A 54,009-nucleotide genomic window follows, 5' to 3' on the forward strand; every position below is an offset into this window, starting at 1 on the left:
CTTCATGGCAAACTGCTTCACCTGCTGGGGCGACACGTAGATGTCGTCGGGCGAAGTCAGGTAGTTGTAGTAGGGCGAGCGCAGAAAGCCGTAGCCACCGTCGGGCATCAGCTCGAACGTGCCTCCGCCGGGCACCACCAAATCCAGGTCCTGGCGGGCGGGGCGCTGGGCTTCGCGTTGCGGCTGGGGCTCGCGTTGCTGGTCGGTGCGGGGCGTGCCATCGGCGTTCAGGGCGCGCTGCTGGCGTTGCAGGTCGCGCTGGGCGTAGCGCTCCTCGCGGGTCTGGTTGCGGTCCTGGCCGTTGCGGGGCTGGTCGTTGCGCGGCTCGCGCGGCTGGCCATCCCGGTTTTCGCGGGGCTGGTCGTTGCGGACTTGCTGGTTTTCGCGGGGCTGGCTGTCGCGGGCGGGGCGCTGGTCGCGGTTGTCGCGCACTTCGCGGTTGTCGCGTTCGAAACGGTCGGCTCGGTTTTCGCGGCGGTCGGCAAAGCCGTTGCCGCCAAACTCACGGCGGCTGTCACGGCTGCCCTCGCGGGTATCGGTGCCGGTTTCGGCTGATTTAGCGGCGGCTTCGGCGGCGGCGGCCGCTTCGGCGGCGATTTTTTCGGCGGCCATTTCGGCGGCGCGCTGCTCGGTGATGGGGCGGCCGGCGCGGTCCACTCGTTCGCGGCGCTCCCGGCGTTCGGGCCGGGCACCGTTGAGCGATTGGACTGTGGCCTCCGCATCGGTATCCGCAGCCGCGGAAGCAGCTTCGGCGGCCGGAGTTACGTCGGCAATTTCGGGCGTCGGCTCATTGGCCAGGGACGCTCCGACGGCATCACCGGCGGGAACCAAAGCCAATCCTTCGATGGGGTCCAATATTTCGACCGTCGGCACGGGAGCTACGACCAGGACCGGGGTTTCGCGGCGCGGTTCGCGCGCCGGGCGGGCGGGCGCCTTGGCCGCAGGCGGTGCTACGTCCGAAAAAGGCTGCTCAGCCGTGCTGGGGCTGGGTCGGCGACTGGCAGCTTTGGTGTTGCGCGGAGCCGCGGCAGGAACTGCCACGGCAACCGGAGCGGCGGCTACGGGCGCCACAACAGCGGCGGCTTGCTCGGCCGGCCCCGGAGTCAGGGCTTGCTGGTCGAGAATTTTATATATCAAATCCTGCTTGCTGAGCCGTTTGAAATTACCCACGTTCATTCGTTCGGCAATTTCTTTGAGGTCGGACAGCAGCCGGTCCTTCAACTCGTTAATGGTGTGCATAAAGGGAATAGGGGAGAAACATCGGCTGGAAGCGAGGGGGCTGGCTGCCCACAAAGGCCCACTGAGGGCGCAAAAAGCCAGCTACGGCACGGAGGCGGCAAGGCCGCGAATTAGCATTCGCAGGGTGCGCGGGCTATATAATAGCAGCACGCGGCGCGCAATGAATAAACAAGAAATTTAGGTGCAGAATGGGCCGCTGGGAAATCAGCAAAAGACGGGCCGAACACGGGCACTGTGGCCCGCTGACCCGGCTACGGCGGCCGGTTGCTCCCGCAATGTTAGGGCATTACGGGCAAACCGCCAAATCGGATGCCGGTCAGCTTGGGTTTAAACACGTAGCGGCAAGAAATAAGTTGCGCCCGCACCGCCGGCGCAGGAAAAAGAGCCGGCGGTGAGGTCAGTTTTATTCCGACCTTTGCCGCCATTCTCCCATTCGCACCCCATGCTGCAACTTTCCGTTCTTCGCGACCAGACCGACCTTGTGCTGGCCGGCCTCGCCAAAAAACGCTACGCCACCGGCCCCGCCGATGTGGCCGCCATCCTCGAACTCGACCAGCGCCGCCGCTCCCTCCAAACCAGCCACGACGCCGCCCAGGCCGAAGCCAACGAGCTGGCCCGCCAAATCGGCGGCCTGATGAAAGCCGGCGACAAAGCCGGGGCCGAAACCCTCAAGCTCCGCACCGCCGAGCTGAAGCAACACACCCAAACGTCTTCTGCCGAGCTGGCCCAAGTGGAAGAAGCCCAGAAGCAACTGCTCTATAAGCTGCCCAACCTGCCCCACGCCAGCGTGCCCGAAGGCCGCTCGGCCGCCGACAACGAGGTGGTGCGCGAACACGGCACCAAGCCTGAGCTGGGGGCCGAGGCCCAGCCGCACTGGGACTTGATTAAGAAGTACGACATCATCGACTTCGAGCTGGGCAATAAGATTACCGGCGCGGGCTTCCCCGTGTACAAGGGCCAGGGCGCCCGGCTGCAGCGCGCGCTCATCAACTTTTTCCTTGATGAGGCCCGGGCGGCCGGCTACACCGAGATGCAGCCCCCGATTCTGGTGAACGAGGCCAGCGGCTACGGCACCGGCCAGCTCCCCGATAAGGAGGGCCAGATGTACCACGACGCCAAGGACGACCTCTACCTCATTCCCACGGCCGAGGTGCCGCTGACCAATATTTACCGCGATGAGATTATTCCGCTCGAAAAGCTGCCCGTGCGCATTGCCGGCCACACGCCCTGCTTCCGCCGCGAGGCCGGCTCCTGGGGCGCCGATGTGCGCGGCCTCAACCGCCTGCACCAGTTCGACAAGGTGGAAATCGTGCAAATCACGGAGCCCGAGAGCAGCTACGCCACGCTCGACACGATGGTGGACCACATCGAAAACCTACTGCAAAAGCTGGAGCTCCCCTACCGCGTGCTGCGCCTCTGCGGCGGCGACATGGGCTTTACCAGCGCCCTGACGTATGATTTGGAAGTGTGGAGCGCCGCCCAGGGCCGCTGGCTGGAGGTCAGTTCGGCTTCAAACTTCGAAACCTACCAGGCCAACCGCCTCAAGTGCCGCTACCGCGCCGACGGCGGCAAAACCCAATTGCTGCACACCCTGAACGGCTCGGCCCTGGCCCTGCCGCGCATCGTGGCCGCGCTGCTGGAAAACAACCAGACGGCGGATGGAATTCAGCTGCCGCAGGTGCTGCACAGCTACTGCGGGTTCAGCAAGATTGGGTAACGGCAATCCGTTTCTACCTTTCACAGACAGCTATTAAGCAATAAATCAGTATAGCATCCATCGGCAGGAACGTTACAAAAACCCATTATGAATATTTGGCTTCGGCAAAGCGTCCTTTTAATTCTGGTTTTTCTCGCCGTACCCGGCCGTGTAAATGCCCAGAATATTGTTACAGGGCAAATTACTAGTGGAGGAATACCTCGCCATTTCATAATTTATGTACCCGCTTCTTACCGACCGGGCACCCGTGTGCCCTTGCTACTGAATATCCATGCCTATGGCTCGAACGATGGCTACCAAATGCGCTATGGTGATTTCCGCTTTATTGCTGACACCGCTAACTTTATCATTGTGCATCCAAATGGTGTTTTAAATAGCGCTGGTGCATTGATGTTTAGCCCACTCTACCCGCCCGCTACTGGTGAGGTAGATGACGTGGCATTCATTTCGTCACTTATCGATACCATCAGTACCCGCTACAGCATCGACCCGAACCGTATTTACAGTACGGGCATGAGTAACGGAGGCTTCATGAGCTACGAGTTGGCCTGCCAACTCAATGGCCGCATCGCAGCTATTGCTTCAGTTGCAGGCGCGCAGAACAGACTCCGACAGGCTGGTTGTCAGCCAGTGCACCCGACGCCAATAATGGAAATTCATGGCACGGCGGATGGCGCCGTTCCTTACGCAGGCGATAGCAATTATGCTTCCATAAATTCTATTCTGAATTATTGGATTCAGTTTAACCGTTGCACGTCAACGCCTATTCGAACGGCAGTGCCTGATATTGACCCAACAGATGGTTGCACCGCCGAGCACTATGTGTGGAACAATGGCCGCAATGGCAGCGCCGTCGAGCACTTCCGAATCATTGATGGTGCACATACTTGGCCGAGTGCTCCTGATTTATATGGCGCAACGAATAAAGACATCGATGCCAGCGTTGAAATTTGGCGGTTTTTACGTCGCTATAATTTGCAGCAACTCACGAAAAGCGAAAACATTCTTCCCCAGCCCCCAAGCATATGGCCCAATCCGGTGGATGACAGCAACGTGCTAACTCTTGCCGTAGGAGCGCCGATTGAGCCTATTGACGTGCAGGTTTTCGATGCCCTTGGCCGTAAAGTATCGGTGACAGGGGTCAGCAACCCCAATGGGTTGAGCTTGGACACGCATTTTTGGCAACATGGCCTATACTTAATGCAGGTCAAAGTAAATCAAATAGTTTACCATCAAAAACTGATTAAGTAACTTTTTGGCAGGCAGCCTACGTTGCCTGCCAAAAGTAAAACGGGCTAATACTCCGCCATTTCCTGGTCCACATAACACCAGAGCCAGCGCTCGCCGCGCTCGGCGGAGGCGACTACGGGGTGCCGGGTGGCATGGAAGTGCTTGGTGGCGTGCTTGTTCTTGGAATCATCGCAGCAGCCGACATGGCCGCATTCCTGGCACACACGCAGGTGCACCCAGGTATCGCCGAGGGCCACGCACTCGGGGCAGATGTGCTGGGCGGCGGTTTTGAGGCTGGTGAGGGCGGTGAGGTGCTGGCAGGGTTCAGACATGGCGGGGGCTGGTTGCGTTATGATTCGAAGTTAACGACCACCGCCGGGAATTGGCCAATTCAGGTCCACCTTCTGGTCCCGCATGCACTTAAAATGGCCTTGCGGGCACTTATCGAACCCGATTTTGGAGCACGGCCGGCAGTTGAGGCCCTTTACTTCCAGCGTCTGGTATTCGGTGCGGTACGGGTACATGCCGAATTCGGGCACGGTGTTGCCCCACACGCTGAAAATCTGCTTGCTGAAGGCGGCGGCAATGTGCATCAGGCCGGTATCGTGGCTCACCACAAAAGCGGCCTGCCGCAGCAGCGAGGCCGACTGGTGCAGCGAGTAGCGCCCGCAGCCGTTTTCAATGGGTGAAGGTTCAACCGCCCGGTGCATTGCGTCAATCACGGCTTCGGCCACGGCCGCATCTTCGGGGCCGCCGAGCAGCACAATGGGGCGCGGGGCCAGCTTGCGGCACAGCTCCACCAGCTTGTCCAGCGGCAGGCGCTTGGTGGCGTGCTGCGCCCCGATGGCCACGGCCGCGTAGCCGTTCCGGAATGGCGCAGGCAGCGTGGCAAGGGCCACTTCCTGGCCCGCAGGAATGAAATAGTCGAGCCCCTGGCCGTCGTCCTGCACGCCCAGCGGCGCGGCGGCGGCCAGGTAGCGCTGCACAATGTGAACGCGCGGCAGCCTGTCAATCTTGAAGTTGACCAGCAGCCACTTCTGCCAGTTCAGCTTGTCGAAACTGCTTGATTTCACGCCCAGCCGCAGCTTGATAATGCGCGTCCGCAGGTTGTTGTGCAGGTCGATGACGTAGTCGAACCGCTCGGCTTGGAGCTGCTGGACCAACTCGCCCAGGCTGCCGGTGAGGCAATGCACTTTGGCGATGTGCGGGTTGGGTTCCAGCAGGCCGCGGTAGCCGGGCTTGGTGGCGAAATGGACCTCCGCGCCCGGCACTTGCTGCGCCAGCGCCCGCACCACCGGCGTGGTCAGCACGATGTCGCCAATGGAAGAAAAACGGAGAACGAGGATTTTCACGCTACTCGAACAGCGACTTCTTGTATTCCAGCGGCGGTTTTATCGCGGCCTTGCGCGCTTCGAAATACGCGGCCATCTCGTCTACCGACTTGGCGTTGAACGTCATTTCCTTCGTCAGATGGCCTTTCCGGCCCATCAGCACGCCGTAGCGCATGTCCTCGTAGCCGTTGGTGTGGTGGGCGTCGGGGTTGATGCTGAGCTGCACGCCCTGGTCCAGGGCGTAGCGCACCCAGCGCCAGTCCAGGTCCAGCCGCCAGGGGTTGGCGTTGATTTCAATGACGACGTTGTGCTGGGCGCAGGCATCGATGACGGCTTTGTAGTCGATGGGGTAGCCCTGGCGGCGCAGCAGCAGGCGGCCGGTGGGATGGCCCAGCATGGTGGTATACGGGTTTTCGATGGCGCGCAGCAGGCGGTTGGTGGCCCGGGCCTCGTCCATTTTCAGATTGGAATGCACGGAGGCCACGATGAAATCGAAGCTGGCCAGCACATCATTAGGATAGTCGAGCGAGCCGTCGCCAAGGATGTCGCTTTCGATGCCTTTGAAGATGCGAAACGGGGCCAGCTCGGCGTTCAGCTTGTCGATTTCCTGGTGCTGCTGGCGCACGCGCTCCACGCTCAGGCCGTTGGCGTAGTGGGCGGCCTGGCTGTGGTCGCAGAGGCCGAGGTATTCGTAGCCGTGGTCGCGCAGCCAGGTGGCCATCTCGCGGATGCTATGGTTGCCGTCGGAGTAGGTGCTGTGGTTGTGCAGGGAGCCGCGCAGGTCCTTGTCTTCCAGCAAGTGCGGTAGCTTTTGCTCGGCGGCCAGGGCAATTTCCCCCAGGCCTTCGCGCAGCTCGGGCACAATGAATTGCAGGCCGGCTTTCTCATAGAGGGCTTCTTCCTGCTGGAATTTTTCGCGCCGGGCCCACTGGCGCAGGGTGCCCGACGTGACAAGCGGCTCGCTGAGGTGCTCTTCGGCGGCCGAATTCAGGAATAGCTCGGTGGTAAAATCCTCCGGGGCCACCAGCAGCACCTCCACCTGCACCCCCGATTCGGTGGCCGTGCCGCGCCAGGCAAACGGGCCCGAGCGGCGCGGGTCGGCGGTGAGGCCGGCCAAGCCGTTGAGCAGCTTATGGGCTTTTTCGGGCGTGGTGGTGACGGCCACGAGGCGCACGGTTTCCACGGTTTCGAGGCGGCGGCGGATTTCGCCAGCCACGGCTACTTGCTCGGTTTTCAAGGTGTCGCGCAGGTGCTGGGCGAGGTCATCGGCCAGCTTTTCGGCCTGCGGATACAGGAGCTTGCCCTTGCTCTGGCCGGCAAACTCCAGCGATTCCAGAATGGATTCCTGGGTCTTCTTGCCGAAGCCTTTCAGCTTGCTGACCTGGTCAGTTTCGGCGGCCTCGCGCAGCTGCTCAATATTTTCGATGCCCAGCTCGTGCCACAGGGCCCGGATTTTTTTGGGGCCGATGCCCTTGATGCCCAGCATTTCGACCACGCCGGGCGGCGTGACATCCAGCAGGCGCTTCAGGTCCGAAAACGTGCCGGTATCGAGCAGCTCAGCCACCTTGGCGGCGGCGGTTTTGCTCAGGCCGGTGCGGTCGGGCAGGCCGGAGCGCTCCACTTCCGCTACCGGAAAGCTGAGCGCATCCAGCGCGTTGGCCGTGCCTTCGATGGCGCGGATTTTGAACAGGTTTTCGTCGTGCAGCTCCATCAGCTGGGCGGCCAGCTTGAAGGCGCGGGTCAGGGCGCGGTTATCCACGGGGCAAGGGGTTTTGTGGCAACGAATGTAGCTTATTCGGGTGCTTACGCGGTTCAGCGGCAAGCAGCCAATTGCCGGCCCAGCTCGTACCCGCCTGATTGGCCTTACCTTGCAGCCTCACACTTTTCCCCAATAAACCATGCTCATGCCACCTGCTTTCACCCGTTTGCTGCCGCTGTCGCTGCTCTTGCTGGCCGCCACCTGCCAGCAGCGCAAGCCCGCTACCGTAGTTGCCACCTCCCCCGCTTCGATGAAACAGCTCGAAGGCACCTGGCTCAGCTCGCGGGAAGAAGACCACGGCGATTCCCTCGTGTACCGGCCCAACACCTACAAATTTCCACCCTCGCGGGGCCGCACGGGCTTTGCCATCAAGCCATTCGGCCGTTTCGAGCAGTTCGATATTGCCCCCACCGACGGCCTGGCGGGCCGCCCCGGCACCTGGACCGCCGACGGCCCCACCCGCCTGCGCATCCACCTGACCGAGGGCCAGGAACCGGACTATACCCTGGAAATTCTGTCGATGGAAAAGCAGGTGCTGAAGCTGCGGCGGCTGTAGCCGGCTCAGCGTTTGCAACGGGCCATTGGTCGGCGCGCAACGCCTGACCGGCGACGCTTGCTACTGGCATTCATTCAGTTTTCATCACAACGGCAGGAGTTTTGTAATCACGGCCGGCACGCGCAGGCAGCGACCGGATTTCAGCTCCTGCCCGGCTACGCCGTAAACCTCACCAGCCCGCCGGAACGTTGTCGCGGCTGCTCATCCCTAATGATTACTAGCATGTTATTCGCAACCTCTTTCGGCCCCGTGCGGGCTTTCGTTCTTGGGCTGGCTTTGCTTGGTGCCGGCTCCGCATTGGCCCAAAAAACCACTGTTAAGGCCAAAAACGGTAAGGTGAAGGCCAAAACCACCGATGTCGCCGGCGCCACCGGCAGCAAGAGCAAGGTGGTAGCCGCCGTGCCGATGCCGAGTGCCCCGCAGCCTGCTTCGCCCGTAGCCTCGGCGCCACAGGCCGTGCTTTCGCCCCTGCCGCCCACGCAGGAGGCCGTGGCCGCAGCAGTGCCCGCCCCGGCAGACCCCAAAGCCGAAGGACTGACCGGCTGGATTACCGACCTGGGAGCCGCCCAGGCCGAAGCGAAAGCCACCAACCGGCCCATTCTGGCCGTTTTTTCGGGTTCGGACTGGTGCAAGCCCTGCATCATGTACGAACAGGAGGTTTTCTCGAAACCGGAGTTTTCCGCCTACGCCAAGGACAAGCTGGTACTGGCCCACTTCGATTTTCCGCGCCAAAAGCGCAACCAGCCCACGGCTGCACAGCTTAAGCTGAACGAGGCGGCCGCCGCCCAGCTCAACCGCGAGGGCGACTTTCCGCTGGCCGTCGTCATCGCCCCCGATGGGAAGGTGCTGGCCAAAACCGGCTACATCGCTGGCGGCCCGGCCGCCTTCGAGGCTTACCTGAAAAAAGTGGTGCCCAATCTTTAGGAAATCTTAAGGATTGGGGCGGGAATTGCGCGAACCAATTGCCGGACCTTCGGACTTCTCCTAACACTATGCGAATGAATCGGAAATCCGGGCCGGGCGCGTGGGCGTTGCTCATCATGTTGCTTGCGGCATGGTCGGGCAGCGCCCAAACCGTTTTGCCCCAACGCCACACCTTCACCCGCAGCGAGCACCTGATGGGCTCGCACTTCACCTTCACGGTGGTGGCCGAGAACGATTCGGCCGGGCAGCGCGCCCTGCGGGCCGGCCTGGGCGAAGTGCGGCGCATCGACCACCTGATGTCGTTTTGGGATTCTACGTCCGAAATAGTGCACATCAACCGCATGGCGGGCCTGAAGCCGGTGGCGGTTTCAGTCGAAACCTTTGACCTGATTACTCGCACGCTGCGCCTGTCCAAGCTCAGCGACGGCGCGTTCGACATCAGTTTCGCCAGCGCCGACAAGCTCTATCATTTTGACCGGCAGGCCCACCCTGCCCTGCCCGATTCGGCCGCCGTTCGGGCGTCGGTGCGGCGCATCGGCTGGCAGAAAATTCAGATGGACGCCGTTAAACACACGGTTTTCCTGCCCTCAACCGGCATGCGCATCAACCTGGCGGGCATTCTGCAGGGCTACGGCCTGCGGCGGGCCAAGGAGGTGCTCGACAAGTTGGGCATCAAGGGCGGGCTGATGAATGGCTCGGGCGACATCTACTGCTGGGGCCGGCAGGCCGACGGCTCGCTCTGGCGCGTGGCCATCGGCGACCCCGACCACCCCAATAGCGTGGCCGCCTGGGTTGATGTGACCGACATGGCCGTGGTGACGGCCGGCAACTACGAGCAGTATTTCACGGTGGGCGGGCAGGTGTACGGGCACATCATCAACCCGCACACCGGCTACCCGTCCATCGGTCTGCGCTCGGTCACCATCATCTGCCCCGATGTGGAACTCGCCGATGGATTAGACGAAGTCGTCTTCGTGAAAGGCCCAACCGCCGGTTTGGATTTTATTAACCGATTGAAAGGCGTTGATTGCACGTTGATAACCGACGACAACCACACGCTGGCCTCGCGGGGCATGACATTGAATTATTACCACGGCGCTACCCCGGCCGCGCACCCCTGATTTATCGACTTACCGTACTCATGACCGTGAAAAGACTGTCCCTGTTTGCGCACCCCCGGCTGGCGCTGGGCCTGCTGCTGCTGCCGGTGGTGGTGGCCCTGCCCAGCTGCGTCTCGGTGAAGGCCTACCAGAAAGTGTACCTCAACGACGAAGACATGAAGCTGGCCAGCAAGACGGTGGAAACGCCCGAAACCAACTTCGAGAGCTACCGCGAAGGGGCCGGCGGGGCCAACGGTGGCAAAGTAGGCGGCGGCTGCGGCTGCAACTGAGCAATACCATAGAACCCACAAGAACGTCATGCAGAGCGTAGCGAAGCATCTCGCGTGTGGTAGTAACTCAATCGTGAAAACGTTCGCAATTAGTGTTAGCAAGCGAGATGCTTCGCTACGCTCTGCATGACGTTCTATGCTGCTAATATTTCTCCCTTGAAAAAGCTATTATTCTCCTTGCTGGCTTTTAGCGCCTGGGCCGCTCCGGCCCTGGCCCAGACGGGCACCACGCAAAACCCCAACCGCATCGACGGCTACGGCGCGCCGGTGAGCCCCTCGGTGCCGGTGAGCCGCGCGGCCGACGAAACGACCATCGACATCATCGGCGGCTACTACCAGCAAACCGGCAGCCACGGCGCGGTGGAGGGCGGCCGCGGCACCCAGCAGCTCACCGACGTGCCCCCGGCCATCATCGTCAACGTGCCGCTCGACACGGTGAGCCGGCTGACGGTGAACGTCGGGGCCGACTTTTACGCCTCGGCTTCGACCGATAGAATTGACTTTGCGCTGAGCACGCCGTCGGCGCACGACGTGCGTTTCCACGGCGACTTTGGCTACAGCCGCGAACAAAAGGCCAAGGGCACCATCTGGGGCGTGGGCGCGGGCGTGTCGAAAGAATACGACTACCTCTCCTTCAACGTGGCCGGCTCGTTTGCCAAAACTTCGCAGGACGGCAACCGCCAGCTGAGCCTGGCCGGGCAGGTGTTTCTCGACCAGGTGACGCTGATAACGCCCCTGGAGCTGCGCAGTACCTATACCTCAACCAATCCCAACGCCCGCGCCGACAAGAACTACGGCACCGACACGCGCCAGACCTACAACTTCACGGCCAGCTACTCGCAGGTGCTCACCAAGCGCCTGCAGGCCGCCGTCAGCACCGAGCTGGTGTCGCAGAATGGCTTGCTGAGCACGCCGTTTCACCGGGTGTACTTCAAGGACAATCCGGACCCCAACCTGGCCCCGACCCTGGGTAGCGACTTTTCGACGCGCTTCCCCAGGGCGGCCCGCATCGAAGCCCTGCCCCGCTCGCGCTTCAAGTATCCCGTCAGCCTGCGCCTGAACTACTACGCTTCCGACTTAATCCAGATTCGAGGGTTCTACCGTTTCTATAACGACAATTTTGGCATTACCGCCCACACCTTCGAGCTGGAGCTGCCGGTGAAGGTGTCGCAATTCTTCGTGGTGTACCCCTTCTACCGCTACCATACCCAGACGGCGGCCACGTACTTCGCGCCCTTTGCCCAGCACTCCGTCAACGACCAATACTACACGTCGGACTACGACTTGTCGGCCTTTTCGGCTAACAAAGTGGGCCTGGGCCTGCGCTATTCGCCGGTCTACGGCATCGGCCGTTTCCGTGTGCCGGGCAAAAACGCGCAGGGCCTGCCGCGCGTCATGCGCCTCAAGTCGCTGGACTTGCGCTACGCCAACTACCAGCAGACGGGCAGCACCATCTACACCGCCGAGAACCGGGCCGACCTCAAGGCCAACATCGTGAGCTTCGACCTGGGCTTTGCGCTGTAAGCAACGATAATGAAAAAGTAGCCGCAAGGTTTATTTCCTTTGCGGTGTGCAAAACAGCGGCCGGCCGGCATCTATGCCTGTGCCGGCCGTTTGCATTTGCCCCCCGCTTACTCCCGATTTCCCCACCTCTCCCCCTCCCCCACTTGAAACACTGGCTCGTTAAATCTGAACCCGAAGCCTACTCCTGGGCCACCTTCGTGCAGGAAGACGGCACCGCCTGGACCGGCGTGCGCAACTACCAGGCCCGCAACAACCTGAACCTGATGCAGCCCGGCGACCTCGTGCTGTTCTACCACAGCGTGAGCGAAAAGGCCGTGGTGGGCATTGCCGAAGTGGCCGCCCTGCCCGCCCCCGATGCCACCGCCGAAGCCGGCTCGCCCTGGGTAGCCGTGGCCTTACGCCCCGTGCAGCCCCTTTCCCAGCCCGTGAGCCTGGCCCAGCTCAAGGCCGATGCGCGCCTGAGCGAGCTGGCCCTGCTACGCCAGTCGCGGCTGTCGGTGCTGCCCGTGCGGCCCGAGGAATTCGACGCCGTACTGGCCCTGGGCGCAAATTAATGACGTTAAATAAAGCAATTCGGCGCGGCACACAAACGACGGGTTCTGTTGTAACTTTCGCGTAGTAACCACTCGTTGGAGTAGGTATTTCCAGCTGCTTGTTAAGGCATAAGGGCATGAAACTCCGCTACTTTTTTCTACTGCTTTCTCTTGGCGTGCCGGGCCTTTCGCCCGCGCTGCATGCCCAAAAACACGCCACCCCGTCTCCTCCCCCGCCGGCCAATGCGCCCAGGCAAACGGCCCGCACCGAGCTGCTCCTGGAGCAATCGGACAGCGAAGTGCACGTACAGGCCCTGCCCGCCGATAGCACGGTGGTGCTGCTGCTGGGCCGCGAAAAACCCCTTTCCAGCAAGTCGACCTTCGTTTTTCAACAATACGACCGGGACCTGCACCTGCGCCAGGAAACGCCGCTGGAGGTGCCCGACGAGTTCAATTTCACGCGCATGTGCGCCGAAGGCAACACGGTGTACGCCTTGTTTTCATCGCGCAACACGCCCGGCCGGCTTTGGGTAGCTGCCTACAACGGCCGGCTGGCCCAAGCCCGCACGCAGCAGTTCGAAACGCGCCTGAGCCGGGAAATAGTAGAGTTGAAGGCCCTGGATGGCCGCCTGTTTGCCACCGTGCTGCTCAACGACCAGCTGCACGTTACGGCCCTGCTGCTCGACGTGGCCACCGGCCAGATGCAGTACCTGTCCTCCATCTACGAGCCGCTGCCCATGCAGCTCACCTTCGTGGCCGACGCCGCCACCCGCCGTGCCGAGTACGTGCTGAGCCAGACCAACGGCCGCAAATCGCGCCTCCTGCTCAAGCAACTCACCGACCGCGGCCAGCTCGTCAGCTCCGAGTTTGTGCAGGCCGAGAGCGACCGCAGCCTCATCACGGCCCAGCTCACGCCGCCGCAGGATACCATGGCCCGCCTGCTGATGGGCACGTATTCGCTGCGTGACCCCACTTACGCCCAAGGCCTGTTTGCCACCGACCTGCGGCCCACGGCCACGCCCGGCACCAAGTCTCCGCTACGGTTCTACGATTTCCTGCACCTGAAACACTTCTTTGATTACCTCAAGCCCAGCCGCCAGGCCCGCCTGCGGCTGCGCACCGACCGCCGCATTGCCCGCTCGGTGCCGCCCCTGCGCTGGCACTACCGCCTGCTGCTGCACGAGCTGCTGCCCCAGGCCGACGGCGGCTACGTGCTGGTGGCCGAGGTGTACTACCCGCACTACCGCTACAACAGCTACGGCAGCTACATCGGGCCGGTCAATAGCCTGGGCAACCAGTACGGCACCTCGCCCTACGCCAGCTCCCGCGTGTTTGACGGCTACCAGACCACCCATGCCCTCGTTTGTGGCTTCGACCGCGCCGGCACTCTGCTCTGGGACAATATTTTCGTGGTCGAAAACCTGCGCCGCTCCGAGCTGGAAGAAGCCATTCGCCTGCAAGCCCTGCCCGATGGCCGCCTCGTGCTGGCTTACCTCGACGAAGAAAAGCTGCGCTACAAGCTCATCAGCGGCGCCGAATCGGCCCCCAACGACCAGCAAGTCCTCATCCAGACCGGCTCCGGCGACACCACCAGCGGGGCCGAGCACGCCAGCGACACCTCCCAGGCCGACTTGCTGCCGTGGTTCGGCAGCCGCTTCGTGGCCACCGGCTACCAGCGCGTGCGCACCGAGCACGGCAAAGACCGGGAAGTGTTTTTTCTGAATTCGGTGGTGTTTTAATACCGACGGAGCAAGGCCAGAACTAAAAAACGGCCATGCTGAGTGCAGCCGAAACATCCGGCGTGCAACAATAATTCTTCCGGTTGGGCGAGTGAATTACTTGGCACGCGAGATGCTTTGGCAAGCTTAACATGACCGGTTTTTTCTGTCGATTGGTCATTACAAACCCATCTTCTTGCCACCTTTACTTCATGATAACCAAACTCCGCTTCCCCGCTCTCTTCCTGTTCATGCTATTGGTGGGCTGCCGTGCGGGCGGCCCCAGCAGCCCGGCCCGCACCGTGGCATCGTTTTTTTCTAAATACGAAGGCCGCGAAGGGTTCAAAACCACCGATTGGTCGGCCGATTTGCTCCAGCGCCTGGCCCTGGTGAAAGCGGCCAAGCTCCTCGGCGGGTCCGACCTCACCAACGGCATCACCGGCATTCGCTCGGCCAAAGTCATCACCTTCGCCCCCACTACTGCCGCCGCCAAGGCCCTGGCCAACGAGGGCCTGCGCGCCGAAGCCACCGGCATTCTGACCGGCAATAAGTACGAGCCCATTTCAACGGGCTCGGCCCTGGGCAACGACTACCAGGTAGCCGTGCGTGCTTCCGGCGACAAAGTCTCCGAGTTTGCCGCTACCGGCAAGCTGCCCGACGTGGCCGATTCGTTCGTGCTAGTGGCCGTCGACGGCAATTTCACTCGCTCGCAGGTGCAGGCCCTGGCCAAGTACCTGCCGCAGCTGGTGCAGGCCACCAGCAAGTAAGTTGCTAATGGGTTGGTGTGCTGATGCGCTCAATTTTAAACCGCTCAATTGCAAAAGAGCCGATTCTAGCAATAGAACCGGCTCTTTTGCAAACAACGACGACCGGTCGGACCGCCTAAGGCGGTCCGACCTGAGCGGTCGGCCTTCATTAGCCAATCAGCGCCCCATCAGGTCCTCAATCTCATCGGCCTGCAAGGGAATATTGGCCATCAAATCCTCGTTGCCATTGGCCGTGAGCAGAATATCGTTCTCCAGCCGAATGCCCAGACCCTCTTCGGGAATGTAGATGCCGGGCTCCACGGTGTAGACCATGCCCGCCTCAAAAGTGCGGTACTTATAGCCCACATCGTGCACGTCGAGGCCGAGGTAGTGGCTGGTGCCGTGCATAAAATATTTCTTGTAGAGCGGCGCGGCCGGGTCCTGGTGTTGAACGTCGGAGGCGTTTAGCAGGTCCAGTTTGATGAGTTCCTGCTCCATGCACTCGCCTACTTCTTTGTGGTAAGCCTCAATTTCGGTGCCCGGGATAAGGCGCGTTTTGGCGAAGGCCATCACGGCCAGCACCGAGTCGTACACCTGGCGCTGGCGCAGCGTGAACTTGCCATTTACGGGAATAGAGCGTGAGAGGTCGGCGGCGTAGTTGGCGTACTCGGCCCCGAAATCCAGCAGAATCACGTCGCCGTCCTGGCACTGGTTGTCGTTGGTGGTGTAGTGGAGCACGTTGGCGTTTTTGCCGCTGGCCACGATGCTGCCGTAAGCCGGCCCCCGGCTGCGGTTGCGCATGAACTCGTGCACGATTTCGGCCTCAATCTCGAACTCCCACACGCCCGGCTTCACAAAGCCCAGCAGCCGCCGAAACGCCTTGCCCGTGATGTCGCAGGCCTGGCGCATCACCCGGATTTCCTCGGCGCTCTTGATGGCGCGCAGGCTATGCACCAGCGGCGCGGCGCGGCGGTAGGTGTGCAGCGGGTACTGGCTTTGCAGCATTTTGATGAAGCGGGCGTCGCGCGTTTCCACCTCAATCACCGCCCTGATGTGCTCATTGGAATTCAAATACACGTTTTCGGCCTCGTTCATCAGCGCGGGCAGCACCGATTTGAAGCTCTCCAGCCACATAACATTCGGGATGCCGGAGTTGGTGCGGGCCTCGTCCCGGGTCAGCTTGTAGCCTTCCCAGATGAGAATATGCTCGGAGGTCTCTTTCAGGAAAAGGATTTCGCGGTGCTGCGGCAGCCGCGCATCGGGGAAAATAACGAGGATGCTTTCCTCCTGGTCGACCCCGGAAAGGTAGAACAGGTCGTTGTTTTGCCGAAAAGCCATGGTGCCGTCAGCATTGGTCGGCATGATGTCGTTGGACTGGAAAATGGCCAGCGAAGCCGGCGGCAACAGCTCACGGAAGCGGCGGCGGTTTTCAACGAATAGTTCGGGGGCAAGCGGGGCGTAGCGCATGGGCAAGGGTTGGTTGGGAATGGGAGGCGCAAGTTAGGCAGGCTGGCCCGGCCGCCGGGGCACAAAAAAACCCCTGCCCGTCGGGGCAAGGGTTTTCTGAAACCAGTCCGCAATGCCTACATCTTGGTCTCGGTCTTCTTCACGCTCGTTTTGTTGGTTTTGTAACGCATGTCGGGCGTGCCGTCGGCTTTCATGGGACCGGTCATTTTGGTCGTTTTGGTCGACTTATTTTCCGAGTAGCGCATATCGGGCGTGCCATCGGCTTTCATTTTGGTGCTGGTCGAGGTTTTGGTCATGCCCGAAGGCGTGCTCATGGTGCTCGACTTGCTCATCGTGGCCGAACCCTTCGTCATGGTCGACGACTTGTGCATACCCGCCGGGTTGCTCATCGTGCTCGACTTCGTGGTCGTGGTTGTGGCCGGCGTTTGGGTTTTGTGAGTACTCATTTTCGACGAGCTGGTGCTCATCGTCGTAGTGGAAGCCGCGGGCGTGGTAGTGGGTGTTTGGGCCAGTGCAGCGGAGCTGCCAAGCAGGCTCAAAGAAACAAGGAAACCAACAATGCGTTTCATAAAAGGTGGGAATTAGTGGTGAAAATATGGGCCTGCTACGGGGCTTCGGGCCCCATAGTTGACCGGAAATGTAGCTATTTTTTCGGGTTTGGAACGCCGGCGGGCTTTTGCGTGAAACGCAGATTAAACCCCGGTCCAATCGCGGCCTCCAACCAACATCATTTCCACACCTCACTTCCCCATTATCCCATGAAAAAATCCCTGTTTTCGCTCATCGCTGCCCTCGCGCTCCTCACCGTTTCACACACTGCCTCGGCCCAAACTGCCACCCCCGGCATCAACGCCCGTGAGCGCAACGAGCGCGCCCGCATCCACCAGGGCGTGGCCTCCGGCGAGCTCACCCGCCCCGAGGCTGCCCGCCTCAAAGGCCGCGAAGCGGAAATCCGCCAGGACAAGCGGGCCGCCAAAGCCGATGGCGTGGTGACCCGCGACGAGCGCCACGACATTCGCAAGGACGAAAGCCAAGCCAGCCGCGCCATCTACCGCCAGAAGCACGACGGCCAGGCACGCCCACGTATAGTGCGCTAAGCCAGAGCCCCTGTTCTTACTACGGGTTAAGTTTATTGTCCCTGCATTCTTATCGAATGCAGGGATTTTTTATGAATTTATAATGAAATTTAAAATTTATATATTATTTTAGTGCAAAGGGAATTGGCTGACAGCTCAAATTCCCAATAGTTTGCCTCACACTTTTAGCCTTACTGTTATGAAACAACTCTGCTACTCCCTGTTCACGGCTGGCAGCCTTGCTCTGTTGATGCCATCGGTGCAAGCCGCCGTTATTCGGCATGTCCCCATTGACTCACCCGCCGATGCCCAGCGCAAAGCGGCACGGGCAAGAAAAGCCATGGCCCGCGAGAAGGTGGCCACCGCCAACAAGGCCGCCCTGCTCACCAGGCACTCATCGGGCACCCAGACGGCCAAGTTCCACAGCAGCCTGCGCGAGTTGCTCGGCTTTGAGGACAGCAAAGCAGCAAACTTGCACGCCAAGCTCGACCGCCAGTTGCACCAGCACCAGAAACACCTTAAAGTCAAAGCAAAAATCGCCGCGAAGGCCCGCCGGGCCCACGCCCATGCGTAAGCGCTGCCTGCTTGCAACTGAGTCATTTCGGCCAGCATCACACAAAAAAAGCCCCTCGCTTGCATAGCGAGGGGCTTTTTTACTTAGCAGCCACGATTAAGCTATTCGTCACCAGTTGTCAGGCTCCCAATCGTTTGACTGACAACGAGCCACTGACAACCCGGTTGCTTTTAAACGAGAGCTTAAGCCGTTACCTGCGCTTCGAGTTTTTGGGCGAGCACGTGCTTGGGCACGGCGCCTACTTGTTTGTCAACGATTTGACCGTTTTTGAAGACCAGCAGCGTCGGAATGCTACGGATGCCGAACTTCATGGAAGTCTGGGGGTTGGCGTCAACGTCAACTTTGCCCACGATGACTTTGCCTTCGTATTCGCCGGCCAGCTCCTCTACCACGGGGCCTACCATGCGGCAGGGGCCGCACCATTCGGCCCAAAAATCGACCAGTACGGGCTTGTCGCCGCTGATGATTTCATCAAAGTTGGCGTCGGTTATCTCAATTGCTTTGTGTCCCATTTCAATTTGGGTTGGGGTTTAAAGAATAGTCTGGCGTGTACGGCCAACGGGGTCGCAAGGTAGCAGATTGGATGGTTAAACATAGTAGGCCGGGGAAAGTTCAGCGCGATGTTGTGAGCCGGGCCAGAGGTTGCATTTTCTCGGCGAATACGCAGAACATCATGCCGAGCATAGTCGAAGTATGTTGCTTGTAATCATATATTTTACCCTTCAAATAAAAAAATTTACTCCTGCACGCGAGATGCTTTGGCTCCGCTCAGCATGATGTTTTTTTCTTATGCCCAGCTTCTCTAAATCAGCGTGCAAACCTCCATTTCCATCTCGTGCATCTTCTCGATGAAGGTTTTGGGCTCAATCTGAAACTTGCGCGAGAACATATCCACGGCCAAATGCTCGTGCGGCTCCACGAACTGAATTTCCAGCCGCTTGTTGCCCGGTGCGTGGTCGATGGCATCCTGCAGACGGTCGAGCATGGGGCCGGTTACGGTGCGCAGGTCCAGCTTCACGCGCACGCCTTTGCTGCGCTTTTCGGCCACGTCGGCCAGGGGCTCCATGGTCAGGATGCGCAGGTCCCACTGGTCCTGGGTGTGGCGGCGCAGTTCCTGTTTCAGGCGCACGTACATGGGCGGCACCTGTTCGTTGGGGTAGTTGCGCGGGTTGATGAGGGGCGCGAATTTGGTGTAGTCGTCGCGGAACAGGGCCGGGTTGATGCTCGTTTCGTAGTCTTCCAGGGTGAAGGTGCAGAAGGGCTGGCCGGTTTTCGTGGTCTTGAATAACACGTTGTTAATCAGGCCAGCCACGGCAATTTCCTTGTTTTTGATTTCGTCCACCTTTTCCAGTCCGCAGGTGCAGTAGGCCTCCAGCTCCAGCTTGAAGGCATCGAGCGGATGGCCGGAGAGGTAGAAACCCACCACTTCCTTCTCGCGGCGCAGCTGCTCGGTTTTGCTCCAGGGCTCCATCTCGTGCATCTTGGGCAGCGGCGCGGCCACGGCTCCGAATGCGCTGGCCCCAAACAGGCTGTGCTGGCTGCTTTCTTTGGCGGCGGCGTGCTGCTGGCCCAGCTTCATGGCCTTTTCGATGAGGCTCTGGTCGCCGGCCGGGGCATCGAGGTACAAGCGGCGGTGCTTGTCGAAACCATCGAACGCACCGGCCTGGGCTAGGCTTTCGAAGGTTTTTTTGTTCACGGTGCGCAGGTTCACACGCTTGGCAAAGTCGAAGATGTCCTGATAGTTGCCGGCTTTTTCGCGCTCCTGCACCATGCTTTCCACCGCCAGTTCGCCCGCGCCCTTCACCGCGCCCATGCCGAAGCGAATGGCCCCTTCCTGGTTCACGTTGAATTTCAGCAGGCTTTCGTTCACGTCGGGCCCGAGCACGGGCACGCCCTGTTTGCGGGCTTCCTCAATGAAGAACGTCACCTTCTTAATATCGCCCATGTTGTTGGTGAGCACGGCGGCCATGTACTCAGCCGGGTAGTTAGCCTTCAGGTAGCCAGTTTGATACGCCACCACGGAATAGGCGGCCGAGTGCGAGCGGTTGAAGCCGTACTCGGCGAATTTCTCCATCACGTCGAAGACTTCGTTGGCTTTTTTGGCCACGATGCCGTGCAGGTTTTTGGAGCCTTCGATGAACTTCTCGCGCTCCAGGGCCATCTTTTTCATGTCCTTTTTGCCCATGGCCCGGCGCAGCAAGTCGGCGCCACCGAGGGAATAGCCGGCCAGAATCTGGGCCGTCTGCATAATCTGCTCCTGGTACACCATGATTCCCTGGCTGTATTCCAGGATGGGTTTCAGCAGCTCGTGCGGGTACACCACTTCCTCGCGGCCGTGCTTGCGGTTGATGAAGTTTGGAATGAACTGCATCGGGCCGGGCCGGTACAGGGCGTTCATGGCAATCAAATCCTCGATGTTAGTTGGCTTCAAGTCCTTGAGGTACTGGCGCATACCCTCGCTTTCAAACTGGAACGTGCCAATGGTATCGCCGCGCTGGTAGAGCGCGTAGGTCTTCTCATCGTCGAGCGGAATGTCGTCGATGTCGATTTTCACGCCGTGGTTCCGCTCAATCAGATTCATGGCATCCACGATAACCGTCAGGGTTTTGAGGCCCAGAAAGTCCATCTTCAGCATTCCCGCTGACTCAATCACCTTGCCGTCGAACTGCGTGATGAGCAGGTCCGAGTCTTTGGACGTGGAAACGGGGATGTACTTCGTGATGTCGTCCGGCGCAATGATGACGCCGGCCGCGTGGATACCGGTGTTGCGCACCGAGCCTTCGAGCTGGGTGGCGAGGCGCAGGATGTGGCCCTTGAGGTTGTCCGGCGATTCGTCGCGCCGAATCATGTCCAACTCCTGGTTTTCGGCGAAGGCTCCGGCGAGCGTGGTACCGGGCTTTTCGGGCACCATCTTGGTCAGGTCGTTGGTCTGCGGCAGGGGCAGCTCCATGGCCCGCGCCACGTCCTTGATAGCCGACTTGGCCGCCATCGTGCCGAAGGTGATAATCTGGGCCACCTGGGTTTTGCCGTACTTATTCACCACGTAGTCAATGACTTTCTGACGGTTCACGTCGTCAAAGTCAATGTCGATATCGGGCATCGACACGCGCTCCGGGTTCAGGAATCGCTCGAAAAGCAGCGAGTACTTAATGGGGTCGATGTTGGTGATGCCCACGCAGTAGGCCACCGCCGAGCCGGCGGCCGAGCCCCGGCCCGGCCCCACGGCCACGCCCACCGAACGGCCGTGGTTGATGAAATCCTGCGTAATCAGAAAGTAGCCCGCAAAACCCATGGTCTGGATGATGCGCAGCTCATAATCGAGCCGCTCCTCAATTTCGGGCGTGCGGATGGAGTAGCGCGGCTTCGCGCCCTCAAACGCGCCCTTGTAAGTCAGGTCGCGCAGGAATTCGTCGGCGTTGGCGAACTGGGGCGGCAACGGGAAGTTAGGCAGCAGAATGTCGCGCTGCAGCTTGGGGGGCGTGATTTTGTCGACAATCTCATTGGTGTTGTCCACGCTCTCCGGCACGTCGCTGAACAGCTTGTTCATCTGCTCCTGGGTCTTGAAGAAGAACTGGTCGTTGGCGAAGCCGAAGCGGGTGTGCGGCTTGGGCTTCTGCAGCTCCTCGTCGATGCGGCGCAGCTGGCGCTGGGCTTTTTCGTCGCGGCTGTGGTCGCGGCGCAGGTTGTCGAGCAAGTCGTATTTCACCTCGCCCTGGCCGGTCATCAGGGTGTAGTAATTGGTGTGGATATCCCCGATTGGGTTGCTGTGCTCCTCGCCGGTGTTCACACACAGCAGCAGGTCGTGGGCCGCGTAGTCCTGCTGGTTGACGTAGTGCGAGTCGTTGGTGCAGATGACCTTGACGTTGTGTTTGTGGGCCAGGCGCAGCAGCACCTGGTTCACGTCTTCCTGGCTTTTGCCGGTGCCGTCGAAGTTCATCAGGCCGTGGCGCTGGATTTCGATGTAGTAATCCTCGCCGAACATATCGAGCCACCACTTCAGCTTTTCCTCGGCTTCGGCTTCGGTTTTGAAGAGGATGGTTTGCGGAATCTCGGCCCCGATGCAGCAGCTGGTGGCAATCAGGCCCTCGTGATACTTCTCCAGCAGCTCTTTGTCGATGCGCGGGAATTTGGAGTACACGCCCTCGATGAAGCTCATCGAGCAGAGCTTGCTCAGGTTGTGGTAGCCGGCCTGGTCCTTGGCCAGCAACAGCTGGTGGTGGCGCACGTCCTTCTCGCCTTTCTCGCGGCTGAAGGCTTTTTTGTGGCGGTCCTCCACCAGGTAAAACTCACAGCCCACGATGGGCTTCACGTTGTACTTGTTGGCCTCGGCCACGAAGTTGAACGCGCCGAACATATTGCCGTGGTCGGTGAGGGCCACGGCGGGCATGCCATCGGCCTGCGCCTTCTTCATCAGGGCCGAAATGCTGGCCTGGCCGTCGAGCAGCGAGTATTGCGTGTGGCTGTGGAGGTGCGAGAAAACGGGCATCTTGGAGGGCTGAGTTTTGAGGGTTGAGTTTTGAGTTTTTGGCTGATTCAACTCAGCATTCAACCCTCAAAACTCAACCCTTCTGGTAAAGATACCCCCGATTCGAGGGCCTGCCAAACCCCATTTTCCTGCTCCCTGATTCCCTGAGCACTACGTTTTCTCAGCAAATTTCGAGCGCCGCAGCTACTTCGCGCTGCTTTGTACCCGCAGTACCTCCCCTATTTTCACCGACATATCCGGCTTGTTATTCCACGTTTGCAGGTCGGTAACCGTCACCTTGTAGAGGCGGGCAATGCTGTACAGCGTTTCGCCTTTGGCCACGGTGTGCTGCGTAGCTGTTCCTGCCATGGGAGCTGGCGCAGGCTGCGATGCGGCCGCAGTAGCAGCGGCCGGAGCTGCTTTTTTAGGCATATACAGCAGCGCCGGATTAATCTGTCCCGTTGAATGGTTCGCCGGAACTGGCGCCGGCGCCGGCACCGCTTTTGCCACGGCAACAGCTGGCGCGGGCTCCTGCCCTTTCAGCGTCAGCACCTGGCCCGTCACCAGGCCGTAGGGCGGAGCCAGGTGGTTGATGGCTATCAGCGTGGCCGGCGGAAGCTGGTAGAGCCGGCCGACGGAATACACCGTTTCGTGGGCCGCCACGCGGTGGGTAGCATCGGCCGGAATGGGGCGAATGGTGGGAGCCGCCAGCTTGGGCGCCGCCGCTGCCACGGCTGCAGCTGGGGCCGCCGGCTTAGGAGCAACCGCAACCGGGGTAGCGGCAACCGGAACCACTGTTTTCGCCGGTACAGGTTTAGCCGGCGCGGGTGCGGGCGTTGCGGGGGCTGGCCTGGACACCACCACGGCCGGCCGGCTGGCAACGGGAGCCGCCACGGTCGAATCCGGCTCACGAAGCTCATCGGTGAGGGGCGCGGGGGCCGGGGCCGCGGCGGGTGGCGGCAGGTACGTCACCTTTTGGGGGGAAGCGGCGGCCGCCGGGCGGGCTGGGGCGGGCCGTGGCGGGGCGGACACGGCAGGCACCGGCGCTGCTGGCGCGGGAGCAGGCGCCACAGTAGCATTCGACGTGGCCGTGGCCAGGGCTTCGCCCCAGCCATCGGCCTCCTCCTTCACCACGCGCTTGGTTTCGGCAGTGCCGCCTTTGACCTTAATCTTGACCTTAACACCTCCCAGTGACTCGGTGCGGCGGGCGGAAACGGCTTCGTTCAGCTGCTCCACCAACACGTCGTTGCCCGTGGAAATAACGGCGACAGTAGGCCGCTCCAGGGCCGCGCCTTCCGGCAGGGCACGGTATTCGATGGCCACCTCGCGGGGCCGCGTATGTTGCAGCCACAGCACCCGGCCGGGCCGCAACTCCTCGACACGGGCCATGCGGTTTTTATTGTAGACGGCCTTTTGGCGCATTCCGTACTTCTGGGCCACGTCGAAAATGGTTTCGCCGGGCTGCAGCACGTGGTATTCCACGGCGGCCGCGTCGCGCTTGCCTTCCAGGTAATAGGGCCGGCCGGCCATGGCTGCATCGAAGCCCGTCAGCTCATTATGGTGCAGAAATTCGCCCTGGCGCTGGTGGGCGCGGCGGGCCAGGTCGGCGGTGGTTTCGCCGGGCAGGGCAATGAGGGCCCGCAGGTTATTCACGCGCACTTCGGCGGTGTTGGCGGCTACGGTGGGCGCATTCAGCAGTTCGCCGCGGCTTTGCAGGCGCTGGTTGGCCACGATGCCGGCGGCCTGGGTCACGTCGCCCACGGGCACGATGAGCGTGTAGGCTTTGTCGGCGGGCACGGCGGCGGCCAGCAGCCAATGGTTGTGCGTGGCCAGGGCGGCCGGGTCGGCGTGCAGCGTGAGGGCCTGGGCTTCGAGGGTTCGGCCGGCCACGGCCGGGAATTCCTGGAGGCGCAGCGCGGGCCTGGGGTTCAGGCCACAGGCCGGCTCGAAGGCCACTTTCTGGGCCAGAAACGTCAGCACGTAGGGCGACGTGGCCTCGGTAATGGCCATTTCGGTGGCGTCGAAATCGGTGGGCAGTGTGTAGGGCTTCACGCCGCCCAGGCCGGTATAGTAGCTCAGTAGGGCGTCGAGCCAGTTGTGCAGGCTGGTGTTGCTGCGGGTGAGGTAGCGGGCGGCGGCGCGGGTGCTGGCCGTGAGGTGCTGGCGCTCATCCACGGCGTCGTTCACGGTCAGCCCCAGGCCGGTGGCGGTTTCCTGCTTGAGCTGCCAGTAGCCCACGGCTTCGTGGTTGCTGCGCGCATCGCCTTGCAAGGCACTTTCCTGCAGGGCCAAGTAGCGGAAGTCGAGCGGCACGCCCTCTTCCTTCAGCACGCGGTCGATGATGGGAAACGAGGCATCGGCCAAATCGACCCGGGCCTGGAACGAGGGCTGGTGGCGGCACAGGCCGTCGGCCTTTTGCTGCACCAAACGCTGGGCTTCCTCGTTCAGCACGAGGTGCAGGCCGGCCACGTCCATGGCGGCGGGCACGTCGGGGTGCGGGCGGGCGGGCGCAATGGGCTGGGCCACCAGCGGGCCGGCCAGGGCCGTTATCAGCAGTAGAAAAGCAACGGGATTTCGCATAAGCAACGCGGGCAGAAGGCGGCCAGGGCGACGGCTTTCGACCCGAAAGCTACAAAGAACCTGATTTCTGGGCAATTCAGGCCAACAGTCCGCCAGGCTGAACGCCGCGCCGCCTCTTCACGGCAGTGACTACCCCGCCCCGGCCGGCCCCAAGGCTACGCTCGACCTGCTCGGCCTGCCCGCCGGCTGCTACCTGCTGCGCGGGGCCGGCCCGGTGCAGCGCCTGCTGGTGGAGTAGCGCCCTCCTCCTCACCCGGCTCAAAGCCCGCCACCCGTCCGGGTCGGCGGGCTTTTTTGGGGTTTGGCGGCGCGGCGATGGCACGGGTTAATTGGCTGAAGAAAGCCGGTAGTGGGTTGGGGCGGGCGCGTTACGGCCCTTCACCTTCTACTGCGGCCCGCCGCCGGGCCTGCCCCCGCCGCCGGGCGGTGGACCGCCGCCGCCATCGGGCCGCCCCCCGCCGTCGGGCCGGCCGAAGCCGCGCCCTTCGCCCCGCCCGCCGCCCTCGCCCGGCGTGGGTGCTATCACGTTGCCGCTGCGGATGTTGTAGGTGAACATCAGCATGAAATAGCGCTGCAAAATCGTGGTTTGCACGTCTTCGTAGTAGGCATCGGTCACGTTGCGCTGGATGGAGCGGTTCTGGCCCAGCAAATCGAAGGCGTACACCTTGATTTCGCCGCGCTGGCCGGGAAATATTTTTTTGCCCAAGCTGGCATTCCAGAGGATGTACTGCTGGTTGTAGCCGGCCGAGAGGCCCGAGTAGGCCTGGTGCACCAGGTCGGTGGCCAGGTTGATGCCCGGCCCCACAATCCAGTTCAGGCGCAGGCGCGAAACCTGCGAAAAGTAGTTGGTATTGAGCCGCGTTTGCAGCGTGTTGATGACGTAGTTCTGGTTCGAGGTGGTGGAAGCCGTGAAATCCAGGTTGGTGCTGATGTTGGAGCTTAGCGTGAGGCCGGCCCCGAAAGAGGGCACACGGGCGTAGTTCAGGCCCCCGTTCACGATGCCCGGCGTTTGCGTGAAGTTAGCGTTGGCGCTCAGGTTCACGTTGGTCTTGATGGGCTTGATGGGCCGGCCGTAGCTCACCAGCGAGCGCAGGGTGTAGAGCTGGCTCAGGTTGGTGGGCTGGATGAGCTGGCCGCCGGCGGGCAGCACCACGCTGGGCGCGCCCTCGGGCGTCACGGTCGTCTCCCGAACGGCCACGATGGTGCGGTTCGAAATGGGGTTCTGGGTGAAGGAGCCCGAGAGCAGCGCGAAGAAGTTGCTGGATACTTCGGGGTTCGAGGCCGAGTAGCGAACGTTGAGCGAGTGCTGAAACTCCTGCCGCAGCGTGGGGTTGCCGATGGTGAGCTGCAAGGGGTTGGAGTTGTTCACCACGGCCTGGAGCTGGCTCACGCTGGGGGCGTTGGTGTTGGTGCGGTAGAACAGCCGCAGGTTTTTCTGGCGCGTGAAGCGGACGTTGACGTTGGCATTGGGCAGCACGTTCACGAAGTAGTAGCGCCCGATGCTGGGGCGTGGGTACTGAGCGTCGCTGTACAATTCGGAATACTGCCCGGCCAGCCCTAGCCCCACCTGGTACTTGGGCGTGATGTGCCGGTAGGTGAGGCCGCCCGACTGCGTCAGGTAGTAGTTCTCGAACACGTTGCTCAGGCCCTGGTTCAGCGTCCGGGTGTCGCCGGTGGTCAGGTCGTAGGTGTATTTGTTCGAATTGTTGGGAGCGTAATTGATGGCGTAGTTGCCTTGCAGCACATCCTGCTTGGTGAGGGCCTCGGTGAGGGCCAGGTTGGCGTTGACGCTGCCGCCGTGCTGGGTGAGGTCGCTGGCCTGGTTGAGGTTGTTGAGGACCGAGCCGGTGTCAACCGTTTGCAGGGTGGTGTTGCTGGTGCGCTGGCTGTAGGTGCCCCCGATGCTGAGGCTGGCCGTGCGGCCGGCCTTAGGGAAGCGGTGGCGCAGCAGCAGGTCGCCGCCGGTATTCAGGCCGTTGTTGTTCGAGCCGTAGGCGCTGTTGATGCGGCTCCGGGCGGTGTCGTTGCGGCTGGTCAGGCCGATGAGGTTGCTGGTGGCGTCGTTCAGCTGGTAGCTGAAGCGCGGCCGGAACAGGACGGAGTTGGCCGAGTCAATCTTGTGCTCCAGGCGCATGTTGAAGCGCTGGTTGGTGTTGAGGCTGCTGGTGGTGGCGTTTTGATTGTAGGTGGTGCCGGCGGGCAGTACGTACTGGCGGTTCGTATTGCTCAGCAGGGTGTTATCGGCCCGGTTGAAGAAGTAGCTGGCCGACATTTCCGTTTTCTTGTTCCAGGTGTTCGAGTAGTTCAGGCCCACGGCGTTGGTTTTGGTGATGCCGCCGCTCTGGTTCACCAGGAAATCGCCGGCGTTGCCGCCGTTCCCCCCCCCGCCCTGGCCTCCCCCGCCGCCGCGCTGGCCGCCGCGGCCGCCGCCCTGGTTCGAATTGCCCACCACGCCCAGCAAATCTTCGGTGCCGAAGTTCTGCTCGTTCACGTTGTTCGACTGCGCCAGCACCGACAGGCGCTCGTCGCCCTTAAACTTGTTCACGTTGCCGCTGGCCTTGTAGCGGTCCGGGCCCGCGCCGGCCACCACCCGCCCAAAGGTGCCGTTGCGGAATTCCACCTTCGTCACGATGTTGATGGTCTTGGTCGTGTTGCCGTCATCGAAGCCCGAAAACCGGCTTTGCTCGCTGCGTTGGTCGAATACTTCAATCTTGTCCACCATTTCGGCGGGCAGGTTTTTGAGCACCGCGTCGGGGTCGTTGCCGAAAAAGGGCTTGCCGTCGACCAACACCTGGGCCACGTTTTCGCCCTGGGCCTGCACCTTGCCGTCGGTGCCGCGGCTCACGCCGGGCAGCTTCTCTATCAGGTCGCCGGTGGTGGCGTCGGGGTTGGTTTTGAAGGCGCGGGCGTTGAATTGGGTGGTGTCGCCTTTCTGCACCGACTGGGCGGCGGCGCCCGTCACCACCACGCCTTTGAGCTGCACGCCGCCGGCTTGCAGGGCCAGCGTGCCCACTTGCACGGGCTGCCCGGCCACGCTCACGGGTAAGCGCTGCATCGCATAACCCACAAAGGAGGCATCGAGGACGTAGCGCCCGGCCGCCACATTGTCGAATTGAAATTTGCCGGTGGCATCGACGGCCGTGCCGGTTTTCACCGAGTCGGGCAGGTGAATCAGCAGCACGTTGGCCCCGATGAGCGGCGACTGGTCCTTGCCGTCGGTCACGCGCCCGCTCACCGTGGTGGGCGCCTGCGCGCGGGCCGTGCCCAGCCCAATCAGGAAGAAAATAAGTAAAGAAAATTGCCGCATAGAACTGGAAAAAGCAACAGTAACTCGTCTGACGGCATTCGGCCGCTCAAGGTTCGCCGGCCTGACAAACGATTGTGCAGCCAGTTACTTTTTGCGCAACAGCAGCAGCCCATCGCGCAAAGGCAGAAAAACCGGTTCCACCCGCGCATCCCGGGCCATTTTGTCATTGAAAGCCCGCACGAAAGGCGTGTCCTTATCGCCGGTTTTCACCGCGTGCGTGGGCAGCACCTTGCCGCCCCACAGCACATTGTCGACGATGAGCAGCCCGCCGGGCCGCACCTGCTCAATAACTGCTTCGAAATACGCATCATTATTTCGCTTGTCGGCATCAATAAAGACCAAATCCCACACTTCATCGACCAGGCCCGGCAAAACGTCGAGCGCCGCGCCGATGTGCAGCCGCACCTGCGCGGCCACGCCGGCCGCCGCCACGTAGCGCCGGATGCGGGCTTCCCGCTCGGGCTCAATTTCGATGGTGTGCAACAGCCCGTTACCGGCCAATCCTTCAGCTAAACACAAAGTAGCATACCCGCAAAACGTGCCGATTTCCAACACCCGCCGGGGCCGCATCAGGTGGCTGAGCATACTCAGAAACCGCCCCTGAACGTGGCCGCTGCTCATGCGCGGCATTAGCAGTTGCAGGTGCGTTTCGCGGGTGAGCTGGGCCAGCAGCGGCGGCTCGGGCGCGGTGTGCAGCGCGGCGTAGGTTTGGATGGAGTCGTCGGTCATTATGGTGAAGGAGGGGGACGTAGCGCAAACTTGGTAGTTCGCGCTACAGAATTGGCCGCAGCCGAAATACAAAGACGTTGAAGCCCATTTTGCCCGGCCCGTAGCTGGAGTCAATCAGGTGGTACAGCCCTTCGTAGCGGTACACGTCCGAGCCGCCGTCTTCGGCCGGCACTTTGCGAAGCACGCGGACGGGATGGCCGGTTTCCTGGCTTTTCAGTAGGGCCAGATTGGTGCCCGCCGCAATTTGGTCCGTCACCTGGTGCCGGTTTTTCGGGTCGCGCCCGCCGGTGCCGGAGTAGCGGATTTCGTCTTCGCTGAACGCATCATCTTCGTACTGGCCAGCCAGCACAATGCTTTCGGCCCCGAGCTGCCGGGTGCCGCACACGCCGGTGCGGTGCGGCCGGTGCACGCCGCTGAAAGCCAGCTCCAGCCGGTTACGGAACGTGTCGCCCGGCCGGTAGCCGCTCACATGCCCGAACACCGGCTGGCTCACTTCCCTTCCGGCACGTATTGCAGCACGCTCAGGTGCTCATCGGTCAGGATTTCGTTGGCCATTTCGAGCAATTCAGCCGATGAGATTTTCTCGATTTTCCCGAAAATCTCGCTCAGCGGCTCCACGCGGCCCAGGTCGAGGGTGCTTTTGCCGAGGAGCTGCATCAGGCCGCCGTTGCTTTCCTCGCTCATGGCGAGCTGGCCCATGAGCTGGTGCTTGGCAACGTGCAGCTGGTTCGTGGTCAGCTGCTTTTCACGCAGCAGCTTCAGCTCCTTCTGCACCAGGCCGAGGGTGCGCTTCACCTGCTTGCCCTCGGTGCCGAAGTAGATGCCGAACAGGCCGGTGTCGGTGTAGGGCGAGTAGGTGCTGTCGATGGTGTACACGAGGCCGTATTTCTCGCGCACCGCCAGGTTGAGGCGCGAGTTCATGCCGGGCCCGCCGAGAATGTTGTTCAGCATGAAGAACGGGATGCGGCGCGGGTCGTTCAGCGAGTAGGCCGGGCCGCCCAGCAGGCAGTGTGCCTGCGTGATGGGCCGGGTTTCAACCTGGGTTTTGCGCTCGTAGCCGCCCACCGGGCGGCGCGTGCGCGGGCCCAGCCGGGCCGGCAACGGGGCCAGGAATTTGTCGGCCAGTCGCTTCACTTCGGCAAACGGCAGGTTGCTGACGGAGCTGAACACCAGCCGGTCGGTCCGCATCTGCTCCCGCAGAAAGGCATGAAAATCGGCGGTCTGGAAGCGGCTCACGCTCTCGCGGGTGCCCAGAATGTTGATACCGAGCGGATGGTCGCCAAACACAACCGTATCGAAATCATCAATAATGGCGTCCTCCGGGGCATCCTGGTACATGCTCATTTCTTCCAGAATCACGCCCCGCTCCTTCTCCACCTCGCGGCCGGGAAACACGGAGTTGAACGTGAGGTCCGTCAGCAACTCAAACGCCCGCTCGAAGTGCGTGCTGAGCAGGGCCGCGTAAAAGCATATTTTTTCCTTGGTGGTGTAGGCATTCAACTCGCCGCCCACGGTTTCGAGGCGGTTGAGGATGTGGAAGCTCTTGCGCTTCTCAGTGCCTTTGAAGGCCATGTGTTCCCAGAAATGGGCCAGGCCCTGCTGGTGCGGGGCCTCATCGCGCGAGCCAATGTCGAGCAAAAAGCCGCAATGCGCAATTTTCGTGTGTAATACCTGCTTGTGCAGGAGGCGGATGCCGTTGGGATATTCGTGAATGTGATAATCAAGCATAAGAGTGCAAAGGTACAATTGGCAGTGAGCAGTTGGCAGTTATCAGAGAGTTGTAATCAGTGAACAGTGAACAGTGAATAAAAAAAGAACCTATAGCATTGATAACTACTCTCTGATAACTGCTCACAGTTCACTGCTCACTGATGCCAGTAGTTGTACCACCTCAATGCCATACGCGCAGCGAAAGTGCCCCAATGGGCAGGCCCCGTGCCCGTGCAGCCCACAGGGCCGGCACGCCAGCGCCTCCTCAGTTTCTACCACGAACGAAACCGGCGACAGCGGCCCAAACCCAAACGCCGGCACCGTGCTGCAAAACACCGCCGTCACCGGCGCACCCACCGCCGAGCACAGGTGCATGGGGGCCGAGTCGTTTACGTAGTTCATCACCGCCCCGCGCATGAGGGCGGCCGAGGCCAGCAGGCCGATTTTGCCGGCAATGCTGGTCACGTTTGCCCGGCCGCTGGCGGCGGCCAGGCGCTCGCAGGCTGCCACATCGGGCGGGCCGCCTAGCAGGTACACGCGCAGGTGCTGGGGCAGGGCCGCCAGCAGCTCCAGCCACTTCGCCTCCGGGTATTGTTTGGTGAACCAAACCGAAGTCGGGGCCAGACATATATAAGGACCGGCGGCTGCATAGCCGGCCGCCGTGGCTTCATCGGCCGCCGAGGGGTAGAGCCGGGGCGGCACCAGTGGCGTCGGCACAGCGTCCGTGAGCAGGCGAAGGTTGCGTGTCACCTCGTGGGTGCCATCGCCGATGGCGTGCGGCGCACGCCGCGTGAAGAATCGGCTCAACGGGTTTTTGGCGAAGCCCACCCGCTCCCGGGCTTTGGAGAAGGCCGTGAGGAACCCCGTGCTGGCAAAGCGCTGCAAGGTCACCACGCGGCCATATTTCCGGGCCCGAATCTGGCGCAGCAGGTCCCACAGCGCGGCGTATTTGCGGTGCTTCTTGTCCCAAATTAGCGCTTCGCGCACGTGGGGGTGGCCGGCCAGCAGGCCTTCGTTGCCGCGTCGCACCAGCACATCAACCGGCGTGGCCGGCTCGGTCTGGTGCAGGTATTCGAGCAGCGCCGTCATCAAAATAACATCGCCAATGAAAGCGGTTTGGATGAGCAGCGTGGCGGGCGGAGGTGGAGTTATGGGCACGGCGCGAAATTACGGCAACCCGGGCACGCCGGCCGCCGCCCCGCACTGCCCGGCAATACTCCGGTTAACCGCTACCTTTCCCCGCCTTTTGGCTTTCCAATTTTATCGGCGGGCCCTATAATGACTGGCCTTGGCCCACCGATTCACGCTCCGCTACCTACCTCACCCTTCATTTTCCTGATTCGCTTTTATGCTCCTGGAAGTTACTGTCTCGCTTGCTTACACCGTTATCGGGGTAATAGTTGCCCTGCTGGTCTTGCTCCTGCTGGCCAAATCCCTGCTCGGCCTCGTCGTCATCGGCGAAATGCAGGTGGGTGTGGTGGCCAAAAAATTCTCGCGGCGCAACCTGGCCGCCGGCCGCCTCATAGCCCTCGCAGGCGAAGCCGGCTACCAGGCCGACACGCTGGCGCCCGGCTGGCATTTTTTCCTCTGGCCCTGGCAGTATTCAATTACCAAAGAGCCGGTGGTCATCATCCCGCAGGGCGAAATCGGCCTCGTGGTGGCCAACGGCGGCGAACCCATCCCGCCCAGCCACATTCTGGCCCGCGAAATTGCCTGCGATAATTTCCAGGACGCCCGCGCCTTCCTCACCAACGGTGGCGAGAAGGGCCGGCAAATCGGCATGCTCACGGCCGGCACCTACCGCATCAACACGGCCCTGTTCACCATCATCACCCAACGCACCGCCGCTTCCATGGGCATGTACCCCGAGGAGCTATTCATTTACCGCGTGGCGCCCGATGCGGTGGGCATCGTCACCACCCTCGACGGCGTGCCCATCACGCCCGGCGAAATTGCCGGCCCCGTCATCCCCAACCACAACAACTTTCAGGATGCGCAGGCTTTCCTCGCCGCCGGCGGCAGCCGGGGCCTGCAGGAGCAAATCCTGCTTTCCGGCTCCTGGAACCTCAATCCCTGGTTTGCCCGCGTCGAGCAAGTGCCCATGACCGAGATTCCGATTGGCCACGTTGGCGTCGTCATTTCTTTCGTCGGCCGCCCGGCTATTGATGTGAGCGGAGCCGATTTCACCCACGGCAACCTCGTCGAAGTGGGCCACAAGGGCATCTGGGCCACGCCGCTCTACCCCGGCCGCCAGCCCCTCAACACGCACATCATGAAAGTGGAGCTGATGCCCACCACCAACATCGTGCTCAACTGGGCCGTGCGCACCGAGGCGCACCACTACGACGACCACCTGAGCAGCATCACCGTCCGCTCGCGCGACGGCTTCTCCTTCAATCTCGACGTGGCCCAGATTATCCACGTCGGCGCGCTCGATGCACCCCGCGTCATTTCCCGGGTGGGCTCGATGAAAAACCTCGTCGACCACGTCCTGGAACCCATCGTGGGCAACTACTTCCGCAATTCGAGCCAGGAATTCACCGTGCTCGACTACCTCACCAACCGCGCCGAGCGCCAACGCGACGCGGCCACATTTATCCGCACCGCGCTGAGCGAGTACAATGTGCAGGCCGTCGACACGCTCATCGGCGACATTGTGCCGCCCGCCCAGCTCATGACCACTCAAACCGACCGCAAGCTGGCCGAAGAGCAACGCAAAACCTACGAAGTGCAGCAGGCTGCCCAGACTCAGCGCCAGGCGCTGGTGCGCGAAACCAGCATCGCCGACATTCAGAATTCGCTCGTGCAAAGCGAGCAAGGCGTAAACATCGCCGAGCTGCAAGCCAATGCCCAGGTGAAGAAAGTGCGCGGCGAAGCCGAAGCGGCCAAGCTCCGAGCCGGCGGCGAGGCCGAAAGCACCCGCCTCCGCGCCATCGCCGACTCCGAAGCCACCCGCCTGCGCGGCCTGGGCGAAGCCGAAGCCATCCGCGCCATCGGCAACGCCAAAGCCGAAGCCTACCGGGTGGGCGTCGAAAGCCTTGGCACCCGCGAGTTCACCGGCCTGCAGCTCATGCAGATTATCGGCGACCGGCAGGTAAAAATCGTGCCCGAGGTGCAGGCCAACGGCGGCGGCACCGGCACGGGCGGCGGCCTGGTCGAAGCCCTCATCGGCCTGCTGGCCCAGCAGCAAACGGCGCAACTCAATGCGCCAGCCCCAACTCCCCCGGCCCCAACTCCTGAGGCACCTACTCCAACAGCAGCCAGCTAGGCAAAACAACAAGAACGTCATGCCGAGCGCAGTCGAAGCATCTCTACCGTGAGAGTAATTAGTTACTTCACCGGTAGAGATGCTTCGACTGCGCTCGGCATGACGTTTTTAATTCGTTCGCGCCGTCAGCTTTAAGTCAGCTGCGTCGGGCGGTTAACCACCTCCTCAAGAGAAATCAACGTTTCCGTCCGTTCAATGCCATCAATGGGCTGAATCCGGTCGTGGAGCACGTCGCGCAGGTGCTGGGTATCGCGGCACACCAGGCGGGCAAACACGCCGTAGGCCCCGGTGGTGAAGTGGATGCTCACCACCTCCGGAATGTCGCGCAGTTGGTTCACCACGCTGGTATACACCGAACTTTTCAGAAGATAAATACCAAGAAAAGCGCTAACCCCGTAGCCAAGTTTCTGATAATCAATGCGCAGCGTTGCACCCTGGACAATGCCTAATTCTTCGAGCCGGGCCATGCGCACGTGCACTGTGCCACCCGAAACATTGACTTTGCGGGCAATTTCGGTGTACGGCATTTTCGCATCCTGGATGAGCAAATTCAGGATATTCCGGTCGGTATCATCAAGTTCGTAATTTCGAGCCATCTTTTGCAGAAAGGAGTTGAAGACAATGTTAAATTTAAGGCGTAATATTAAATTTATTGTAAACTTTCAGTTAAACGGTGGAATTATTTGCATCGTCTAACTTGTCATCTTACATTTGTTGCAATCCAAGGCAGAAGGCCACGGCAACGGAGTAGTAAAGAAAAGCAGACAAAAGTACTGGACCTCCAGCCTTATTGCCTGCCAACGCCTTCATAAAAGGAGACTTTCTTTCGCTACTGCCCTGGTTGGATACGGAGGAGAAGAGGGGAAAACGAGGCCGCGCATCTGGGTGGGTGCGCTCCTCACACTGGTAAGAGGCGGCCTCTGGGTGGGGGCCGCCTCTTCGTGCTTCAAATCGTTTGGGGAAATCCTTCACTGCTACTGTCCGTCCCGTCAGCTAGTTGGCTAGCGCGTGGCCATGGGTGCCCGCTGGCCTTTAAATTGTTTTACTCCGGCCTGCAGGAAGGCGCTAAACTGCGCCACGTCGGGCTCGTAGGCAATAGGCGTAACCAAGGGCGTGTTGGTTGCATCATCGGGGTCGAGTAGCACATAATAAGGCTGGGCATTAAAGCCATAGCGGGTTATCTGCAAGTCGGCGTTCTGCTTGCCGAGAGTGGTTTTCACTTGGTGGTCGTGGGTTGATGTGTACCACTCATTCTGGGGCAGCTCGGTTTTATCGTCCACGTACAGAGCTACCACCACGTAGTCGTTGCGCAATTTTTCCAGCACCAGCGGGTCGCTCCACACGGTGGCCTCCATCTTGCGGCAGTTCACGCAGGCATGGCCGGTGAAGTCAATAAAAATGGGTTTGTGCTGCTGGCGCGCGGCGCGCTTGGCCTGCTCCAGGTCGAAAAAGCCGTTGAGGTTGTGGGGCAGTTCCAGGAAATCGCCGAAGCGAACGACTTCCTGCGAGGCCCCTGCGCTGGTGGTTGCGGCGGGGCTGCTGCCTCCTTCGGCCGTAGCCAAAGAAAAATCGTGCTTGCTCTGGGGCGGCAGGTAGCCGGCCAGCAGCGGCAGCGGCGCGCCAAACAGGCCCGGCACCAGGTACACGGTGAAGGCGAAAGCCAACACAGCCATCATTAGACGGCCCACGCTGAGGTGGTCGAGCGGCGAGTCGTGCGAAAGGCGGAACTTGCCGAGCAGGTAAAAGCCCAGCAAGGCCGACAGCACAATCCAGAGCACGATATATACATCGCGGTTGAGCAGGTGCCAGTGATAGGCCAGGTCGGCGGTGCTCAGGAACTTGAGGGCCAGCATCAGTTCCACGAAACCGAGCACTACTTTCACGGTATTGAGCCAGCCACCGGAACGGGGCAGGCTTTTCAGCCACGACGGGAAGATGGCAAACAGCGTGAACGGCAGCGCGAAAGCCAGCGAGAAGCCCAACATGCCCACGATGGGCTGAATCCGCTCGCCGCGGGCCGCCAGGCTCAGGATGCTGCCCACGATGGGTGCGGTGCAGGAAAACGATACGACCACCAGCGTGAGGGCCATAAAGAAAATCCCCCCCCAGCCGCCTTTATCGGCCTGGGTATCCACGGTATTTACCAGCTGGTGCGGCAGCGTGATTTCAAACAAGCCCAGAAACGAGAGGCCAAACACGACGAATACCGCGAAGAAAATCAGGTTCGGTATCCAGTGCGTGGCAATCAGGTTCGGGCCGTCTTCGCCCAGCAACACCGACACCAGCACGCCCATCAGCACGTAAATACCAATGATGCTGGCCCCGTACACCAGCGCTTTGAAGATGCCACGCTGGCGGCTGTCGGAGCCGCTGGTGAAGAGCGAAACGGTCATCGGCACCATCGGGAATACGCAGGGCGTGACCAGTGCGGCCAGCCCGAAGGTGAAGGCCAGCAGCGCGAAACTCCACAGGCCACCGGCCTTGCCCACGGGGTCGGCAGCCGTGGCCGCAGAGGCTGCGGCCGGCGCGGGAGCCACTTCGGCTTCTTTGGCGGCACTGGCAGCGGGCGGGGTGGCCTCGGCTTTGGCCGGTGCAGTGGCCGCCGCAAGCTGAACGGCCGAATCGGAGGAAGTGGGAGCCACGGCGGGGGGTGGCGTGGCGGCTGCGGGGGCGGTAGCAGCTGGGGCTACGGCCGCAACCGCGGTTTTGGTGGGCGTGGCGGGCGGTGCCGTGCCGACGGCTTTGGCAGCGGTGCCGGCCACCGTCAGCGGGCCGAATTTCAGGGTTTCGTTGCCGGGCACGCACTTGCCGTCCACGGTGGTGCAGCTCTGGTATTCGGCGTCGGCCGAGATGGTGAGGGGACCGGGCTGTAATATTTTGATGCGCTGGCGCATCTGCCCGTTTTTTTCCCAGAAGGCCACTTCGCCTTTAAATACATCGTCCTGCTCGTGGTGCGACTTGATGGACTGGAGCTTGCCCACCAGCGCATACGCCGGGCTGGGCGTGAACTTCAGGCTGAACACCACGGGGCCTACTTCGTCGCTAAAATCGGAGGAGTAGAGGTGCCATTTGTCGTCGATGCGGGCGTTGATGACCAACTCTATTTCGTCGCCTACTTTGGCCGTAGGGCGGCTCAGGGCCGTGCTTAGGTGGGTGGGGGTCAGAACCTGGGCTGTGGCGGGCACGGCCAGGCCCAGCCAGAGCAGCAGCAGGTTGACTATCCAGAGACTCTTCATTTTTAAATACATCACGCGTTGTTGTTTTCCGTTTTTCTGCCTTCTAACAGGAGAAGGCCTGTCCTCGTTGCAGGTTATTTACCTGCGGTTGCGTAGGGTAGTCGCCACGGCCCGCGTTTGCTTACACGCGATTTTCGCCCTAAAATTACGGCTGTGCAGATGACAAACCGATGAGCCGAAAGTTCATCGGGCCAACCACCTGCGCCAAACTGCGTACTTTTGAGCAACAAAGGCCTCCAGACCGACCGCGTCGCGGGGGCCGCCGACATGGGTTTAAAATTATTATTCACCGTTTTACTCGTCTTAGTAAACGGTTTTTTCGTGGCCGCCGAATTCTCGTTGATTCGGGTGCGCCTTTCGCAACTAGAGCTGAAAGCCAAAGAAGGCAGCCGCCTGGCCGGCCTGGCCATGGGCGTGCTGCGCAAGCTCTACGACTACCTTTCGGCCACGCAGCTGGGCGTCACCATCGCCTCGCTGCTGCTGGGTGCCGTGGGCGAGGAGCTGTTCACGGAGGTGATTCTGGGCCTGCTGCCCCGGCTGGGCCTGCCCATTACCCCGGCCACGGCCCACACCATTGCCGTGACGGTGGGCCTCATTATCCTCACGTTTATCCACGTTCTGTTCGGCGAGCTGTTCCCGAAGGCGCTGGCCATTCAGCGGCCCGAGGCGGTGAGCCTGGCGCTGGTGCTGCCGCTACGCGCATTTTATTACGTGACCCGGCCGCTGACGTGGTTCCTGTCGAAAGCCAGCAACCTGCTGCTGGGCGCGGTGGGCATTCAGAACGTGCACGGCACGGAGGCGCACACGTCGGATGAGTTGCGTCTGCTCATCGACCAGAGCAAGGAGAGCGGCGAGATTCAGGACTCGGAGCACGAGCTGATTGAGAACGTGTTCCAGTTCAACGACCGGATGGTGAAGCAGATTATGGTGCCCCGCACCAAGCTTTCGGCCCTGGACGTGAACGCGCCCGCCGAGGAGATTCTGGACATGGTGTTCGCCGAAGGCTTCTCGCGGATGCCGGTGTACGAGGGCAACATCGACAACATCGTGGGCGTGCTCAACGTGAAGGACCTGCTGCCCATCATCCGGCGCGGCGAGGCCGTGGAGCTGGCCCGCATCATGCGCCCGCCCTACTTCGTGCCCGAAACCAAAAAAATCAACCGCCTGCTGCGCCAGTTTCAGCGCAAGCACATTGTGATGGCCGTGGTGAGCGACGAGTTCGGCGGCGTGTCGGGCATTGTCACCATCGAGGACATCATGGAGGAATTGGTGGGCGAAATCCAGGACGAGTACGACAACGAGGTGCCCGTGGTGGAAAAAGTGTCCGAGGACGAATACCGCGTGAACCCCGCCACGCCCATCTCCGACGCCAACGAGTACCTCCCCTTCCCCCTGCCCGAAGGCGAGGACTACGAAACCGTGGGCGGCCTGCTCAACGTCATCTACGGCAGCATTCCGGAAGTGGGCGACGTGGCCGTGCTCGACCCCTACGAATTCCGCGTGCTGCAACGCTCGCGCCGCGCCGTGGAGCTGGTGCAGCTCCGCGTAACCACGTCCACCGAGCGCGAAGCCCCGCGCGGCGAGCTGAGCGACGAGTTGTAGGCAGGAATTGCAAGCGGCCAAAACGGGGGTTTCCGCCTGGCTTCGATTTAAAACCGGGCAGAAACGCCCGTTTTTGGCCGCTTTCAATTCTGCAACGCACCGAAACGGCCGTATAGAAGCATTGCCAATTCTGCAACGCACCGAAACGGCCGTAGGGAAGCATTGCCAATTCTGCAACGCACCAAAACGGCCGTAGGGGAACATTGTCAATTCTTCTTCTTCTCTCCATCAGGGTTCCGCGTTGGCCTTACTTCAGCCAGCTGGCGTAGGTCTGATAGTTGGCGGCGGTGCGGCGCAGGCCTTCTCGCTGGGCCTCGGTCACGGGCTTAATCTTCTTGGCCGGCACCCCGGCGTACAGAAAGCCGGGCTCGCACACAAAATTTTCCAGCACCACGGCCCCGGCGGCGACGATGCAGCCCGTGCCCACCACGGCGTGGTCCAGCACGATGGCGCCCATGCCGATGAGCACGTCATCCTCCACGGTGCAGCCGTGCACCAGCGCCCGGTGCCCAATGCTGACGCGGCTGCCGATGGTCAGCGGGGCCTTCTGGTAGGTGCAATGCAGCACCGCGCCGTCCTGGATATTGGTTTCGTCGCCGATGCGGATGCGGTGGACATCGCCCCGAATGACGGCCGTGAACCAGACGGTGCAGTTATTTCCCAGCACCACATCGCCGATGATGGTGGCGTTATCGGCGATGAAGCAGTCGGCCGGAATGGTGGGCGAGATGCCGTGAACGGGGAGGATGAGGGCTGGCATGGTGGCGAAGAAAAGAGGTGGTTTACGGCTGAGTGCGGACGTAGGAACGCGCCACGGCGCGTTCGGCGCGTATCCGGTCGGGCGGGTTCGTTCAACGACCGAACGCGCCGTGGCGCGTTCCTACGTCCACATCAGCCGTTTCCACGTCCCCTTTTCCCAGTTATACTTGAGCGTGCTGGGCAGGGCCTGCCAGAAATACTTGCTGGTTTCCACGGCGAAGCTGGGCTGCATGTAGCAATTGATGGTGCAGCCTTCGCAGGCCGGCAGGCGGCCTTCCAGGGCGGCCAGGCGCTGGGTTTCGGGCGCGTTGTAGAGGTCGAACAGCTGGCCATCGATGGGAAATTTCTGCTCGCCGAGGTGGTAGCAGGGCAGCACCAGCTCGTTGCTGGGCGAGATGACCAGCGTGGTGCTGGCGGCCCGGCACACGGGCGCGGCTACGTGGTTGCCGCCGTCGCGCCGCAGCTCGATAAAGGCCTCGTTCAGGTACACGCCCTTGCGCTTGCCAAAGGCGGAGAGGAAGTCCAGCTCCTCGGGCGTGAGCTGCTCGCCGGTTTCCACGTCGCCGTACTCGAAGGCGGGGTTGAGGATGAGGACGAGGCCGTTGGGCTGGGTGATGTCGCGGTACACGGCCTCCAAATCTGCCAGGTTTTTGCGGAACACGGTGAAGAGGATGTCCGGCCGCTCGCCCAGCTCTTTGGCTACCCGAATGCTTTCGAGCACGAAATCGTAGCAGGCCACGCCCCGGCCCAGGTCGTGGGTGTCGCGGTCGGCCGAGTCGAGCGAGAAGTGCAGCATATCCACCTTACCGCGCAGCTTCTCCGCGTTTTTGGGGTAGAGCAGGCCGTTGGTCGTGACGGTGGTGATGAAGCCCATGTCCCGCGCCAGGCCCAGGAATTCGGGCAGCTGCCGGTGCAATAGCGGCTCGCCCCCGGTGAAATCAATCACCGACACGCCCAGGCGCTTGAGGTCGCGCAGGTTGCTGGCCACGTCCTCCAGCGTGATGTAGGGCGAGGGTTTCTCCCAGATATCGCAAAACGCGCACTTCGCATTGCAGCGGTACGTGACGTAGTAATTGCAGAGGACGGGGTGCTTGACGAGGCGCATGGCGTAAAGGTAGAATGAGGAATGACGAACTACCCGGACGGCAATTCCTCATTCCTCATTCCTCATTAAGCCGAAGGCGTTAATGCGGCAGCTTGCCCCAGGCGGCCGCGTCCCACTTGTCCGGCATGGCGGCCAGGGCTTCGGGCGTAGCAGTCCCATAATGCTCCTCGTAGTAGCTACAGAAGCCTTTCAGCGGGCAGCGCGGGCAATTCGGCTTCAGGAAAAAGCAAATCTGCTGGCCGTGCCAGTAGTTGTGCTTGTGGAAGTTGAACAGGGTTTCGGCATCGGCGGGCAGCAGGGCCAGCAGCACGGCGTGCGCCTTCTCCACCGACACCTTCGGCCCCAGAAAGCCCACCCGCTGCGCCACCCGGTGCACGTGCGTATCGACGGGCAATACCGGCTTATGGTAGTTGAAGAGCAGCAGCAACGAGGCCGTTTTCAGGCCAATGCCGGGCATATCCGTCAACCACGCCATGCCTTTTTCCGTTGGCCAGTCGGCCAGGAAATCCAGGTCGAACGGCCCGCCGGTTTCGGCCTGAATGCGGCGCAGGACTTCCTGAATGCGCGGCGCCTGCGTATCGGGCCAGCGCGTGGTGCGGATGGCGTGAGCCAGGTCGCTCGCGGGTGCGGCCAGCACGCCGGGCCAGTCGCCGAAGGCTTCCAGCATGCGGTCGTAGGCCAGCTCTTCGTCGGCGTGGGTGGTGCGGTGCGAGAGGACCGTGGAAATGAGCTCACGCATGGGCGTGCGGCGCGGCTCGGGCGGGAGGTGGCCGTAGAAATGGTCGAGAATCTGGTGGTCGGCCCAGGCTTTCTCGGCGGCGGGCGAGGCGTAGGTAGCGGCGGATACAGGCATGACCAGTTGTACCAGCTGGTGCGGGGCAAGGTTGCTAAAGCGGAGCTTTATTCCATTGGGCACAAAAAAACCGGCGACCACACGGGTCGCCGGTTTTCAACTGGTTATCCCGCCAAAGACGGAATCGAATAGCTTACAGCTGGCCTTTTTTGGCGGCCTTCTGCATCTTCTCATTGGCGAAGATGGCTACTTCCACGCGGCGATTGGCAGATTTGCCGGCGGCGGTAGCGTTATCGCCCACGGGCTGGGTCGAGCCGTAGCCCGTAGCCGTGATGCGGCCGGAATCCACGCCCTGGCCCTGGATTTCATTCGACACGGCCTGAGCCCGACGCTCCGAGAGCGGCTGGTTGATGGCGTCCGAGCCGGAGCTGTCGGTGTGGCCTTCAATCACAACGTTGGTATCGGCGTATTTTTTCAGCGTAGTGGCCAGCTGGTCGATGTTGCCCGCGGCTTCCGGAGTCAGGCTCGACGAGTTGGTGCCGAACAGGATGCCCGACGCGAAGGTGATTTTGATGCCTTCACCCACGCGCTCTACTTTGGCGCCTTCCAAGTCGCGGCGCAACTCAGCGGCTTGCTTGTCCATTTTGCGGCCGATGAGGGCTCCGCCCGCACCACCTACTACGGCCCCGATGATGGCACCTTTGGCAGTGCCCGACTTGCCGCCAATCAGACGGCCGGCCACGCCGCCAGCTACCGCGCCACCCAAGCCGCCGATGAGGCCGCCTTTGAGGGTTTTGCTCATGCCTTTCGGCTTATCCGTCGAAACGGTGGTGCTTTGGGCCTGGGCAAAATTGTTTACCAACAGCAGCAGGGCCAGCAGAAATGCGAAAGAGAAACGAAGAAATTTCATGTTTAAAAAGGGGTTTGGATAAAAGAAGCCAGTAAATGCCGCAGCGGATGCAACGGGCCGGCAAGTACGCCATTTGCAACCACCTTGCCAAACTGCCCAGCTCAACACTAGCTCCCGGCCGGCCAAACCCAGCCCCTTAACGCCCAGCCACAAAAAAACAGCCCTGCCATCAGGCAGGGCCGTTTACATGGCTCAAAGCACCACAGTGCTGGCAGCTATTACTTCTTGTTGTGGTAGGCGTTGTACCGGGCCGGGTCCTTCTTTTTGTCTTTGTTGCGCCCAATCAGGCCGCCACCAATAACACCCGCCGCGCCGCCAATCAGGGCACCTTTGCCCCCACCGATAACGGCACCGGTCACCGCGCCGGCCCCCCCGCCGATGGCCGCGCCTTTGGCCTTATTGCTCCAGCCTTTTTTGGGCGTTTGTGCCTGCACGGCCGAGGTGGCGAGTAACAGGAAGGAGAACAGCAGCAGGAAATATATTTTGAAGGTTTTCATGAGGAGCATCCATTGAGGTTGGAGAATAACAACGGTCATTTAACGCGCACTTATTGGCCAGGGTTGTGCTTGGCAGCCTTGGTTATAAATGGGTTTTGGGACGAGCACGCGCCCAAAAAAAGGCCGCCCGTTGAGGCGGCCTTTTTTCAGTACTGCGTTCGGCCATTGCCCTGCGGCAAACCGGCCCACCCGGCGCATGGCTCAGCTTACAAGCGGCCGGCTTCAGCAGCCTTTTTCATCTTCTCGTTGGCGTAGATGGCAATTTCCACGCGGCGGTTGGCCTGCTTGCCTTCCACGGTCGAGTTGTCGCCCACGGGCTGGGTCGAGCCGTAGCCAGAGGACGTGATGCGGCTCGACGACACCCCCTTGGCGATGGTGGAAGTGGCCACGGCCTGGGCCCGGCGCTCCGAGAGCGGCTGGTTGATGGCATCGGTGCCGGAGTTGTCGGTGTGGCCTTCAATCAGCACGTTGGTGTCGGGGTACTTCTGGAGCACGGCGGCCATTTTGGTGATGTCCGATTCCGAAGCGGGCCGCAGCGTGGCCGAGTTGGTGTCGAAGAGAATGCCCGAGTCGAAGGTGATTTTGATGCCTTCGCCCACGCGCTCCACTTTGGCGTTCTGCATGTCTTTCTGCAGGTCAGCAGCCTGCTTGTCCATCTTTTTGCCGATGAGGACGCCGGTGGTACCGCCCGCGGCCGCACCCACAATGGCGCCAATGGCCGTGCCCCGGCCGCCGCCCAACAGGCCGCCCACTACGCCGCCCAGCACCGCGCCGCCGCCCGCGCCCAGCAGGCCGCCTTTGGTGGCCTTGTTCATGCCGGTTTTGCGCACGCCGGTGCCGTTATTATTAGAAAGGTCGGGCTGAGTGGAGGCTTGCTGCGAAGTGGCACAGGAGCTAAACAGCAGCACAAAGGCCATCAGGATGGAAAGAAGGGATTTGGAGGTGTTCATGTGTAAGAGAAATTGGTGAAGTATTTCCGGCGTATACGGGAAAAGGCCGCTCCGGTAACGGAAACGGGCTTTTCAAGAAGTGTGCCGAAATCAAAAACCGGCATCAGCCCGTTGCTATAACGTTTTTGCGGCAGAACGGCGCGGCTCGCGCGGCGTGGCGGTGGCCACGGCGGCGGGCTGCAGCATGCCCAGCAGGTCGGCCAGGCGCTGTTTCAGCTCGCGGCGGTCCACGATAAAATCGAGGAAGCCGTGCTCCAGCACGAATTCGGCGCTCTGGAAGCCCTTGGGCAGGTCCTTGCCAATGGTTTCCTTGATAACGCGCGGCCCGGCGAAGCCGATGAGCGCGCCCGGCTCGGCAATATTGAAGTCGCCCAGCATGGCAAACGAGGCCGTGACGCCGCCCGTGGTCGGGTCCGTCAGCAGCGACACGTAGGGCACGCCGGCTTCCGAGAGCAGGGCCAGCTTGGCCGAGGTTTTGGCCATTTGCATCAGCGAGTAGCCGGCCTCCATCATGCGGGCGCCGCCGGAGCGCGAAATCATCAGGAACGGCGTGCGGTTTTGGCGGGCGAAGTCAATGGCGCGGGCAATTTTCTCGCCCACCACCGAGCCCATCGAGCCGCCGATGAACTTGAAATCCATGGCCGCCACCACCAGCGGCTGGCCGGCACTCAGGCCGTGAGCGGTGCGCACGGCGTCTTTCAGGCCGGTGTTGCGCTCGGTGGCCGCCACGCGCTGCGGGTAAGCCTTGGTGTCCACAAAATGCAGCGGGTCGCCGGAGGTCAGGTCGGCATCCATTTCCGTAAACTGGCCCTCGTCGAACAGAAATTCGAAATAGTCGATGGCGTCAATCCGGTCGTGGTGGTTGCAGTGAGCACACACGTACAGCAGGCGTTTGTGCTCGGCCATGGTGGCCACGGTTTTGCATTCGGGACACTTGTACCAGAGGCCGTCCGGGGTTTCCTTTTTCTGGTCGGTGGGCGTCACAATGCCCTTTTCTACGCGCTTGAACCAGGCCATTTGCTAGTATCTTTTCGCTGTCAGCCAATGGCTTTCAGCTTATATTTTAGAAGGAGTTGCAAGCTTCGGGCTTGCACTTAGTACGTTAAAACAGGGCGTCAAAGATAAGCCATAAGTCACGCCCTATTTTGCAACGAAGCGCGGGGCCCACAGCTCATGGCGCTTTTACGCGAGGGCGATTCGTTGGTCCAGGTATACATCCTGAATCGCGTTCAGTAATTCCACGCCCTCAGCAAAAGGGCGCTGGAAAGCTTTGCGGCCCGAAATGAGGCCCTGCCCCCCGGCGCGCTTGTTGATGATGGCCATGCGTACGGCGGCTTCCAGGTCGCCGGCGCCCAGGCTTTCGCCGCCCGAATTGATGAGGCCGATGCGGCCGGCGTAGCAGTTCAGCACCTGGTAGCGGGCCAGGTCGATGGGGTGGTCGGTGCTGAGCGTGTCGTACATGGCCGGAAAGGTCTTGCCGAATTTCAGCGCCGTGAAGCCGCCGTTGTTCTCGGGCAGCTTCTGCTTGATGATGTCGGCGCCCATGGTCACGCCCAGGTGGTTGGCCTGGCCGGTGAGGTCGGCGGCCACCTGGTAGTCTTTCTCGCTGGTTTTGAAGGCGTTGTTGCGGAGGTAGCACCACAGCACGGTGGCCAGGCCCAGCGAGTGGGCTTCCTCGAACGCCTCGGTTACTTCGATAATCTGGCGGTCGCTTTCGGCCGAGCCGAAGTACACGGTGGCGCCCACGGCCGTGGCGCCCAGGTCCCAGGCCTGCCGCACCGAGCCGAACATAATCTGGTCGAACTTATTGGGGTAAGTCAGCAGCTCGTTGTGGTTGATTTTGACCAGGAACGGAATTTTGTGGGCGTACTTCCGGGCCACCGTGCCGAAGGTGCCGAAGGTGGTGGCCACGGCGTTGCAGCCGCCTTCCAAGGCCAGCCGGAGGATGTTTTCGGGGTCGAAATACATCGGGTTCGGCCCAAACGAGGAGCCGGCGGTGTGCTCGATGCCCTGGTCGACGGGCAGAATGCTGACGTAGCCGGTGCCGCTCAGCCGCCCGTGGTTGTAGATGCCGCCGAGGCTGCGCAGCACCTGCGGCGAGCGGCTGCCGGGCCCGAAGCAGCGGTCCAGAAAATCGGGACCGGGCGCGTGGAGCAGGTCCTTGCTCACCACGCACTCGTGGGCAAGCAGGGCTTCGTTTTCGGGACTCAGGGTGAGGGAAGCGGCCATGGGAAAGAGCGGGTTAGGATGGAGCCGGGCGGGTTTTTGCCGGGGCGGGAGGTGAACAAATATAGACCGAAAACACGGGGCAAAAGCGCTTTTTCAGGAATGGAGCGCGGGCTAAGCGCTACCTTGCCGGGCCAACGCGGCCGGGCAGTCCGGCCGCCGAAGGCCCGGCACTGCGCCTTTATAACTTCGTGAAAACCTTCTCCCCTGCCCTGCTGGCCCTCTCGCTGCTGGCGGCGCCCGCCCTCAACGGCTGCGTGACGGCCAAGAAATACGACGACCTGAGCGCCCGCCAAAAGGCCGATGCCGAAGGCAAAGCCGCCGTGGAGCGCCAGTACCGCGGCGCCACCGCCGAGCTGCAAAAAGCGTCCGATGAGCTGGCCCAGCTGCGCCTCACCCAAAAGCGCCTCGTGACCGACTCGGCCGAAACCGGCGCCGCCTACCGCAAAACCCGCAGCCTCTACAACGAGCTGAACAACAGCTACGACAAGCTGCTCAAGAACAGTGACCGCGAGCTGGCCAATAAGTCCTCCGATTACAACAAGGTGGCCAAGGACCTGGCCCGCCGCGAAGCCGAGCTGGGCGAGCTCGACACCAACCTGCAAAAGAGCAAAGCCGACAACGACCGCCTCGCCGCCGACCTCAAAACCCGCGAAGCCCGCCTCACCGAGCTCACCAAGGCCCTGGCCGACAAGGACCAGGCCGTGGCCGACCTGAAGGCCCGCGTGAGCAAGGCTCTGCTCAGCTTCAACAGCAGCGACCTACAGGTGAAGCTGAAGGATGGCAAAGTATACGTGTCGCTTTCGGAGCAGCTGCTGTTCAAATCGGGCTCAACCAAAGTGGACCCCAAGGGCCAGGAAGCCCTGAAAAAGCTAGCCACCGTGCTCCAGGAGCAGAAAGACGTGAACGTGGTGGTGGAAGGCCACACGGATAACGTGCCCATTCTGCGCGGCACCGCCGGCATGACCGACAACTGGGACCTGAGCGCGCTGCGCGCCACCGAAATCGCCCGCCTGCTCACCACGGCCGGCGTGTCGCCGGAGCGCGTCACGGCCTCGGGCCGCAGCCAGTACGTGCCCGTGGCGGCCAACGACTCGCCCCAGAACAAGGCCATGAACCGCCGCACCGAAATCATCCTCACGCCCAAGCTCAACGAGCTGTTTCAAATTCTGGACAGCAACTCGACCACGCCGACGGCGGGCAAATAAACGGCTTCCTACAGCCACAAAAAAGCCCTCCCGAATTTGGTAGGGCTTTTTTGTGGCTGGCTGAGAGTGAAAACCGCTATAGCAATGTCACGTTCACCCGGGCGAAGTAGAACGCGCCGCTGAAGCCGAACTGGTTGGCGTTGTACACGAAGCGGCCGCGGTTGGTGTTGTCCAAAGTTGAGTTGTAGCTCAGGTTGGGGTCGACGGAGAAGTTGTTCACGTCGTTGCGCGGGTTCTGGATAAACTTGTCGGGATAGACGTTGAACAGGTTATTGGCACCCACAATCAGGCCCACTTGCTTGGTGATTTGGGCGCTGAGCGTGAGGTCGGTAACCCACTTGGCCGCGAAGGTCTGGTCGATGAACGAGCGGGCCGGGTCGGCGTCCTTGTACTGCACCTCGCCGAAGCGCACGGCGCGGGCTTCGATGCTGAAAATGCCGTAGCCGTAGTTGGCCGAGAGGTTGATTTTCGAGCGCGGGTTCCCCGATTCGAGGCGGGCGCGCTGCTGGCGGTCAAACAAGGTGTTTTGCAGGCCGGTGGTGCCGGTGGTCACGTCGTTGTTGATGGTAGTGGACGTGCTGTTGAAGCTGCGCACCGTGGTTTCGTTGAAGTTGGCGGCGGCGGTCAGGCCCAGGCGGCTTTTTTCGCCCAGCACGAGGCGCTCGTTGGCCACGATGTCAATGCCCTGGGTGCGGGTGTTTACGGCGTTGGCGAAGAACTGCACGCGGCTCACGGGCAGCGTGCCCAGGATGGTGTTCACCGTGGGGTTGGTGCGGGTGAACTGCGACGACAGCACGATGCGGTCGGTGATTTCAATCTGATACGCATCGATGGTCAGCGTAATGGTTTTGGCCACGCGGGCGGTGAGGCCCACGCTGTAGTTGGTCGAGTTCTCCTTTTTGAGCGGGGCCACGCCGAAACCCTGCTGGCCCGTGCCGCCAAAGCTGTTGCGCACGATGGGGTTTTCGTTGTTCACGGTGAGCACCTGGTTAGGCAAGCCGCTCACAAACTGGGTGCTGGTGTTGGTGAAATAGCGCTGCTGGAGCGAAGGCGCCCGGAAACCGTTGCCAATCGAGCCGCGCAGGGCCAGCCCGTCGAGAATGCTGTAGCGGGCCGCGGCCTGGCCGCTCACGCTGCCGCCAAAATCCGAGTAGTTTTCGGCCCGGCCGGCTACGTGCACCAGCAGCTTTTCGGTGATGTCGCTCTCCAAATCGATGTAGCCAGCCACGTTGTTGCGGTTCTTATTCACCTCATCCTGCGGCTGGTAGCCCGGAAATACCTGCGAGCCCGAGGCCGTGGGCGTGGTGCCAATCAGCCGGCCGCCGTTCACGTAGGAAGCATACTCACCCTTGCCAATCAGGAACTTATCATAGCGGTACTCGCCGCCAAACGCCACGTTCACGGTGGGCAGGAAACCCACGTCGGTGAACTTGCGCGAGAAACCCAGGTTGGTGGTGTTTTGCAGGAACACCAGCCGGCCCGCGTAAAAATCCGTCGGGTTGCTGATGCCCGGGCCCTGCGGCAGCGAGGCGTTCACGGTGTTGCTGATGTAGTAGCCCAGCTCGTTGCGGCCGAAGGTGTTGCTCAAATCCACGGCAAAGCCGGCGAAATTTTTGCGCAGCCCCACGATGGCCGACTGGTCGTAAATAACCGTGTTGATGAGCGGCAGAAAACCATCGGGGAAAATGGTTAAGTCGCTCTGGGTGGCCTGGTTGGACAGGCGGTTGAAGCCCGCTGAGGTGCCCGTGCGGTAGGTGGCGCCGCCCGAGAGGTACACCTCATAGCCACGGCCCAGGCGGTAGCCGCCGTTCAGGAAGCCGCCGTAGTTGCGGGTAGCGGCGTTGCCAATGCGCAGGTCGTTGCGGTTGAAACCGCGCTGGGCCACCAGGGCATCGTCCTGGGCCTTGAGGTCGCGGCGCGACTGCTCGGTGGTGGCGCTGGCGGGGTAGTTGCCCGAGTTATTGCCCAGGTAAATGAGCGGGGCCGTGTCGGCAAAGCCGCGGTTGTAGGCTGCGTGCTTCTGAAACTGGCCGCTCACGTCCAGAAAACCGTGCTTGTTGAGGCCGATGCCGACGTTGAAATCGGCCTGAATTACGCCACCGTCCTTCTCCACGGTTTCGCCCACGGTGCTGCTGGCCGTCACGCCGGTGGAGTCGTCTTTGAGCTGAATGTTAATCACGCCGGCAATGGCGTCGGAGCCGTAGAGGGCCGCCGCCCCGTCGCGCAGCACCTCAATCCGCTTGATGCTGGCCGTGGGAATCACGTTCAAATCGGTGCCCACCGAGCCGCGGCCGATGGTGCCGTTGATGTTCACCAGGGCCGAATTGTGGCGGCGCTTGCCGTTCACGAGCACCAGCACCTGGTCGGGGCCGAGGCCGCGCAGGCTGGCGGGGTCGATGTGGTCGGTGCCATCGGAAATGGTTTGGCGCGACGACTGGAACGACGGCGCCACGTAGGACAGAATCTGGGAAACGTCGGTTTGGGCAAAGGCCTTGATTTCGCGGGCCGAAATAACGTCGACCGGCGCGGTGGTAAGAATGTTGGAACGGCCCTCGGTGGCGCGCGAGCCCGTCACCACCACTTCGTTCAAATCGGTGGCGGCCGCCGCCAGACGCACGTCCACGGTAGTGCGGCCGTTGAGCGCAATCTGTTGGGCGGCGAAGCCGATGGCCTGCACCGTGAGGGTGGCCTCGGGCGCGACGGAGAGCGAAAACTCGCCGTTTGCACCGGTGCTGGTGCCGTTGGTGGTGCCGCGCTCCAGCACGGTAGAGCCCGGCAAGCCTCCGCCCGCGGCGTCCAGCACCCGGCCGGTCACGGTTATTTTCTGGGCCTCGACCGTAAGGCCGGCCAGCAGCAGGAGTACAAAGAGTAACAGATGTTTCATGTCAGGATTTATTTGGTGAAATAATGAGAAAAAATGAAAAATAAACAATCCAAGATAGCAAAAAAGGCAATAGGGAATCGGTACTGGGCGCCGGTGCGCACCAGATAAACAGAGAATAGCGGGAATATCTGGAAGGAGAAATCAGGACGGGCCCGGCTCGCTGGCGAAAGCAAAAAAGACGGTCAGGGCCGCATTGGCGGCACCTTGCATGGGCTGGAAGCAGGCCGGCACGCAGCAAAACCACACCGGCCTTATTTCACAAGCTGTACGACAGAAAAGCTGAAATATCAGCATGGCCGCCCCGATTCGAGGACCCGCGCCGGGCTACCGGGCAAAGAGTGCCCTCATACCCACCACTGCGAATTGAGGGGCCCGGCGGCCACGTCCACGCGCTGGCCGGGCGCGGGCAGCAGCAGCGGCACCTCCGGGCCGGCTTCGGCAATGAGCTGCTGCACGGGCGCGCGCCAGGCGTGAAACGCTAGGTTGAACGTGCCCCAGTGCAGCGGCAGCAGCGGCCCACCGCCCAGCAGCCGGTGGGCCGCCAGCGCCACCGTGGGCCCCATGTGGATGTCGGCCCACTCGGGGTCCGAAGCCCCGATTTCCAGCATCGTTAAATCGAATGGCCCGTAGGCGGCCCCTATCTGCCGGAAGCCTTCCTCAAACGGGCCCGAGTCGCCGCCAAAAAACACCTTGTGCTGCGGCCCCAGCAGGCACCACGAGGCCCACAGCGTGTCGTTGCGGGTGAGGCCCCGGCCCGAGAAATGCCGGGCCGGCGTGGCCACCAGCGTGAAATCGGGCTCGACCTGGGCAGTTTCCCACCAGTTCAGCTCCGTGATGTTGGCGGCGGGCACGCCCCAGCGGCGCAGGTGCGCGCCCACGCCCAGCGGGCAGAAAAACGGCACCCCCGTGCGGCCCAGCCGGCGGATGGCGGCCTCGTCGAGGTGGTCGTAATGGTCGTGCGAGAGGATGACGGCGTCCAGTTTCGGCAGCTTATCAAGCGGCAGGGGCGGCGTGAAAAACCGCTTCGGGCCGGCTAGCTGCGTGGGCGACGCCCGCTCGCTCCACACCGGGTCGGTGAGGAAACGGCGGCCGTCGATTTCGAGCAGCGTGCTGGAATGGCCCAGCCAGGTGGCACGCAGGGCATCGGCGGGCACGGGCGCGGCCAGTTCGGCCGCATCGGCGCGGAACGGGCCAAGCGGCGCTTTGGGCTCCCGCTCTTCCTTGCCCAGCACCCAGCGCTTGAAGAGTGCGCCGTAGCCGGAGGGCGGGCTGACGGAGGTGGGCACGGCATTCTGATACGTTTTGCCGTTGTGGGTGGCTTGCAGACGGGGCGCGGAGGCTGTTTTGGGGCTCATTCCTGTCGAAGACGCAATGCCCGCCCACATATTTTCCCGGGCCTTAGCGCAGCCGGTAGGCCAGGCCCAGGCGCAGCACGCGGGCGTACACTTCCCGGCTGCCGCCCACCAGGCCGCCCTGGTAGTTGATGCAGCCATAGGAATAGCTGGCATTGAAGCCCAGCTGCGCCTTCCACGCGGTAGCATCGGCCCGCAGGCGCCCGTCGAAGCGGTTGAACTCGCGGCCGGGGCGGTCGGTGCTCCAGGCGGTGCCGCCGTCGTAGGTGCCGCTGCCTTTGTCGTGGAAGCCGTACACGAAAGCCAGCTCCGGCCCCAGCAGCACGTCCACGGCCACGGTGGAGCCGCCGAAGCGGTGGCCCAGCGCCAGAAAGCTCGTGAGGTGCTGGCTGCGCAGGGCCGAGGTGCCAGTAGCCGGGCGGGGAGTGTTGGAGGACCCGTCGTAGTAATTCAGGGTGCTGATGCCCGTCCGGCTTTGCAGCCAGTCGTAGCCCAGGTCCAGGGCCAGCAAGGTATGCCGCTGGCCCACCCGCTGCACCCGGCCCCCCACGTCAAACCCCACGCCCAACCGACTGCCGTAGGGGCTATTGGTGTAGCCGCTCACGGTGCCGTTGTAGTTAGAATAGTTGATTTGGGAGGTGTAGGCGGCATCTTTGCCGCCAAATTGCATCAGCCCCAGCCCCGCGCGCCCACTGAGCTCAGTGTGTTGGGCCGCTACCGGGGCGGCCAGGGCGAGCAACGGGAGGAGCAGTAAGTGCTTTTTCATCAGAAAACGAAAGTAGCCAGGGGCAGCAAAACGCTTGCCCGACGATGACCGGCCAAACGGCGGCAAGGTTGCGCCAGTTAGTCAATTCTTCCGCTTATGGCTATTGCAGCAGCCCGCGCACCACGGGCAGCGCCCGCTTGGCCCAGCCGCGCATCTGCGCGCCGGAGTAGTGCAGCCCATCACGGGTGAACTGGCCGGCATCGCTGGCGGCGGCGCGGGTCAAAGGCGTGATGTCGACGTAGGCCACACCGGCCAGCCGGCACTCATCCTGAGCGGCGGCATTGAATTGGTCGATTTCGGCCCCGATGCGCGTGGCACTGCGGTCCTGCCGCAGGCCAAACGGCGACTGGCCCCAGTCCGGAATTGAAAGCACCACCACCCGGCCGGGCTGCCCGCCCGCAAAGCGCACGGCCGTACCGAGCAGCGCCCGGAACTCGGTGCGGTAAGTGGCCACGGCCTGGCCCCGGTACTGGTTGTTAACCCCAATCAGCAGCGAAACCAGGCCGTACATCTGCTGATTATCAGCGGTTGCGATGGCCGTTTGCAGCTCGGAAGTGGTCCAGCCGGTGCGGGCGATGAACGTGGGCGCCGCCACGGCCGCGCCCGACTGGCTGAGCAGGCCCGCCAGCTGCGTGGGCCAGCGCTCGGCCGCCCCCACGCCCTCGCCAATGGTGTAGGAATCGCCCAGCGCCAGGAATGACATGCCGGCGGCTTTAGGGGCAGCTACGGGCGCCACCGGCCGCTGTACGGCGCAGCCATTGCCAAAAAAAATCAAAAAACAACTCAGCAGCAGCAGGCGCATCATCAAAAGCATTTCGGAAGTAACCTCCGCACTTACGCCGTGCGGCCGGCCGCAGATTGCCTTCCGAATGATTGCCAAATGTCGCTTACCCCATCACGGCCACCATGCGCAGGGCGGCCAGGGCCAGGTTTTCATCACCGCCCACCTGCGCCCGCTCCCGCGCTTCCCCGGCGCTCAGGCCCTTGGTGAATAATTTCCACGCATCGGCCGGGGCCAGCGTGACTTTAGCGGCTGGGGCGGTGGGGCCGGGTGGCTGCAAGTGCCAGCCCACTGCGGCGCGCGCCACTTCCCAGGTACCGCCCGCAGCGGTGCCCACCGCAACCTGCACCCGCGTGCCCACCGGGGCCGCCACCGCCCGGTAGGCATGGGGCAGGCCGCGCATCAGGGTTTCGATAAAGGGCGGAAACAGCTCCGGCGTCATCAGCGCCTGGGTCTGGCCCACGGCTTCGCGAATCTGCTGCTGGTGGTGCCACTTCTCGGTGTAGTCGCGGGCGATGTGGAACCAGTTCGCCGACTCGGCTTCGCCGGCCCAGGCCACGGCGAAAGCGGCCGGGGCCCAGGGGTCGAACGCGGCAAGGGAGGCCGTGTATTCGGCCCCCGACTGCGCCAGTAGCTCGATAAGTACCGCCGGGCTCAGGCGGCCCGCGGCCCGCACCCAGTCCGCATTCAGCCGGTTGAGGTAGGCCACAAGGCCGGTGTAGCTCACGTCGTCGGGCGCTTCGCCACAGTAGCCGTCGCGCAGCATGGAGAGCGTGCGCAGGTTGCCATCGAGCAGGTGGGCGGCGAGGTCTTTCACCGTCCATTGGCGGGCGAGGGTGGGCCGCTGCCAGTCGGCGGGCGTCAGGCTCCGCAGCAGCTCCAGCAGCAGCCGGTCCAGCTTCGGGAAGAGCGGCAGGGTGACGATGGGGATGGATTGTTGCATAACTGGAACTAGGACGTGTAAACAATTAAAGCCACATCAGGATGGCTCCGAGGGTGACCATTGCCAGAAAGGTGCTGGCGTTCTTTTCGTAGCGTGAAGCGAGGCCCCGAAACCGCTTGAGGCGGTTGAAGCAGCGTTCGATTTGGTTACGATT

At 61.9% G+C, this 54,009-nt stretch carries 45 protein-coding genes; 15 read left to right on the plus strand and 30 right to left on the minus strand.

The window, feature by feature from the left end:
- Positions 1-1,239, minus strand: a 1,239-nt coding sequence (locus tag J4G38_RS19710; protein WP_226163586.1) for a transcription termination factor Rho, incomplete at its 3' end; no start/stop codon positions are given.
- Between the two features lie 442 nt (positions 1,240-1,681).
- On the opposite strand from J4G38_RS19710, the gene serS reads away from it, so the two are divergent.
- The gene (gene serS / locus J4G38_RS19715; RefSeq protein ID WP_210520503.1) at positions 1,682-2,956 is read left to right on the plus strand and encodes a serine--tRNA ligase; all 1,275 of its coding nucleotides are present in this window, start codon (positions 1,682-1,684) and stop codon (positions 2,954-2,956) included.
- A gap of 87 nt (positions 2,957-3,043) precedes the next feature.
- Positions 3,044-4,207, plus strand: a complete 1,164-nt coding sequence (locus tag J4G38_RS19720; protein ID WP_210520501.1) for a T9SS type A sorting domain-containing protein — start codon at positions 3,044-3,046, stop codon at positions 4,205-4,207.
- Between the two features lie 44 nt (positions 4,208-4,251).
- On the opposite strand, the gene J4G38_RS19725 is transcribed toward J4G38_RS19720, so the two are convergent.
- Genes J4G38_RS19725 through J4G38_RS19735 form a run of 3 tightly spaced genes read right to left on the minus strand, consistent with a single transcriptional unit; the run spans position 4,252 to position 7,276 of the window.
- A complete protein-coding gene (locus J4G38_RS19725) occupies positions 4,252-4,518 on the minus strand; it encodes a UBP-type zinc finger domain-containing protein (RefSeq protein ID WP_210520499.1) in 267 nt (88 codons plus the stop codon).
- Positions 4,519-4,548: 30 nt separating this feature from the next.
- Positions 4,549-5,538 (minus strand): glycosyltransferase family 9 protein, encoded by a 990-nt coding sequence (locus tag J4G38_RS19730; protein ID WP_210520497.1) that lies wholly within the window; start codon positions 5,536-5,538, stop codon positions 4,549-4,551.
- Position 5,539: 1 nt separating this feature from the next.
- Positions 5,540-7,276 carry a helix-hairpin-helix domain-containing protein gene (locus J4G38_RS19735; protein ID WP_210520495.1) on the minus strand — a complete coding sequence of 579 codons (1,737 nt, stop codon included), beginning with the start codon at positions 7,274-7,276 and terminating at the stop codon, positions 5,540-5,542.
- Between the two features lie 145 nt (positions 7,277-7,421).
- Here J4G38_RS19735 and J4G38_RS19740 point away from each other — a divergent pair, with 145 nt between their 5' ends.
- The 8 genes from J4G38_RS19740 (at position 7,422) to J4G38_RS19775 (ending at position 14,688) form a co-directional block, all read left to right on the plus strand.
- Entirely contained in the window at positions 7,422-7,832 is a 411-nt protein-coding gene (locus J4G38_RS19740; RefSeq protein ID WP_210520493.1) for a hypothetical protein, read from the plus strand.
- A gap of 222 nt (positions 7,833-8,054) precedes the next feature.
- Positions 8,055-8,756: a thioredoxin family protein gene (locus J4G38_RS19745; RefSeq protein WP_210520491.1), complete on the plus strand. Its 702-nt coding sequence runs from the start codon at positions 8,055-8,057 to the stop codon at positions 8,754-8,756.
- A gap of 74 nt (positions 8,757-8,830) precedes the next feature.
- A complete protein-coding gene (locus J4G38_RS19750) occupies positions 8,831-9,877 on the plus strand; it encodes an FAD:protein FMN transferase (protein ID WP_210520489.1) in 1,047 nt (348 codons plus the stop codon).
- 71 nt (positions 9,878-9,948) lie between these two features.
- Positions 9,949-10,146: a DUF4266 domain-containing protein gene (locus tag J4G38_RS19755; protein WP_394371066.1), complete on the plus strand. Its 198-nt coding sequence runs from the start codon at positions 9,949-9,951 to the stop codon at positions 10,144-10,146.
- A gap of 156 nt (positions 10,147-10,302) precedes the next feature.
- On the plus strand, positions 10,303-11,670 hold the full coding sequence (locus J4G38_RS19760; RefSeq protein ID WP_210520485.1) for a DUF3570 domain-containing protein: 1,368 nt from the start codon (positions 10,303-10,305) through the stop codon (positions 11,668-11,670).
- A gap of 143 nt (positions 11,671-11,813) precedes the next feature.
- Positions 11,814-12,224: an EVE domain-containing protein gene (locus J4G38_RS19765; protein WP_210520483.1), complete on the plus strand. Its 411-nt coding sequence runs from the start codon at positions 11,814-11,816 to the stop codon at positions 12,222-12,224.
- Positions 12,225-12,340: 116 nt separating this feature from the next.
- Complete coding sequence (locus tag J4G38_RS19770; RefSeq protein WP_210520481.1) at positions 12,341-13,942, plus strand: hypothetical protein; 1,602 nt, start codon at positions 12,341-12,343, stop codon at positions 13,940-13,942.
- Positions 13,943-14,133: 191 nt separating this feature from the next.
- Positions 14,134-14,688, plus strand: coding sequence for a DUF4252 domain-containing protein (locus J4G38_RS19775; protein WP_210520479.1), 555 nt, complete (start codon positions 14,134-14,136; stop codon positions 14,686-14,688).
- Between the two features lie 156 nt (positions 14,689-14,844).
- Here the strand turns inward: J4G38_RS19775 and J4G38_RS19780 are convergent, their stop codons facing one another.
- Positions 14,845-16,134, minus strand: coding sequence for an aminopeptidase P N-terminal domain-containing protein (locus J4G38_RS19780; protein WP_210520477.1), 1,290 nt, complete (start codon positions 16,132-16,134; stop codon positions 14,845-14,847).
- Between the two features lie 116 nt (positions 16,135-16,250).
- Positions 16,251-16,703, minus strand: a complete 453-nt coding sequence (locus tag J4G38_RS19785) for a hypothetical protein (protein WP_210520610.1) — start codon at positions 16,701-16,703, stop codon at positions 16,251-16,253.
- A gap of 189 nt (positions 16,704-16,892) precedes the next feature.
- Here J4G38_RS19785 and J4G38_RS19790 point away from each other — a divergent pair, with 189 nt between their 5' ends.
- Positions 16,893-17,231, plus strand: coding sequence for a hypothetical protein (locus J4G38_RS19790; RefSeq protein WP_210520475.1), 339 nt, complete (start codon positions 16,893-16,895; stop codon positions 17,229-17,231).
- A 178-nt stretch (positions 17,232-17,409) separates the two neighbouring features.
- Positions 17,410-17,784: a hypothetical protein gene (locus J4G38_RS19795; protein ID WP_210520473.1), complete on the plus strand. Its 375-nt coding sequence runs from the start codon at positions 17,410-17,412 to the stop codon at positions 17,782-17,784.
- Between the two features lie 182 nt (positions 17,785-17,966).
- Here the strand turns inward: J4G38_RS19795 and trxA are convergent, their stop codons facing one another.
- The 8 genes from trxA to J4G38_RS19835 form a co-directional block, all read right to left on the minus strand.
- The gene (trxA, locus tag J4G38_RS19800; RefSeq protein ID WP_092677057.1) at positions 17,967-18,296 is read right to left on the minus strand and encodes a thioredoxin; all 330 of its coding nucleotides are present in this window, start codon (positions 18,294-18,296) and stop codon (positions 17,967-17,969) included.
- A gap of 290 nt (positions 18,297-18,586) precedes the next feature.
- Entirely contained in the window at positions 18,587-22,270 is a 3,684-nt protein-coding gene (gene dnaE / locus J4G38_RS19805) for a DNA polymerase III subunit alpha (protein ID WP_210520471.1), read from the minus strand.
- Positions 22,271-22,453: 183 nt separating this feature from the next.
- Positions 22,454-24,829 (minus strand): LysM peptidoglycan-binding domain-containing protein, encoded by a 2,376-nt coding sequence (locus tag J4G38_RS19810; RefSeq protein WP_210520469.1) that lies wholly within the window; start codon positions 24,827-24,829, stop codon positions 22,454-22,456.
- Positions 24,830-25,214: 385 nt separating this feature from the next.
- On the minus strand, positions 25,215-28,136 hold the full coding sequence (locus J4G38_RS19815) for a TonB-dependent receptor (RefSeq protein ID WP_210520465.1): 2,922 nt from the start codon (positions 28,134-28,136) through the stop codon (positions 25,215-25,217).
- Positions 28,137-28,220: 84 nt separating this feature from the next.
- Positions 28,221-28,865, minus strand: a complete 645-nt coding sequence (locus J4G38_RS19820; protein WP_210520463.1) for an O-methyltransferase — start codon at positions 28,863-28,865, stop codon at positions 28,221-28,223.
- Between the two features lie 43 nt (positions 28,866-28,908).
- Entirely contained in the window at positions 28,909-29,358 is a 450-nt protein-coding gene (locus tag J4G38_RS19825) for a YDG/SRA domain-containing protein (protein ID WP_210520461.1), read from the minus strand.
- A complete protein-coding gene (locus tag J4G38_RS19830; protein ID WP_210520459.1) occupies positions 29,355-30,593 on the minus strand; it encodes a M16 family metallopeptidase in 1,239 nt (412 codons plus the stop codon). The genes J4G38_RS19825 and J4G38_RS19830 overlap by 4 nt, the downstream gene beginning before the upstream one ends.
- A gap of 123 nt (positions 30,594-30,716) precedes the next feature.
- Entirely contained in the window at positions 30,717-31,733 is a 1,017-nt protein-coding gene (locus J4G38_RS19835; protein WP_317198217.1) for a glycosyltransferase family 9 protein, read from the minus strand.
- Between the two features lie 190 nt (positions 31,734-31,923).
- On the opposite strand from J4G38_RS19835, the gene J4G38_RS19840 reads away from it, so the two are divergent.
- Entirely contained in the window at positions 31,924-33,843 is a 1,920-nt protein-coding gene (locus J4G38_RS19840) for an SPFH domain-containing protein (protein WP_210520456.1), read from the plus strand.
- A 131-nt stretch (positions 33,844-33,974) separates the two neighbouring features.
- Here J4G38_RS19840 and J4G38_RS19845 read toward each other — a convergent pair whose 3' ends face one another.
- Together J4G38_RS19845 and J4G38_RS19850 are read right to left on the minus strand one after the other, a co-directional pair.
- Positions 33,975-34,439: an Lrp/AsnC ligand binding domain-containing protein gene (locus tag J4G38_RS19845; RefSeq protein WP_210520454.1), complete on the minus strand. Its 465-nt coding sequence runs from the start codon at positions 34,437-34,439 to the stop codon at positions 33,975-33,977.
- Positions 34,440-34,844: 405 nt separating this feature from the next.
- Entirely contained in the window at positions 34,845-37,079 is a 2,235-nt protein-coding gene (locus J4G38_RS19850) for a protein-disulfide reductase DsbD family protein (RefSeq protein WP_210520452.1), read from the minus strand.
- A 219-nt stretch (positions 37,080-37,298) separates the two neighbouring features.
- On the opposite strand from J4G38_RS19850, the gene J4G38_RS19855 reads away from it, so the two are divergent.
- Entirely contained in the window at positions 37,299-38,681 is a 1,383-nt protein-coding gene (locus J4G38_RS19855) for a hemolysin family protein (protein WP_226163588.1), read from the plus strand.
- 247 nt (positions 38,682-38,928) lie between these two features.
- Here the strand turns inward: J4G38_RS19855 and J4G38_RS19860 are convergent, their stop codons facing one another.
- The 8 genes from J4G38_RS19860 to J4G38_RS19895 all read right to left on the minus strand — a co-directional run bounded on the left by J4G38_RS19860 (position 38,929) and on the right by J4G38_RS19895 (position 45,924).
- On the minus strand, positions 38,929-39,441 hold the full coding sequence (locus J4G38_RS19860) for a gamma carbonic anhydrase family protein (RefSeq protein ID WP_210520450.1): 513 nt from the start codon (positions 39,439-39,441) through the stop codon (positions 38,929-38,931).
- A 120-nt stretch (positions 39,442-39,561) separates the two neighbouring features.
- Positions 39,562-40,545, minus strand: a complete 984-nt coding sequence (locus J4G38_RS19865) for a radical SAM protein (RefSeq protein ID WP_210520448.1) — start codon at positions 40,543-40,545, stop codon at positions 39,562-39,564.
- Between the two features lie 79 nt (positions 40,546-40,624).
- Positions 40,625-41,398 (minus strand): endonuclease III domain-containing protein, encoded by a 774-nt coding sequence (locus J4G38_RS19870; protein ID WP_210520446.1) that lies wholly within the window; start codon positions 41,396-41,398, stop codon positions 40,625-40,627.
- A 133-nt stretch (positions 41,399-41,531) separates the two neighbouring features.
- Entirely contained in the window at positions 41,532-42,248 is a 717-nt protein-coding gene (locus tag J4G38_RS19875) for an OmpA family protein (RefSeq protein ID WP_210520445.1), read from the minus strand.
- Between the two features lie 218 nt (positions 42,249-42,466).
- Positions 42,467-42,745 carry a YMGG-like glycine zipper-containing protein gene (locus J4G38_RS19880; protein WP_210520443.1) on the minus strand — a complete coding sequence of 93 codons (279 nt, stop codon included), beginning with the start codon at positions 42,743-42,745 and terminating at the stop codon, positions 42,467-42,469.
- 206 nt (positions 42,746-42,951) lie between these two features.
- Positions 42,952-43,695, minus strand: coding sequence for an OmpA family protein (locus J4G38_RS19885; RefSeq protein ID WP_210520442.1), 744 nt, complete (start codon positions 43,693-43,695; stop codon positions 42,952-42,954).
- Between the two features lie 114 nt (positions 43,696-43,809).
- Entirely contained in the window at positions 43,810-44,712 is a 903-nt protein-coding gene (gene accD / locus J4G38_RS19890) for an acetyl-CoA carboxylase, carboxyltransferase subunit beta (RefSeq protein WP_210520440.1), read from the minus strand.
- Positions 44,713-44,877: 165 nt separating this feature from the next.
- Positions 44,878-45,924, minus strand: coding sequence for a class I fructose-bisphosphate aldolase (locus J4G38_RS19895; protein WP_210520439.1), 1,047 nt, complete (start codon positions 45,922-45,924; stop codon positions 44,878-44,880).
- A 188-nt stretch (positions 45,925-46,112) separates the two neighbouring features.
- Here J4G38_RS19895 and J4G38_RS19900 point away from each other — a divergent pair, with 188 nt between their 5' ends.
- Positions 46,113-47,129: an OmpA/MotB family protein gene (locus tag J4G38_RS19900; protein ID WP_226163589.1), complete on the plus strand. Its 1,017-nt coding sequence runs from the start codon at positions 46,113-46,115 to the stop codon at positions 47,127-47,129.
- 76 nt (positions 47,130-47,205) lie between these two features.
- On the opposite strand, the gene J4G38_RS19905 is transcribed toward J4G38_RS19900, so the two are convergent.
- From J4G38_RS19905 to J4G38_RS19930, 6 genes are all read right to left on the minus strand, one after another.
- Positions 47,206-50,013, minus strand: coding sequence for a TonB-dependent receptor (locus J4G38_RS19905; protein WP_210520438.1), 2,808 nt, complete (start codon positions 50,011-50,013; stop codon positions 47,206-47,208).
- 344 nt (positions 50,014-50,357) lie between these two features.
- A complete protein-coding gene (locus tag J4G38_RS19910; protein WP_210520437.1) occupies positions 50,358-51,368 on the minus strand; it encodes an MBL fold metallo-hydrolase in 1,011 nt (336 codons plus the stop codon).
- A gap of 43 nt (positions 51,369-51,411) precedes the next feature.
- Positions 51,412-52,131 carry a hypothetical protein gene (locus J4G38_RS19915; RefSeq protein WP_210520436.1) on the minus strand — a complete coding sequence of 240 codons (720 nt, stop codon included), beginning with the start codon at positions 52,129-52,131 and terminating at the stop codon, positions 51,412-51,414.
- Positions 52,132-52,231: 100 nt separating this feature from the next.
- Positions 52,232-52,936 carry an SGNH/GDSL hydrolase family protein gene (locus tag J4G38_RS19920; RefSeq protein WP_210520435.1) on the minus strand — a complete coding sequence of 235 codons (705 nt, stop codon included), beginning with the start codon at positions 52,934-52,936 and terminating at the stop codon, positions 52,232-52,234.
- A gap of 82 nt (positions 52,937-53,018) precedes the next feature.
- Positions 53,019-53,855 (minus strand): maleylpyruvate isomerase N-terminal domain-containing protein, encoded by an 837-nt coding sequence (locus tag J4G38_RS19925; protein ID WP_210520434.1) that lies wholly within the window; start codon positions 53,853-53,855, stop codon positions 53,019-53,021.
- Positions 53,856-53,880: 25 nt separating this feature from the next.
- Positions 53,881-53,997, minus strand: a complete 117-nt coding sequence (locus J4G38_RS19930) for a hypothetical protein (RefSeq protein ID WP_394371067.1) — start codon at positions 53,995-53,997, stop codon at positions 53,881-53,883.
- Between the last annotated feature and the right edge of the window lie 12 nt (positions 53,998-54,009).

The sequence above is a fragment of the Hymenobacter terricola genome, assembly GCF_017921975.2.
Lineage (GTDB): Bacteria > Bacteroidota > Bacteroidia > Cytophagales > Hymenobacteraceae > Hymenobacter > Hymenobacter terricola.

Coding starts and splice junctions, on each gene's coding strand:
- serS (WP_210520503.1), top strand. CDS start 1,682: ATGCTGCAACTTTCCGTTCTTCGCGACCAGACCGACCTTGTGCTGGCC.
- J4G38_RS19720 (WP_210520501.1), top strand. CDS start 3,044: ATGAATATTTGGCTTCGGCAAAGCGTCCTTTTAATTCTGGTTTTTCTC.
- J4G38_RS19725 (WP_210520499.1), bottom strand. CDS start 4,518: ATGTCTGAACCCTGCCAGCACCTCACCGCCCTCACCAGCCTCAAAACC.
- J4G38_RS19740 (WP_210520493.1), top strand. CDS start 7,422: ATGCCACCTGCTTTCACCCGTTTGCTGCCGCTGTCGCTGCTCTTGCTG.
- J4G38_RS19745 (WP_210520491.1), top strand. CDS start 8,055: ATGTTATTCGCAACCTCTTTCGGCCCCGTGCGGGCTTTCGTTCTTGGG.
- J4G38_RS19750 (WP_210520489.1), top strand. CDS start 8,831: ATGAATCGGAAATCCGGGCCGGGCGCGTGGGCGTTGCTCATCATGTTG.
- J4G38_RS19770 (WP_210520481.1), top strand. CDS start 12,341: ATGAAACTCCGCTACTTTTTTCTACTGCTTTCTCTTGGCGTGCCGGGC.
- J4G38_RS19775 (WP_210520479.1), top strand. CDS start 14,134: ATGATAACCAAACTCCGCTTCCCCGCTCTCTTCCTGTTCATGCTATTG.
- J4G38_RS19780 (WP_210520477.1), bottom strand. CDS start 16,134: ATGCGCTACGCCCCGCTTGCCCCCGAACTATTCGTTGAAAACCGCCGC.
- J4G38_RS19785 (WP_210520610.1), bottom strand. CDS start 16,703: ATGAAACGCATTGTTGGTTTCCTTGTTTCTTTGAGCCTGCTTGGCAGC.
- J4G38_RS19790 (WP_210520475.1), top strand. CDS start 16,893: ATGAAAAAATCCCTGTTTTCGCTCATCGCTGCCCTCGCGCTCCTCACC.
- J4G38_RS19795 (WP_210520473.1), top strand. CDS start 17,410: ATGAAACAACTCTGCTACTCCCTGTTCACGGCTGGCAGCCTTGCTCTG.
- trxA (WP_092677057.1), bottom strand. CDS start 18,296: ATGGGACACAAAGCAATTGAGATAACCGACGCCAACTTTGATGAAATC.
- dnaE (WP_210520471.1), bottom strand. CDS start 22,270: ATGCCCGTTTTCTCGCACCTCCACAGCCACACGCAATACTCGCTGCTC.
- J4G38_RS19810 (WP_210520469.1), bottom strand. CDS start 24,829: ATGCGAAATCCCGTTGCTTTTCTACTGCTGATAACGGCCCTGGCCGGC.
- J4G38_RS19815 (WP_210520465.1), bottom strand. CDS start 28,136: ATGCGGCAATTTTCTTTACTTATTTTCTTCCTGATTGGGCTGGGCACG.
- J4G38_RS19820 (WP_210520463.1), bottom strand. CDS start 28,865: ATGACCGACGACTCCATCCAAACCTACGCCGCGCTGCACACCGCGCCC.
- J4G38_RS19830 (WP_210520459.1), bottom strand. CDS start 30,593: ATGCTTGATTATCACATTCACGAATATCCCAACGGCATCCGCCTCCTG.
- J4G38_RS19840 (WP_210520456.1), top strand. CDS start 31,924: ATGCTCCTGGAAGTTACTGTCTCGCTTGCTTACACCGTTATCGGGGTA.
- J4G38_RS19845 (WP_210520454.1), bottom strand. CDS start 34,439: ATGGCTCGAAATTACGAACTTGATGATACCGACCGGAATATCCTGAAT.
- J4G38_RS19850 (WP_210520452.1), bottom strand. CDS start 37,079: ATGAAGAGTCTCTGGATAGTCAACCTGCTGCTGCTCTGGCTGGGCCTG.
- J4G38_RS19860 (WP_210520450.1), bottom strand. CDS start 39,441: ATGCCAGCCCTCATCCTCCCCGTTCACGGCATCTCGCCCACCATTCCG.
- J4G38_RS19865 (WP_210520448.1), bottom strand. CDS start 40,545: ATGCGCCTCGTCAAGCACCCCGTCCTCTGCAATTACTACGTCACGTAC.
- J4G38_RS19870 (WP_210520446.1), bottom strand. CDS start 41,398: ATGCCTGTATCCGCCGCTACCTACGCCTCGCCCGCCGCCGAGAAAGCC.
- J4G38_RS19875 (WP_210520445.1), bottom strand. CDS start 42,248: ATGAAATTTCTTCGTTTCTCTTTCGCATTTCTGCTGGCCCTGCTGCTG.
- J4G38_RS19880 (WP_210520443.1), bottom strand. CDS start 42,745: ATGAAAACCTTCAAAATATATTTCCTGCTGCTGTTCTCCTTCCTGTTA.
- J4G38_RS19885 (WP_210520442.1), bottom strand. CDS start 43,695: ATGAACACCTCCAAATCCCTTCTTTCCATCCTGATGGCCTTTGTGCTG.
- accD (WP_210520440.1), bottom strand. CDS start 44,712: ATGGCCTGGTTCAAGCGCGTAGAAAAGGGCATTGTGACGCCCACCGAC.
- J4G38_RS19895 (WP_210520439.1), bottom strand. CDS start 45,924: ATGGCCGCTTCCCTCACCCTGAGTCCCGAAAACGAAGCCCTGCTTGCC.
- J4G38_RS19905 (WP_210520438.1), bottom strand. CDS start 50,013: ATGAAACATCTGTTACTCTTTGTACTCCTGCTGCTGGCCGGCCTTACG.
- J4G38_RS19910 (WP_210520437.1), bottom strand. CDS start 51,368: ATGAGCCCCAAAACAGCCTCCGCGCCCCGTCTGCAAGCCACCCACAAC.
- J4G38_RS19915 (WP_210520436.1), bottom strand. CDS start 52,131: ATGAAAAAGCACTTACTGCTCCTCCCGTTGCTCGCCCTGGCCGCCCCG.
- J4G38_RS19920 (WP_210520435.1), bottom strand. CDS start 52,936: ATGATGCGCCTGCTGCTGCTGAGTTGTTTTTTGATTTTTTTTGGCAAT.
- J4G38_RS19925 (WP_210520434.1), bottom strand. CDS start 53,855: ATGCAACAATCCATCCCCATCGTCACCCTGCCGCTCTTCCCGAAGCTG.